Annotated in this window: 55 protein-coding genes and 1 pseudogene (1 of these 56 cut by a window edge); 33 read left to right on the top strand and 23 right to left on the bottom strand. The window is 72.6% G+C overall.

What is annotated here, in order from left to right; all coding sequences use genetic code 11:
• Window positions 1-58: 58 nt before the first annotated feature.
• Window positions 59-478 (top strand): DinB family protein, encoded by a 420-nt coding sequence (locus QQZ14_RS15030; RefSeq protein ID WP_284535154.1) that lies wholly within the window; start codon window positions 59-61, stop codon window positions 476-478.
• A gap of 35 nt (window positions 479-513) precedes the next feature.
• Window positions 514-1101 (top strand): dephospho-CoA kinase, encoded by a 588-nt coding sequence (coaE, locus tag QQZ14_RS15035; protein WP_284535155.1) that lies wholly within the window; start codon window positions 514-516, stop codon window positions 1099-1101.
• A 33-nt stretch (window positions 1102-1134) separates the two neighbouring features.
• On the opposite strand, the gene QQZ14_RS15040 is transcribed toward coaE, so the two are convergent.
• Both QQZ14_RS15040 and QQZ14_RS15045 read right to left on the bottom strand, forming a co-directional pair.
• Entirely contained in the window at window positions 1135-2094 is a 960-nt protein-coding gene (locus QQZ14_RS15040; protein WP_284535157.1) for a sigma-70 family RNA polymerase sigma factor, read from the bottom strand.
• A gap of 165 nt (window positions 2095-2259) precedes the next feature.
• Complete coding sequence (locus tag QQZ14_RS15045; RefSeq protein ID WP_284535158.1) at window positions 2260-4428, bottom strand: S9 family peptidase; 2169 nt, start codon at window positions 4426-4428, stop codon at window positions 2260-2262.
• 23 nt (window positions 4429-4451) lie between these two features.
• Here QQZ14_RS15045 and QQZ14_RS15050 point away from each other — a divergent pair, with 23 nt between their 5' ends.
• The 3 genes from QQZ14_RS15050 to QQZ14_RS15060 all read left to right on the top strand — a co-directional run bounded on the left by QQZ14_RS15050 (window position 4452) and on the right by QQZ14_RS15060 (window position 7125).
• Window positions 4452-5147 carry a LamB/YcsF family protein gene (locus QQZ14_RS15050; RefSeq protein WP_284535159.1) on the top strand — a complete coding sequence of 232 codons (696 nt, stop codon included), beginning with the start codon at window positions 4452-4454 and terminating at the stop codon, window positions 5145-5147.
• Window positions 5148-5611: 464 nt separating this feature from the next.
• The gene (locus QQZ14_RS15055) at window positions 5612-6250 is read left to right on the top strand and encodes a 5-oxoprolinase subunit B family protein (RefSeq protein ID WP_284535160.1); all 639 of its coding nucleotides are present in this window, start codon (window positions 5612-5614) and stop codon (window positions 6248-6250) included.
• Window positions 6247-7125: a 5-oxoprolinase subunit C family protein gene (locus QQZ14_RS15060; RefSeq protein WP_284535161.1), complete on the top strand. Its 879-nt coding sequence runs from the start codon at window positions 6247-6249 to the stop codon at window positions 7123-7125. Before QQZ14_RS15055 ends, QQZ14_RS15060 begins: the two co-directional genes overlap by 4 nt.
• Here QQZ14_RS15060 and QQZ14_RS15065 read toward each other — a convergent pair.
• The gene (locus QQZ14_RS15065; RefSeq protein ID WP_284535162.1) at window positions 7076-8401 is read right to left on the bottom strand and encodes a DNA polymerase IV; all 1326 of its coding nucleotides are present in this window, start codon (window positions 8399-8401) and stop codon (window positions 7076-7078) included. The genes QQZ14_RS15060 and QQZ14_RS15065 overlap by 50 nt on opposite strands.
• Before the next feature lie 126 nt (window positions 8402-8527).
• Here QQZ14_RS15065 and QQZ14_RS15070 point away from each other — a divergent pair, with 126 nt between their 5' ends.
• From QQZ14_RS15070 to QQZ14_RS15080, 3 genes are read left to right on the top strand one after another with little or no spacing between them, the layout of a single operon-like run.
• A complete protein-coding gene (locus QQZ14_RS15070) occupies window positions 8528-9496 on the top strand; it encodes a DUF4192 domain-containing protein (RefSeq protein ID WP_284535163.1) in 969 nt (322 codons plus the stop codon).
• Window positions 9497-9553: 57 nt separating this feature from the next.
• Window positions 9554-10702, top strand: a complete 1149-nt coding sequence (locus QQZ14_RS15075; RefSeq protein WP_284535164.1) for a carboxylate-amine ligase — start codon at window positions 9554-9556, stop codon at window positions 10700-10702.
• 9 nt (window positions 10703-10711) lie between these two features.
• Window positions 10712-12175 carry a glutamate-cysteine ligase family protein gene (locus tag QQZ14_RS15080; RefSeq protein WP_284535165.1) on the top strand — a complete coding sequence of 488 codons (1464 nt, stop codon included), beginning with the start codon at window positions 10712-10714 and terminating at the stop codon, window positions 12173-12175.
• A 34-nt stretch (window positions 12176-12209) separates the two neighbouring features.
• Here QQZ14_RS15080 and QQZ14_RS15085 read toward each other — a convergent pair whose 3' ends face one another.
• Complete coding sequence (locus QQZ14_RS15085) at window positions 12210-12644, bottom strand: hypothetical protein (RefSeq protein WP_284535166.1); 435 nt, start codon at window positions 12642-12644, stop codon at window positions 12210-12212.
• Between the two features lie 142 nt (window positions 12645-12786).
• Between QQZ14_RS15085 and QQZ14_RS15090 the strand changes: the two genes are divergently transcribed.
• Entirely contained in the window at window positions 12787-13188 is a 402-nt protein-coding gene (locus tag QQZ14_RS15090) for a universal stress protein (protein WP_284535167.1), read from the top strand.
• Between the two features lie 18 nt (window positions 13189-13206).
• Here the strand turns inward: QQZ14_RS15090 and QQZ14_RS15095 are convergent, their stop codons facing one another.
• Window positions 13207-13860, bottom strand: coding sequence for a cation transporter (locus QQZ14_RS15095; protein ID WP_284535168.1), 654 nt, complete (start codon window positions 13858-13860; stop codon window positions 13207-13209).
• 41 nt (window positions 13861-13901) lie between these two features.
• Here QQZ14_RS15095 and QQZ14_RS15100 point away from each other — a divergent pair, with 41 nt between their 5' ends.
• From QQZ14_RS15100 to QQZ14_RS15110, 3 genes and pseudogenes are all read left to right on the top strand, one after another.
• The gene (locus tag QQZ14_RS15100) at window positions 13902-14468 is read left to right on the top strand and encodes an HhH-GPD-type base excision DNA repair protein (RefSeq protein WP_284535169.1); all 567 of its coding nucleotides are present in this window, start codon (window positions 13902-13904) and stop codon (window positions 14466-14468) included.
• 933 nt (window positions 14469-15401) lie between these two features.
• Window positions 15402-16361 (top strand): annotated as a pseudogene (locus QQZ14_RS25415) (RNA polymerase sigma factor); the annotation flags it as partial.
• A 103-nt stretch (window positions 16362-16464) separates the two neighbouring features.
• On the top strand, window positions 16465-16983 hold the full coding sequence (locus QQZ14_RS15110; RefSeq protein ID WP_284535171.1) for a hypothetical protein: 519 nt from the start codon (window positions 16465-16467) through the stop codon (window positions 16981-16983).
• Here QQZ14_RS15110 and QQZ14_RS15115 read toward each other — a convergent pair.
• The gene (locus QQZ14_RS15115) at window positions 16970-18361 is read right to left on the bottom strand and encodes a sensor histidine kinase (RefSeq protein WP_284535172.1); all 1392 of its coding nucleotides are present in this window, start codon (window positions 18359-18361) and stop codon (window positions 16970-16972) included. The genes QQZ14_RS15110 and QQZ14_RS15115 overlap by 14 nt on opposite strands.
• Window positions 18361-19050: a response regulator transcription factor gene (locus QQZ14_RS15120; protein WP_284535174.1), complete on the bottom strand. Its 690-nt coding sequence runs from the start codon at window positions 19048-19050 to the stop codon at window positions 18361-18363. The genes QQZ14_RS15115 and QQZ14_RS15120 overlap by 1 nt, the downstream gene beginning before the upstream one ends.
• Before the next feature lie 125 nt (window positions 19051-19175).
• Here QQZ14_RS15120 and QQZ14_RS15125 point away from each other — a divergent pair, with 125 nt between their 5' ends.
• A complete protein-coding gene (locus tag QQZ14_RS15125; protein WP_284535176.1) occupies window positions 19176-19487 on the top strand; it encodes a PepSY domain-containing protein in 312 nt (103 codons plus the stop codon).
• Window positions 19488-19508: 21 nt separating this feature from the next.
• Here the strand turns inward: QQZ14_RS15125 and QQZ14_RS15130 are convergent, their stop codons facing one another.
• The 3 genes from QQZ14_RS15130 to QQZ14_RS15140 all read right to left on the bottom strand — a co-directional run bounded on the left by QQZ14_RS15130 (window position 19509) and on the right by QQZ14_RS15140 (window position 21131).
• Window positions 19509-20339 (bottom strand): EamA family transporter, encoded by an 831-nt coding sequence (locus tag QQZ14_RS15130; RefSeq protein WP_284535177.1) that lies wholly within the window; start codon window positions 20337-20339, stop codon window positions 19509-19511.
• Window positions 20339-20815: a DUF456 domain-containing protein gene (locus QQZ14_RS15135; protein WP_284535178.1), complete on the bottom strand. Its 477-nt coding sequence runs from the start codon at window positions 20813-20815 to the stop codon at window positions 20339-20341. Before QQZ14_RS15135 ends, QQZ14_RS15130 begins: the two co-directional genes overlap by 1 nt.
• Before the next feature lie 82 nt (window positions 20816-20897).
• Window positions 20898-21131 carry a DUF7455 domain-containing protein gene (locus QQZ14_RS15140; protein WP_284535179.1) on the bottom strand — a complete coding sequence of 78 codons (234 nt, stop codon included), beginning with the start codon at window positions 21129-21131 and terminating at the stop codon, window positions 20898-20900.
• 560 nt (window positions 21132-21691) lie between these two features.
• Here QQZ14_RS15140 and QQZ14_RS15145 point away from each other — a divergent pair.
• The 8 genes from QQZ14_RS15145 (at window position 21692) to QQZ14_RS15180 (ending at window position 29404) form a co-directional block, all read left to right on the top strand.
• Window positions 21692-23680, top strand: a complete 1989-nt coding sequence (locus QQZ14_RS15145; RefSeq protein WP_284535180.1) for a DNA gyrase/topoisomerase IV subunit B — start codon at window positions 21692-21694, stop codon at window positions 23678-23680.
• Window positions 23681-23682: 2 nt separating this feature from the next.
• Window positions 23683-24159, top strand: coding sequence for a fluoride efflux transporter CrcB (crcB, locus tag QQZ14_RS15150; RefSeq protein ID WP_284535181.1), 477 nt, complete (start codon window positions 23683-23685; stop codon window positions 24157-24159).
• A complete protein-coding gene (locus tag QQZ14_RS15155; protein WP_284535182.1) occupies window positions 24149-24526 on the top strand; it encodes a DUF190 domain-containing protein in 378 nt (125 codons plus the stop codon). Before crcB (QQZ14_RS15150) ends, QQZ14_RS15155 begins: the two co-directional genes overlap by 11 nt.
• Entirely contained in the window at window positions 24523-24894 is a 372-nt protein-coding gene (crcB, locus tag QQZ14_RS15160; RefSeq protein ID WP_284535183.1) for a fluoride efflux transporter CrcB, read from the top strand. The genes QQZ14_RS15155 and crcB (QQZ14_RS15160) overlap by 4 nt, the downstream gene beginning before the upstream one ends.
• Before the next feature lie 95 nt (window positions 24895-24989).
• Window positions 24990-27104 (top strand): phosphate acetyltransferase, encoded by a 2115-nt coding sequence (gene pta, locus QQZ14_RS15165; RefSeq protein ID WP_284535184.1) that lies wholly within the window; start codon window positions 24990-24992, stop codon window positions 27102-27104.
• Complete coding sequence (locus tag QQZ14_RS15170) at window positions 27101-28309, top strand: acetate/propionate family kinase (RefSeq protein WP_284535185.1); 1209 nt, start codon at window positions 27101-27103, stop codon at window positions 28307-28309. Before pta ends, QQZ14_RS15170 begins: the two co-directional genes overlap by 4 nt.
• Window positions 28310-28346: 37 nt before the next feature.
• Complete coding sequence (locus QQZ14_RS15175; RefSeq protein ID WP_284535186.1) at window positions 28347-28535, top strand: DUF6019 family protein; 189 nt, start codon at window positions 28347-28349, stop codon at window positions 28533-28535.
• Window positions 28536-28537: 2 nt separating this feature from the next.
• Complete coding sequence (locus QQZ14_RS15180) at window positions 28538-29404, top strand: AAA family ATPase (RefSeq protein ID WP_284535187.1); 867 nt, start codon at window positions 28538-28540, stop codon at window positions 29402-29404.
• Here QQZ14_RS15180 and QQZ14_RS15185 read toward each other — a convergent pair.
• Genes QQZ14_RS15185 through QQZ14_RS15200 form a run of 4 tightly spaced genes read right to left on the bottom strand, consistent with a single transcriptional unit; the run spans window position 29388 to window position 34887 of the window.
• Entirely contained in the window at window positions 29388-29885 is a 498-nt protein-coding gene (locus tag QQZ14_RS15185) for a beta-class carbonic anhydrase (RefSeq protein WP_284535188.1), read from the bottom strand. The genes QQZ14_RS15180 and QQZ14_RS15185 overlap by 17 nt on opposite strands.
• A 23-nt stretch (window positions 29886-29908) precedes the next feature.
• Window positions 29909-31672, bottom strand: coding sequence for an MFS transporter (locus QQZ14_RS15190; RefSeq protein ID WP_284535189.1), 1764 nt, complete (start codon window positions 31670-31672; stop codon window positions 29909-29911).
• A gap of 25 nt (window positions 31673-31697) precedes the next feature.
• Complete coding sequence (locus QQZ14_RS15195) at window positions 31698-32396, bottom strand: LppX_LprAFG lipoprotein (RefSeq protein ID WP_284535190.1); 699 nt, start codon at window positions 32394-32396, stop codon at window positions 31698-31700.
• A 4-nt stretch (window positions 32397-32400) separates the two neighbouring features.
• Window positions 32401-34887, bottom strand: a complete 2487-nt coding sequence (locus tag QQZ14_RS15200) for a DNA gyrase/topoisomerase IV subunit A (RefSeq protein ID WP_284535191.1) — start codon at window positions 34885-34887, stop codon at window positions 32401-32403.
• Between the two features lie 79 nt (window positions 34888-34966).
• Between QQZ14_RS15200 and QQZ14_RS15205 the strand changes: the two genes are divergently transcribed.
• From QQZ14_RS15205 to QQZ14_RS15220, 4 genes are read left to right on the top strand one after another with little or no spacing between them, the layout of a single operon-like run.
• The gene (locus QQZ14_RS15205; RefSeq protein ID WP_284535192.1) at window positions 34967-37666 is read left to right on the top strand and encodes a bifunctional acetate--CoA ligase family protein/GNAT family N-acetyltransferase; all 2700 of its coding nucleotides are present in this window, start codon (window positions 34967-34969) and stop codon (window positions 37664-37666) included.
• A gap of 22 nt (window positions 37667-37688) precedes the next feature.
• Window positions 37689-38315 (top strand): sulfotransferase family 2 domain-containing protein, encoded by a 627-nt coding sequence (locus QQZ14_RS15210; RefSeq protein WP_284535193.1) that lies wholly within the window; start codon window positions 37689-37691, stop codon window positions 38313-38315.
• Window positions 38316-38347: 32 nt separating this feature from the next.
• Window positions 38348-38950, top strand: a complete 603-nt coding sequence (locus QQZ14_RS15215) for a DUF5998 family protein (protein ID WP_284535194.1) — start codon at window positions 38348-38350, stop codon at window positions 38948-38950.
• A gap of 1 nt (window position 38951) precedes the next feature.
• The gene (locus QQZ14_RS15220; RefSeq protein WP_284535195.1) at window positions 38952-40070 is read left to right on the top strand and encodes an alkaline phosphatase family protein; all 1119 of its coding nucleotides are present in this window, start codon (window positions 38952-38954) and stop codon (window positions 40068-40070) included.
• Here QQZ14_RS15220 and QQZ14_RS15225 read toward each other — a convergent pair.
• Window positions 40030-41577 carry an MFS transporter gene (locus tag QQZ14_RS15225; protein ID WP_284535196.1) on the bottom strand — a complete coding sequence of 516 codons (1548 nt, stop codon included), beginning with the start codon at window positions 41575-41577 and terminating at the stop codon, window positions 40030-40032. The genes QQZ14_RS15220 and QQZ14_RS15225 overlap by 41 nt on opposite strands.
• 116 nt (window positions 41578-41693) lie before the next feature.
• Between QQZ14_RS15225 and QQZ14_RS15230 the strand changes: the two genes are divergently transcribed.
• Window positions 41694-42353, top strand: coding sequence for a TetR/AcrR family transcriptional regulator (locus QQZ14_RS15230; RefSeq protein ID WP_284535197.1), 660 nt, complete (start codon window positions 41694-41696; stop codon window positions 42351-42353).
• Here QQZ14_RS15230 and QQZ14_RS15235 read toward each other — a convergent pair.
• Window positions 42322-43545, bottom strand: a complete 1224-nt coding sequence (locus QQZ14_RS15235) for a hypothetical protein (RefSeq protein WP_284535198.1) — start codon at window positions 43543-43545, stop codon at window positions 42322-42324. The two genes, QQZ14_RS15230 and QQZ14_RS15235, sit on opposite strands and share 32 nt — an antisense overlap.
• Window positions 43546-43641: 96 nt before the next feature.
• Window positions 43642-44295: a thymidine kinase gene (locus QQZ14_RS15240; protein ID WP_284535199.1), complete on the bottom strand. Its 654-nt coding sequence runs from the start codon at window positions 44293-44295 to the stop codon at window positions 43642-43644.
• Window positions 44296-44339: 44 nt separating this feature from the next.
• Here QQZ14_RS15240 and QQZ14_RS15245 point away from each other — a divergent pair, with 44 nt between their 5' ends.
• Entirely contained in the window at window positions 44340-45158 is an 819-nt protein-coding gene (locus QQZ14_RS15245) for a sulfurtransferase (RefSeq protein ID WP_284535200.1), read from the top strand.
• A gap of 33 nt (window positions 45159-45191) precedes the next feature.
• Here the strand turns inward: QQZ14_RS15245 and QQZ14_RS15250 are convergent, their stop codons facing one another.
• Window positions 45192-47180: an SDR family oxidoreductase gene (locus QQZ14_RS15250; RefSeq protein WP_284535201.1), complete on the bottom strand. Its 1989-nt coding sequence runs from the start codon at window positions 47178-47180 to the stop codon at window positions 45192-45194.
• Between the two features lie 50 nt (window positions 47181-47230).
• Window positions 47231-48190, bottom strand: coding sequence for a septation protein SepH (gene sepH / locus QQZ14_RS15255; protein ID WP_284535202.1), 960 nt, complete (start codon window positions 48188-48190; stop codon window positions 47231-47233).
• A gap of 120 nt (window positions 48191-48310) precedes the next feature.
• On the opposite strand from sepH, the gene QQZ14_RS15260 reads away from it, so the two are divergent.
• Entirely contained in the window at window positions 48311-48946 is a 636-nt protein-coding gene (locus tag QQZ14_RS15260) for a trimeric intracellular cation channel family protein (protein WP_284535203.1), read from the top strand.
• Between the two features lie 7 nt (window positions 48947-48953).
• Here the strand turns inward: QQZ14_RS15260 and QQZ14_RS15265 are convergent, their stop codons facing one another.
• Complete coding sequence (locus QQZ14_RS15265; RefSeq protein WP_284535204.1) at window positions 48954-50258, bottom strand: D-arabinono-1,4-lactone oxidase; 1305 nt, start codon at window positions 50256-50258, stop codon at window positions 48954-48956.
• Entirely contained in the window at window positions 50255-51466 is a 1212-nt protein-coding gene (locus QQZ14_RS15270; protein ID WP_284535205.1) for an MFS transporter, read from the bottom strand. Before QQZ14_RS15270 ends, QQZ14_RS15265 begins: the two co-directional genes overlap by 4 nt.
• Window positions 51467-51535: 69 nt before the next feature.
• Between QQZ14_RS15270 and QQZ14_RS15275 the strand changes: the two genes are divergently transcribed.
• The 3 genes from QQZ14_RS15275 (at window position 51536) to QQZ14_RS15285 (ending at window position 53927) form a co-directional block, all read left to right on the top strand.
• Window positions 51536-52624, top strand: coding sequence for a ferrochelatase (locus QQZ14_RS15275; protein ID WP_284535206.1), 1089 nt, complete (start codon window positions 51536-51538; stop codon window positions 52622-52624).
• The gene (locus QQZ14_RS15280) at window positions 52621-53487 is read left to right on the top strand and encodes an inositol monophosphatase family protein (protein WP_284535207.1); all 867 of its coding nucleotides are present in this window, start codon (window positions 52621-52623) and stop codon (window positions 53485-53487) included. The genes QQZ14_RS15275 and QQZ14_RS15280 overlap by 4 nt, the downstream gene beginning before the upstream one ends.
• 149 nt (window positions 53488-53636) lie before the next feature.
• Window positions 53637-53927, top strand: a complete 291-nt coding sequence (locus QQZ14_RS15285; protein WP_011756350.1) for a DUF4193 domain-containing protein — start codon at window positions 53637-53639, stop codon at window positions 53925-53927.
• A 76-nt stretch (window positions 53928-54003) separates the two neighbouring features.
• On the opposite strand, the gene QQZ14_RS15290 is transcribed toward QQZ14_RS15285, so the two are convergent.
• Window positions 54004-54300, bottom strand: a complete 297-nt coding sequence (locus QQZ14_RS15290; RefSeq protein WP_284535208.1) for a DUF4235 domain-containing protein — start codon at window positions 54298-54300, stop codon at window positions 54004-54006.
• 70 nt (window positions 54301-54370) lie between these two features.
• Entirely contained in the window at window positions 54371-54832 is a 462-nt protein-coding gene (locus QQZ14_RS15295) for a DUF3093 domain-containing protein (RefSeq protein WP_284535209.1), read from the bottom strand.
• Between the two features lie 58 nt (window positions 54833-54890).
• On the opposite strand from QQZ14_RS15295, the gene dut reads away from it, so the two are divergent.
• Together dut and QQZ14_RS15305 are read left to right on the top strand one after the other, a co-directional pair.
• Complete coding sequence (gene dut, locus QQZ14_RS15300) at window positions 54891-55343, top strand: dUTP diphosphatase (protein ID WP_284535775.1); 453 nt, start codon at window positions 54891-54893, stop codon at window positions 55341-55343.
• 31 nt (window positions 55344-55374) lie between these two features.
• On the top strand, window positions 55375-55840 hold the 5' portion of the coding sequence (locus QQZ14_RS15305; protein ID WP_284535210.1) for a DUF3710 domain-containing protein. The gene runs 185 nt beyond the window's last position; only the first 466 of its 651 coding nucleotides appear in the window; it begins with the start codon at window positions 55375-55377; the stop codon falls past the right edge of the window.

Consider the following 55840-nt stretch of genomic DNA (forward strand, 5'->3'; position numbering starts at 1 on the left):
CATCGTCGTGGTTCCTTCTTCGAGTCGGTTTTCGCAGATCACTCGAAGGATCCACCCGGTGGCCGCGCCTACGTTGGAGGCACGCGCTCACTCAGGTCGTCGTACACCACTCTGCTGGACTCCACTGATCCACGGCCTGGTCCGGCACCTCGCGGGCGTCGAGCGCTGGTGGTTCCAGCAGAACTTCGAGCGCCGCGACGTGCCCTTCCTCTTCATCTCGGCCGAGGAGCCCGACCTCGACTTCAACCCGCCGGAGGACGCCGACTTCGCCGCCGACCTGGAGCGCTGGCGCGCGGAGTGCGCGGTGTCCCGCGAGATCGTCGCGGCCCACGACCTCGACGACACCGCCCGGCCCCTGGACTGGCACGAGGACGTCGACCTGCGCTGGCTCGTGCTGCGGATCATCACCGAGTACGCCCAGCACTGCGGGCACCTCGACCTGGTGCGGGAGGGACTCGACGGGCAGACCGGCGCCTGAGCCGGGGCTGGAGCGGTGTCGGGCAGGATGGGCCCATGCGAGTGGGACTCACCGGCGGCATCGCGTCCGGCAAGAGCACGGTGTCGGCGATCCTGAGTGAGCTCGGCGCGGTGGTGATCGACGCCGACCGGCTCGCCCGGGAGGTCGTGGCCAAGGGGACGCCGGGCCTGCAGCAGGTGGTCGAGGCGTTCGGGCCCGAGATCCTCACCGAGGACGGCGAGATGGACCGGGCCGCGGTGGGCCGGATCGTGTTCGAGGACGAGCAGAAGCGCAAGCTGCTGGAGAGCATCGTGCACCCGCTCGTCTTCGAGCGGTACGCCGCCTTCGAGGCCGCCGCGCCGCGCGACGGCATCGTCGTGCACGACATCCCGCTGCTCGCCGAGTCGGGCCGGGTCGCGGACTTCGACGCGGTGATCGTCGTCGACGCGCCGCACGAGACCCAGGTCGACCGGATGCTGCGCGACCGGGGCATGGCCCGCGAGGACGCGGAGGCGCGGATCGCGGCCCAGGCCACGCGCGAGCAGCGCCGCGCGATCGCGACGTACGTCATCGAGAACACCGGGACGCGCGAAGACCTCCGTCACCGGGTGACGGAGGTCTTCGAGGAGCTGCGACGACGTTGACCCGCCCGAAACTTTCGGGCGGGTCAACGTGGGTCAGGCGGCCAGGTCCGGGTCGCCCAACCTCCGGAGCTTCTGCAGCGCCTCCCGCTCGAGCTGGCGCACCCGCTCGGCGGAGATGCCGTGCTTGGCGCCGATGTCGGCGAGCTTGTGCTGGCGCCCGTCGACCAGGCCGTAGCGCGAGCGGATGATGTCCGCGGCCCGCTCGTCGAGCTTGCCGACCAGGCTGTTGAGCCGGTCGCGGGACTCGACGTCGATGAAGTTCAGGTCGGGACCCGGGGCGGTCTCCTGGGCCATCAGGTCGCCCAGCGAGGTGTCGCCGTCCTCGTCGACCGGTGAGTCGAGGCTGACGTGCTCACGGCCCCACGCCATCAGGTCGAGGACCCGGTCGACGTCCATGCCCAGCTCCGCGGCGATCTCGCGCGGCTCCGGGTCGCGGCCCAGCTGGCGCTCGAGCGTGCGGCGGGCGCCGCCGACCTGGTTGAGCTCCTCGACCACGTGCACGGGCAGCCGCACCACGCGGGCCTGCTGGGCGATGCCGCGGGTGATCGCCTGGCGCACCCACCACGTCGCGTAGGTCGAGAACTTGTAGCCCTTGGTGTAGTCGAACTTCTCGACCGCTCGGATCAGGCCGGTGTTGCCCTCCTGGATCAGGTCGAGCATCGGCATCTGGGCCCGGCCGTACTTGCGCGCGATCGAGACGACCAGGCGCAGGTTGGCGGTGATGAACGTGTCGACGGCCTTGCGGCCCTCCTCGGCCAGCCACTCGAGCTCCTCGGCCGTGGCGGACATCGGGGCGCCGCCCTTCTTGCGGCCCACCCGGCCCTCGGCGAGCAGGTGCTCGGCCATCAGCCCGGCCTCGATCGCCTTGGAGAGCTCCACCTCGCTGGCGGCGTCGAGCAGGGGGTTGCGGGCGATCTCGTCGAGGTACAGGCCGACGCTGTCGCGGCCCTCGATCTCGCGAGTGCCGGCGGTTACAGCGGTGCGTGCAGCCATGGGTCGCCCTCCAATCTCACGTGAACGGCGCCACTGCGCCTCCACACGTCCCTTACAACGTCCACGGTGACCAGCGGATTCCCTGGTCAAACCTTGAACTTCTTACCCGACAAGACGAGTGAGCGCGCCGTGGAGTTGCGTGCGGGCAGTACTCTCAGGGACTTCTCAGGGGGAAACCCTGATCTGACGCTCCGCCAGGCCCATCCGGTCGAGGATCCAGGCGAGGGCGAACGCCCGGTCGTGCCAGGCCTTGTACCGCCCGGAGACGCCGCCGTGGCCGGCCGCCATCTCGGTGCGCAGCAGGAAGTCGCGGCGGCCGACGGCGGTCGCCCGGAGCCGGGCGATCCACTTCGCGGGCTCGACGTAGAGCACCCGGGTGTCGTTGAGCGAGGTCTCCGCGAGGATCGGTGGGTAGTCGATCGGCGCGACGTTGTCGTACGGCGCGTACGACGCCAGGTACTCGTACACCTCCGGGTCGGCCTCCGGGTTGCCCCACTCGTCGTACTCGGGCACGGTCAGCGGCAGGCTCGCGTCGAGCATCGAGGTGAGCGCGTCGACGAACGGCACCCCGGCGACGAACCCGGCGAACAGCTCGGGTGCCTGGTTGGCGACCGCGCCGATCAGCAGGCCCCCGGCGCTGGCACCCTCCGCGACCAGCCGGTCCGGGGTGGTCCAGCCGGTGTCGACCAGGTGGCGGGCGCAGTCGACGAAGTCGGAGAACGTGTTCTGCTTGTGCATCAGCTTGCCCTCGTCGTACCACCGCCGGCCCATCTCGCCGCCGCCGCGGACGTGGGCGATCGCGAACGCCGCGCCGCGGTCGAGCAGGGAGAGCCGCGCGATCGAGAAGTACGGGTCGATCGAGGCCTCGTAGGCGCCGTACCCGTAGAGCAGCACGGGGACCGGCCCGGTGCCGCCGCCCACGTCTTCTCGCGAGCCGCGCTTGGCGACGATCGAGATCGGCACTCGCGCGCCGTCCTCGGCGGTGGCCCACAGCCGGTGCTCCTCGTAGTCGGCCGGGTCGTAGCCGCCGAGCACGGGCGCCCGGCGCAGCAGCGTCAGCTCGCGGTTGCGCACGTCGTAGTCGTAGACCGACGACGGCACCGCCATCGTCGTGTAGCCGAGCCGGACCACCGGCTGCGCGAACCCCGGGTTGCCGGCGGTCCCGACCGTGTAGACCTCCCGGTCGAACTCCACGAGGTAGTCGTCGCCGACTCCGTCGTCGCCGAGCTCGAGGATGCGCAGCTGCGTGAGCCCCTGGCTGCGCTGGTGCACGACGAGGTGGCCGGCGAACGCGTCGACGTCCTCGAGGCGTACGGCGGGGTCGTGGGCGATCAGCGGCCGCCACTCCTCCGCGGGCGTGGGCACGACCGGCGCGGTGGCGAGCTCGAAGTCGGGCCCGGTGTGGTTGTGCAGCACCAGGAAGACGTCCTCGCCGCCGAGGACCGCGTGGTCGAGGGAGTACTCCAGGCCCTCGCGCCGCTCGGCGAAGACCTGCCACCCCTTGTCGGGGTCGTCGGCGTCGAGGAAGCGGTACTCCGAGGTGGACTTGGAGCCGGACGCGATCACCAGGAAGCGGTCGCTGCGGGTCCGGCCGACGCCGACCCAGAACCGGCCGTCGGTCTCGTCGTGGACCAGCTCGTCGTCGGCCTGGCTCGTGCCGAGCCGGTGCCGCCAGATCTTCGAGGCGCGCCAGGTGTCGTCGACGGTCGTGTAGTAGAAGTTCTCCCCGGCCCGGTCCCAGGTGGCGCCGCCGAGGACGCCGGCGATCTCGTCGGCGAGCAGCTCGCCGGTGTCGAGCGCCTTGACCCGGATCGTGTAGCGCTCGTCGCCCACGACGTCGGTGGAGTAGGCCAGGAGGATGCCGTCGGGGCTGACCGAGGACCCGCCGAGCGAGAAGAACTCGTGGCCCTCGGCGAGCGCGTCGAGGTCGAGCAGCACCTGCTCGCCGGGGAGCGCCGGCTCGTCGGGGCGGGCCGCCTCCGCCGGCTTCGGCGGGGTCCAGTCGTCCGGGTCGGCGACCGGCACGCGGCAGGTGGCGCCGTACTCCTTGCCCTCGAAGGAGCGCCCGTAGTACCAGTGCCCGCGGTTGCGGGTCGGGACCGACAGGTCGGTCTCGAGCGTGCGGGCCTTGATCTCGTCGAAGATCGACTGCCGCAGGCCGGCGAGGTGGGCGGTGCGCTCCTGGGTGTAGGCGTTCTCGGCCTCGAGGTAGGCGACCACCTCGGGGGAGTCCTTCTCCCGCAGCCAGTCGTAGTCGTCGACCCGGGTGTGCCCGTGGTGCTCGGCGGTGGTGGGACGACGGTCGGCAACGGGTGGAACGGGGGAGGACGCCATGGCCGCGACGATAGCGTCGGGGCATGGAGCGGCCGCGGATCGACCTCAACGCCGACCTCGGCGAGGAGATCACCGACGACGAGGCGCTGCTGGCGGTGGTGACCAGCGCGAACGTCGCCTGCGGCTACCACGCCGGCAGCCGGGAGGTGATGCGGGTCGTCTGCGCCGAGGCCGCCCGGCTCGGGGTGGTGCTGGGCGCCCAGGTGTCGTACGACGACCGGGCGAACTTCGGCCGGGTCGAGCTGGACGTCTCGTACGCCGAGCTGCGCGAGCACGTGGCCGACCAGGTCGGGCAGCTGGCCGAGATCGCCGCCGCCGAGGGGACCGCGGTGCGGTACGTCAAGCCGCACGGCGCGCTCTACCACCGGGTCCTCGACGACGAGGAGCAGGCGCGGGCGGTGCTCGACGGGTCCGGCCAGCTGCCGGTCCTGGGCATGCCGGGCGCGCTGCTGCGGCTCGCCGAGGCTGCTGGCCGGGCGGTGTTCCGGGAGGGCTTCCCCGACCGCGGCTACACCCCCGACGGCCGGCTGCTGCCGCGCTCGGCGCCGGGGGCGCTGGTCGAGGACGCCGACGGCGTGGTCGCCCAGGCCCTGGCGCTGGCGGGGCGCGTCGACTCGGTCTGCCTGCACGGCGACTCGCCCGGCGCGGTCGGCCACGCCCACGCCGTACGCCGGTCGCTGGAGGCCTCCGGGTTCGAGCTCCGCCCGTTCGCCGGGTAGCGGTCGGCTCGTCGCCCACAGGTTGCTCCACAGGTCTGGACCGCTGCCTGTGGAGTGTGCACCTGTGTGGTGGACAACCGTCCACCTCCTGTGGAGGAACCTGTGGGTTCGCCGGGGCCTCTTGCGGGGTGGCTCGCGGCTCGCGTAGACATCTCCCTACCAGCCCACCGCTTGCGGAGGGCCGGGGATCGGACAGGGACGAAGACCCGCACCGCGAGGCAACTCGAGGCGTCGGCCCGGTGACGGGGACGGCGAGGTCGGAGGACCGGTTCGGTCGACCGGGCGTCACCGTCTCCGGTCGAGCCGAGGGGCTCCTGGTGCTCATACCACCGGGAGCCCCTCATTCATTTCCCCGTCATCGTGGATCCCAAGCCCGGGCCCGGACAACGCCCGGAGCGTGACATCGGCGTGAACGAACCGGCGCCGGCGGCCCGGGACGGCAGACTGGGCGGCAGACTGGGCCGGTGCCCGTCCAGCTGCGCCCGTTCGGCCCGACCGCGGTGCTCGCCGAGGTCGGCGGCCCCGCGGCGGCGCTGGCGCTCGCGACCTGGGCCCGCGCGTCCGGGGTCGCGGCCGTCGAGATCGTGCCGGCCGCGGAGACCGTGCTCTTCGACGGCGTCGACGACGTCGCGACCCTCGCCGCGACGCTGGAGTCGTGGTCACCCACTGACCCGGTCCCGCCGGGCGACCTCGTGGAGCTGCCGGTGACCTACGACGGCCCCGACCTGGAGTTCGTCGCCGAGGCATGGCGCACCGACGTCGCGGGCGTCGTGCGCCGGCACGGCGAGGTGGAGTACGTCGCGTCCTTCTGCGGGTTCGCCCCGGGGTTCGCGTACCTGGCGGGCCTGCCCGCGGAGCTCGCCGTACCACGACTGGCGTCGCCGCGTGCCCAGGTGCCGGCCGGGTCGGTGGGCCTGGCGGGAGTCTGGTGCGGGGTCTACCCGTCCGCGTCGCCGGGCGGGTGGCGGCTGATCGGCCGCACCGACGCGCGGCTGTGGGACCCGGCCGGCGATCCGCCGGCGCTGCTGGCGCCCGGCACCCGGGTCAGGTTTCGAGACGCCTCGTCACTCGGCTCCTCAACCCCAGGGTTCGGGGCCTCGTGAGCCTGCACGTGCTCGCCACCGGCCCGCTGACCCTGGTCCAGGACCGCGGCCGCCCGGGACTGGCGCACCTGGGTGTCCCGCGTGCCGGGGCGCTCGACCCGCCCGCGGCCGCGCTGGCCAACCGGCTCGTCGGCAACCGCGCCGACGATGCCGTGCTCGAGGTGGTGCTCGGCGGGCTGGAGGTCCGGGCGGAGGAGCCCTGCTGGGTCGCGGTCACCGGCGCGCCGGCGCCGGTCCACGTCGACGGCGTGGCGCGCGGCCACCACCGTGCGGAGTGGCTGGCGGCGGGGTCCACGCTGCGGCTGGGCCGGCCGCGCACCGGCGTGCGGACCTACCTCGCCGTCGCCGGCGGGATCGCGGTCGCGCCGGTGCTCGGGTCGCGGTCGACCGACACGCTCGCCTGGGTCGGGCCACCCCGGGTGACCGCCGGCACCGCGCTCCCGGTGGGCCGGCCGCGGACGCAGCCGCGTCCCCTGGACCACCCGCCGGTGCACCGGCCCGGCCCGCTGCGCGTGGTGCCCGGCCCGCGGGCCGACTGGTTCGCCGCCGACGCGCTGGCGGTGCTGTGCGGCTCGCCGTACGCCGTCGAGGCCGACTCCAACCGGGTCGGGCTGCGCCTGGACGGATCCGCACCCGTCCGCACCCGCGAGGCCGAGCTGCCGAGCGAGGGGATGGTGCTGGGCGCGGTGCAGGTGCCGCCGAGCGGGCGACCCGTGGTGTTCCTCGCCGACCACCCGCCGACCGGCGGCTACCCGGTCGTCGCGGTCGTGCACCCCGACGACCTGTGGCGGTGCGCGCAGCTGCGCCCGGGGGAGCAGGTGCGCTTCACACCGGCTCCTCCTCGTCCTCCGGCGCGGGGGGCTGCCAGGCGCTGAGGTCGGGGTCGTCGGCGGGATAGCTGCGCACCGGGCCGGCGGGGGTCTCGGCGGTCTCGAACCGGACCGTCACCACGCCCCGGCCGGAGCCCCACACCCAGCCGCGGCCCATCTCGGCGTGCACGACGTCCATCCCGGGTGCCCAGGTACGGCGCGAGTGGGACGGCACCTCGATCTCGGGCAGCTCCTCGTCCTCGGCGGTGGTCTCCCCGAACAGGTCCTCCTGGATCCAGTCGGCCAGGCCAGAGACGCCGACGCCGAGCAGCCGCACCCCGGCGGAGGTGTCGAGGTCGGTGAGCAGCCCACGGGCCAGCCGAGCGACCGTCCCGGGGCTGTCGGTGGGGGAGGAGAGCGTGGTGGACCGGCTCAGCGTGGTGAAGTCGTGCAGCCGCACCTTGATCGTGACCGTGCGCCCCGACAGGCCGTGCTTGCGCAGCCGGGCCGCCACCTCGCCGGCCTGGCGGGTGAGCAGGCCCTCCATCAGCCTGCGGTCGGTGAGGTCGGTGTCGTAGGTGCCCTCGACGCTCACCGACTTCGTCTCCCGCTCCGGCACCACGGGCCGGTCGTCGTCGGCGCGGGCCAGCTGGAACAGCCAGTGCCCGCTGGCCTTGCCGAGCAGCCGGACGAGCTCGTCCTCGCTGACGGTCTCGAGCTCGGCCACCGTGTGGATGCCGACCCGGCGCAGCCGCTCGGCGGTGGCCGGACCGACGCCGGGGATCACGGTGACGCTCATGGGGCGCAGCAGCTCCTGCTCGGTGCCGGGCGCGACCACCACCAGGCCGTCGGGCTTGTCGAGGTCGCTGGCGACCTTGGCCATGAACTTCGAGGTCCCGAGCCCGACCGACGCGGTCAGCCCGCCGGTGACCTCGCTGACCCCGGCGCGCAGCTGCTCGGCGAACGCCGTGACCGTCGGCACCTCCAGGTCGGGCAGCCCGGCGCGCTCCAGGTCGACGAACGCCTCGTCCAGCGACAGCGGCTCGACCAGCGGCGAGGCCGCCCGCAGCAGGCGCATCACCTGGTCGCTGGCCGTGCGGTAGGCGTGGAACCGGCCGCTGAGGAACGCCGCGTGCGGGCAGCGGGAGCGCGCCTCGCGGGTGGACATGGCCGAGCGGACGCCGTACTTGCGGGCCTCGTACGACGCGGTCGACACCACGCCCCGTCCGCCGACCCCGCCGACCACGACCGGCTTGCCGCGCAGCGACGGCTTGTCGCGCTGCTCGACGGCCGCGAAGAACGCGTCCAGGTCGAGGTGGAGTACCGACGCTTGGGACCGCACGCGCGCAACCTACCTGGCAGCGCCGACCGGCCCACCTTCCCTCCACCGTCGGCCTCCCGACCGGGCTCTGCACAGGGGGCGCCGATCAGGCCGCTCGTCGTCGGACCTCGCGGGGAGGTTCGACCCATGACCACTCGCGCTCCCCGCCCCGCCGGCTCCGTCCTGACCGTCCGCACCCCCGAGGACATGCTGGCCCTGGTGCCCGTCGTGCTCGGCTTCGCGCCCACCGACTCGATCGTGATGCTCACGTTCGGCGCCGCCCGCCCGTTCCATGCCCGCTGCGACCTCCCGGCCACCGCCGAGGAGCTGCCCGCGGCGGTCGGCGCGCTGCTCGAGCCGGCACTGGTGCACGGGGTCGCCCGCGTGATCCTGCTCGTCTACACCGACGACGAGCCGCTCGCCACCGAGGCGGCGTGGTTGCTGTGCGGGGCGTTCGAGCGGGCGGGCGTCTCGGTCGTCGAGGCGCTCCGCACCGACGGGACGCGCTGGTTCCCGGCGCTCGGGGAGCGCTTCGGCGTGCCGGCGGGAGGCGTGCCGTACGACGTCGACACCCACCCGTTCCGCGCCCAGGCCGTCGCCGAGGGCAGGGTGCTGCACGGGTCGCGGGACAGCCTGCGCGACACGCTCGCCACCGACCCGGTGGGCACCGGTCGCGTCGTGGCGGCGCTCGCCGGGCTCACCGGCGACCCGCCCGGTCCCGACCACCGGGCCACGGAGGTCGCCTGGGTGAGCGATCTCGTGCTCACGCACGTGTGGGCGGCGTCGGTCCCCGGGGACGACGACGTCGCCCGGCTCCTGCGCGGCCTGCTGGACGTGCCGGTCCGCGACGCGGCCGTGGCCTCGCTGACCCGGCCGACCGCGCCCCGGCACGTCGCGTTCTGGGCCGACGTGGTGCGCCGGACCCCGGTGCCGATGCTCGCGGCCCCGGCCGCGCTCCTCGCGCTGGCGGCCTGGCAGGCCGGGCACGGCGCGCTGGCGTGGTGTGCGCTGGACCGGTGCGCCGAGGCGGACGACGCCTACCCGCTGGCGTCCCTGGTGGCCCGGGCGCTGGAGCTCGCGCTCGAGCCGGAGGGCTGGGACGGTGCGGTCGAGTGAGGGCGGGTGGGTCGCCACCGGTGCGTGCCGGGGCGCGGTGGGGGGTACCCGCCCGGCATGGCACGCAAGCTCGGCATCGAGGAGGAGCTCCTGCTCCTCGACCCGGCGACCCGCGAGGTGGTGCCCGCGGCGCCCGCTGTGCTCAAGGAGTTCCGCGAGCACGGCAGCGGTCGGCGGCGGGCGCGAGCCGCCACCGACGAGCTCGACCAGGAGCTCTTCCGCCACCAGCTCGAGACCCGCACCGACCCGGTGCTGAGCACCGCCGACGCGCTCGACCAGCTCGTGGCCGCCCGCCGCACCGCGGGTGAGGCCGCGCGTGCCGCCGGGCTCGCGATCGGCGCCTGCGGGATCGTCCCGCTCGGTGGCGACCGCTCCGTGGTCAGCCCCAATGACCGCTACCGCGACATGGTCGACACCTTCGGCGAGATCGCCCGCACCGGCGGCACCTGCGGCATGCACGTGCACGTCGACATCGACTCCGACGAGGAGGGTGTCGCCGTCATCGACCGGATCGCGCCGTGGCTGCCGGTGCTGGTGGCGCTGAGCGCCAACTCCCCGTACGTCGACGGCCGCGACTCCGGCTACGCCTCCTGGCGCGCCCAGGTCTGGGCACGGTGGCCGAGCGCGGGGCCGACGGAGCCGTTCGGGTCGCTCGAGGGCTACCGCGAGGCCTGTCGGACGCTCCTCGACACGGGCGCCGCCCGCGACCCCGGGATGCTCTACTTCGACGCCCGGCTCTCGCAGGGCCAACCCACCGTCGAGGTGCGGGTGTGCGACGTGAGCACCGACCCGGTCGTCGCGGTGACGATCGCCGCGCTGGTCCGGGCGCTGGTCGAGACGGCGGCCGGCGCCTGGGCGCGCGGGGAGCCCGCCGCGCGGTGGCGTGCCGAGGCGCTCCGGGCGGCCCACTGGCGCGCGTCCCGGTTCGGCATGGCCGACGCACTGGTCCACCCGCTGGAGCGCGAGTTGCGACCGGCGACGGAGGTGGTCGCGGCGCTGGTCGCGGCCGTCGAGCCGGTGCTCGCCGGGGCCGGCGACCTCGAGCGCGTCTCCTCGGCCCTGGGACGGGTGATCAGCGCCAACGGTGCCACCCGGCAGCGGGCCGCGTTCGAGCGCACCGGCCACGTACGCGGGGTCGTCGACGACCTGATCGCGCGCACCGAGGCGTCCTGGCAGACCGACGACACCCGACCCGTGACGCTCTAGGGTCGGGTCATGGGTGAAGAGGTCGAGGCACAGGAGTTCTCCCGCGCCGACCGCACGCGGCACCGCGAGAAGGTGCGCCGCAACCTCGACGTGTTCGCACGGATGCTCCGCGAGGCACGGTTCGACACCAACGACCCGATGACCGGCCTGGAGGTGGAGCTCAACCTCGTCGACGAGGAGGGCGACCCGGCGTTGAAGAACTCCGAGGCGCTCGCGGCCATCGCCGACCCCGACTTCCAGACCGAGCTGGGCCAGTTCAACATCGAGATCAACGTGCCGCCGGCCCGGCTGCGCGAGGGCGGGTTGACCACGTTCGAGGACCACCTGCGCCGCAGCCTCAACGACGCGGAGAGCAAGTCCGCGGCCGTGGGGGCGCACATGGTGATGATCGGCATCCTGCCGACCCTCGGCGAGGGTCACATGAGTCTGGACAGCCTCAGCGCCAACCCGCGCTACAAGCTGCTCAGCGAGCAGATCCTCGACGCCCGCGGCGAGGACATCGCGATCTCGATCGACGGTCCCGAACGTCTGCGCACCACCGCCGACTCGATCGTGCCCGAGGCGGCCTGCACCAGCACCCAGTTCCACGTGCAGACCTCGCCCGACCAGTTCGCGGCGTACTGGAACGCCTCCCAGGCCATCGCGGCCGTGCAGGTCGCCGTCGCCGCGAACTCGCCGTACCTGCTCGGCAAGGAGCTGTGGCGCGAGACTCGCATCCCGCTGTTCGAGCAGGCCACCGACACCCGCAGCGAGGAGCTCAAGGCCCAGGGGGTGCGGCCACGGGTCTGGTTTGGTGAGCGCTGGATCACCACGGTGTTCGACCTGTTCGAGGAGAACGTGCGCTACTTCCCGGCGCTGCTCCCGATCACCGACAGCGAGGACCCGCTCGCGGTGCTCGAGGCCGGAGGCACGCCCACGCTGCCCGAGCTGCGGCTGCACAACGGCACGATCTACCGCTGGAACCGGCCGGTCTACGACATCTCCAACGGCGTGCCGCACCTGCGCGTGGAGAACCGCCTGCTCGCGGCCGGGCCGACGGTCGTCGACACGATCGCCAACGCCGCGTTCTACTTCGGCCTGGTCCGTGCCCTCGCCGAGAGCGAGCGCCCGCTGTGGTCGCAGATGTCCTTCAGCGCCGCCGAGGAGAACTTCCACGTCGCTGCCCGCCAGGGCATCGACGCCCAGGTCTACTGGCCCGGCGTGGGGCAGGTGCGCGCCACCGAGCTCGTCCTGCGCCGGCTGCTGCCGCTGGCCCAGCAGGGCCTCGAGAGCTGGGGTGCCTCGGGCGCCGAGATCGACCGGCTGCTCGGCATCATCGAGCAGCGCTGCCTGATCGGCACCAACGGCGCCGAGTGGTTCGTGCAGCGGGTGCACCAGGCCGGTGGCTCCGACCGCTACGACGCGCTCCGCTCGACGCTGCTGGAGTACACCCGCGGCATGCACAGCAACGAGCCGGTCCACACCTGGGTGTGACCCCGGCTCTCGGCCGGGCGGCTCGCCGCTGAGCTCAGCGTTGGCGCAGCCGCTTCCACTCCCGGCGTACGCCGCTGCGCGGGTCCACCCAGCCCCGGCGGGTGACCACGACCAGGGTGAGCCCGATGCCGGCCTCGGCGGCGGCGGTCCGCGCCGCCGACAGCCAGGCGGCGTCGACGTCCTGCAGCTCGAGCGGGCCCGGGCGGGTCAGCCACAGCATCGGGACCGCGCCGCCGCGTTGCCGGGCCCGCTGGATCAGCGCGGCCACGACGTCGGCGCGCAGCGCGTGGTCGAGGTCCTCGTCGGGGTCGTCGGGGTCGGTCGCGAAGACCTCCTCGGCGCCTCCGGGCGCGCCCACGTGCAGCCGCGCGGGGAACCAGCGGCGCCGCTCGACCCGGACGTGGTCGAGCACCGCGCGCCGCAGCACGAGCGCGGCCGCCCGGTCGACGGGCTCGTGGATGCCTTCCACGGCGTACCTCCTGCGGACAGCGTCCCCGAAACACATCGGGGGCCGTGTCGTTCGTCCACAGGCTGCGGTCTGCACCGCCGATCGGTTACGGTGCGAGAGGTGGGCAACCGGCCCACGTGGATCAGCTGGACAGGGAGTGTCGATGGGGACCGTCGTCGTGGGATACGTGCCCAAGCCGGAGGGGGAGGCCGCGCTGCACAAGGCGGTCGAGGAGGCGAAGCTACGCGACGCGAAGCTCGTCGTCGTGAACTCCCACCGTGGCGGACAGGAGTTCGACGCCGACACGGCCACCCAGGCCGAGCGTGACCTGGACGCGGTCCGCAAGGTCCTCGACGAGTCCGGGGTGCCCTACGACATCCGTCAGCTCGTGCGTGGCTTCGAGCCGGCCGAGGACCTGATCAGCATCGCCGAGGCCAACGACGCCGACCTGATCGTGATCGGGCTGCGCCGCCGCTCCCCGGTCGGCAAGCTGATCCTCGGCAGCAACGCCCAGCGCGTGCTGCTCGACGCCCACTGCCCGGTGCTCGCGGTCAAGGCCGACTGACCCCGCAGCCTCCTCCGGCTAGTCGATCTCCTCGCCCGCGAGGGCGCGGGCGGCCAGCCGCTCCTCCTCGCTGACCTCCCACACCTCGTAGGCGGCGTGCAGGGCGAGCAGGATGATCAGGCTGCCCAGGACCAGGTCCGGCCACGGCGAGTCCGTCCACACGGTGACCACGCCCATCGCGATGATCGCCACGTTGACCAGGACGTCGTTGCGCGCCGACAGGAACGCGGCGCTGCTCAGCGAGCCGCCGTGGTGGCGGACCCGGGTGAGCAGCCAGGCGCTGGTGCCGTTCACCACGATCGCGCCGAGCGAGGCGAGCACCAGCGGCACCACGTCCGGGACCTCCGGGTCGGTGAACCGCTGGATCGCCTCCCACCCGGCCAGCGAGGCCGGGCCGAGGATGATCAGCGCCATCAGCTTGCCGAGCGCCGCGCGCCGGGCGAGCGGCCACCCGAGGGCGACGAAGATCAGCACATTGATCGACGTGTCCTCGAGGAAGTCGACGCTGTCGGCCAGCAGCGACACCGACCCGGCGGCGAGTGCGACCGTGAACTCCACGAAGAAGTAGGCGAAGTTCAGGCCCGCGACGATCAGCACCGTACGCCGCAGCAGGCCCGCGTCGAGCCGGTCGGTGTGCGCGCTGTCCTGGGCGTCGCGGTCGTCGGGTGTCATCGCCGGGCAATCTACCGCCGGGTCTGCGGCAGGATGGCCCCATGGCCCTCCACATCACCGGCGACGAGCACGCCGACCAGGTCCTGACCGACGATCCCTTCGCCCTGGTCGTCGGCATGATGCTCGACCAGCAGTACCCGATGGAGCACGCGTTCCGTGGCCCGGCGAAGGTGCTGGAGCGGTTCGGCAGCCTCGAGCCGGCCCGGATCGCCGCGGCCGACCCCGAGGAGTTCGCCGCACTGTGCAGCACGCCGCCGGCGATCCACCGGTTCCCGGGGTCGATGGCGGCCCGCCTGCAGGAGCTCGCCGCGCTCGTCGAGGAGCGGTACGCCGGCCACGCGGAGCGGCTGTGGACCGAGGCCGCGACCGGCCAGGACCTGCTCAAGCGCGTGCTGGAGCTGCCGGGCTTCGGCAAGCAGAAGGCGCAGATCTTCGTCGCGCTGCTGGCCAAGCAGCTCGGCGTACGCCCCGGGGGCTGGGAGTCCGCGGTGGGTGCCTACGCCGAGCCCGGGTACCGGTCGGTGGCGGACGTGGTCGACACCGACTCGCTGCAGAAGGTGCGTGACTACAAGAAGCAGAAGAAGGCCGCCGCGAAGGCGGTTGGCTAGACCACCTGGGGGCTACTCGCGAGTCATGTCGAACTGCGCCTACCGTCACGAGCGGCGAGGCCCTGGATCGACCGAGTTCCCCTCCCAAAGGATCCGTCCCTCTCGGGCCACGCCGGGCCCCGCCGTCCGCTGGTCGGCGGGGCTCTCTGCGTCCTGGCCAGCGTCCTGCCCTGCGTCCTGGCCAGCGTCCTGCCCTGCGTCCTGGCCAGCGTCCTGCCCTGCGTCCTGGCCAGCGTCTGACTCCGGGCCCCGGGTGAGACCTGTCGCCCAGAACCGGGGGACTGGCGAGGATCTCAGGAACCCCGTGGCAGAATGAGGTTCGCGGCTCTTGACGTTACCGGGCCTTGCCGCGCCCCGATCCTGGTTCACAGTCGTTGACGAGAGGTGTTCGTGTCCTCGAACGCGCGCAAGATGCTCCCCGCCGAGGTGCTTCAGCACCCTGCCGTCGTGGCCCTCATCCACCGAGGTACGCCGACCGGCAGCATCACTCCGGAGGAGGTGCGCCGGGCCAGTGAGGACGCTGCCGTCGAGCCGCGCCACCTCAAGGCGCTGCTCGGCCACCTGAGCTCGCTCGGCATCGCCGTGGAGATCCCGGCGACCAGCCGCGCGGTCGCCGCCACCTCGGCCCGCAAGACCACCACGGCCAAGGCGGCCCCGGCCAAGAAGGCCGCCCCTGCCAAGAAGGCCGCCGCCTCGGCGAAGAAGGCTGCGGCCCCGGCCGCGACGAAGACCGCGGCCAAGAAGGCCGCCTCCAACCGCGTCGCCAACGACGGTGCCGAGAACGCCGAGACCACCGAGTCCGACCAGTCGACGGTCGTGATCGGCCCCGACGGCAAGAAGGTCCTCCCCGACCTGCCCGACGAGCAGTTCGAGAAGGACGTCGTCGCCGACCCGACGATCGTCGAGGACGAGAAGTCCGCGACCTTCGTCGTCTCCGCCGCCGACGACACCGACGAGCCCGAGCAGCAGGTCATGGTCGCCGGCGCGACCGCCGACCCCGTCAAGGACTACCTCAAGCAGATCGGCAAGGTCCCGCTGCTCAACGCCGAGATGGAGGTCGAGCTCGCCAAGCGGATCGAGGCCGGCCTCTTCTCCGAGGAGAAGCTCGCCAAGGGCGGCAAGCTCTCGCCGAAGATCACCGAGGAGCTCGAGTGGATCGCGGAGGACGGCCGCCGCGCCAAGAACCACCTCCTCGAGGCCAACCTCCGCCTCGTCGTCTCGCTCGCCAAGCGCTACACCGGTCGCGGCATGCTGTTCCTGGACCTGATCCAGGAGGGCAACCTGGGCCTGATCCGCGCGGTCGAGAAGTTCGACTACACCAAGGGCTACAAGTTCTCGACCTACGCGACGTGGTGGATCCGCCAGGCGATCACCCGCGCGATGGCCGACCAGGCCCGCACGATCCGCATCCCCGTGCACATGGTCGAGGTCATCAACAAGCTGGCCCGCGTGCAGCGTCAGATGCTCCAGGACCTGGGCCGCGAGCCCACCCCGGAGGAGCTCGCCAAGGAGCTCGACATGACCCCCGAGAAGGTCATCGAGGTCCAGAAGTACGGCCGCGAGCCGATCTCGCTGCACACCCCGCTCGGCGAGGACGGCGACTCCGAGTTCGGCGACCTGATCGAGGACTCCGAGGCGATCGTCCCGGCCGACGCCGTGTCGTTCACGCTGCTCCAGGAGCAGCTGCACGCCGTCCTCGACACGCTCTCGGAGCGTGAGGCGGGCGTGGTCAGCATGCGCTTCGGCCTGACGGACGGCCAGCCGAAGACCCTCGACGAGATCGGCAAGGTCTACGGCGTGACCCGCGAGCGGATCCGCCAGATCGAGTCCAAGACCATGTCGAAGCTGCGCCACCCGTCGCGCTCCCAGGTGCTCCGGGACTACCTCGACTGATCGCCCCGGCTCTGCCGGAGGAGAGTTGCAACCTTCGGCGGCGCTGGGGAGTCTGAGGGGCATGCACCTGTTCTCTCGGACCATCTCTCGGACCCTTGCCCCGGTGGCGCTCGCCACCCTCCTGCTGGGCGCCGCGCTCGCGCCGGCCTCCGCCGAGCAGGCGACGTACCCGGACCCCGCCGACGCCACGGCGTCGCTCAACGACATCCGGCGCGTGGCTGTCGACCACGACGCAGACCGGCTGTCCGTGCGGGTCAAGGTCGTCGACCTGCGCCGGAAGTCCGACGCCGGGCCGGCCGGCCTGACGATCCGGATCGACACCCGGTCGGGGCGGCCCGGGCCGGAGTTCCGGCTGACGACCGGGCTGTACGCGGGCACCGACTACCAGCTGATGCGGGTGCGCGACGGCAAGGCCGTCGGGCAGCCGCTGACCTGCACCCACGCGGTTCGGCTGGGCTTCGCCAGGGACGTGGTGCGGTTCAGCGCCGACCACGAGTGCCTGGGGGCACCCGCCCGGGCCCGCGTCTCGGTCAAGATGGCCGACCTGTACGACGGGTCGCATCCGATCACGGACTGGCTGGGTGAGCCCGGCTCCTGGACCTCGTGGCTCACGACCGCCTGACCGGGAGTCGGCCGGCGGTCGCCGCTACAACGGACTGGTCGAGTGCGGGCAGCTCCAGCCGGAAGTGCCCGCCCGGCGTCCCGGCGACGAGCGTGAGCCGGCCACCGGCGCGCTCGGCGAGGACTCTCGCGATCGCGAGCCCGAGCCCGCTTCCACCCTCCCGGGACCGGGCCGCGTCGGCGCGGTAGAAGCGGTCGAAGATCAGGTCGCGGTGCTCGTCGGGCACCCCCGGCCCGTCGTCGACGACGTCGAGCCGGACCCGACCACCCTGGGTGTCGAGCCGCAGCTCGACCCGGCTGGTCGCGTGCTCGGTGGCGTTGTCGAGCAGGTTGCGCACGATCCGGCGCACGTCACCGGGGTCGGCCCGCACCGGTGCGGCGGAGACCCGCGAGGTGTCGACCGGCACCGGTCCGGTCCGGGCCCGGGTGGCCTCCTCCAACACCAGCTCGTCGAGGTCGAACGGCGCCGGGGGAGGTGACTCGGCCTCGTCGGCGGCGGCCAGGTCGAGCAGGTCGCGCACCAGGCGCTCCATCTCGCCGGTCGCGCCCAGCACCTCGGTCCGGAGCCGCTCGGGGTCGACCCCGGCCGGGTCGCGGAGCGCGAGCTCGAGGGACACCCGCTGGCCGGCCAGCGGGCTCTGCAGGTCGTGGGAGACGTCGGCGACGAACCTCCGCTGCCGCTCCGAGGCCGACTCGAGCCGCGCCAGCATCGCGTTCATCGTCGCTGCCAGCCGTCCGACCTCGTCGGGGACCCCGTCGCCCTCGACCCGCGTGCTCAGGCGCTGGTCGGTGATCTGGTCGACCTCGGCCCGGATCCGGTCGAGCCGCCCCAGGACCCGGCCGAGCACCAGCCACGTGATCAGTCCGAGCAGCGCCGAGACGAGCGGCACGCCGACCTCCAGCGCGTGGCGCAGCGCCGACGACGCCTCCGACACGGACTCGAGGCTGTTGCCGAGGTGGACGGTCACGGTGCCGTCCGGCGACGGCCCGGAGGCGGACCACAGCCGGTAGGTCTCGGTCTCGGAGTCGTCGGGTGCCCGGACCGTGCGGACGACGTACGACGTCCCAGGGTCGGTGTCGTCGATCGCGGCCCGCCCGGCGACGTTCTCGGACGCAGCGAGCACGCGACCGCGATCGTCGACGACCTGGGCGACACCCTCCTCGTCGACGTTGCGCAGCTCGGCTGGCAGCGCGTCACGCGCGGCGAGGTCGAGCAGGTCGTGGATACGCGCCCGAGCGAGCTGGTCGGAGGCGGTGGTGAGGTGGGACTCGAGGGTGGTGACGAGCAGCACGGAGGCGCCCGCGAGGGTGAGCGCGAAGACCGCGGTCGCCGCGATCGTGGCCCGGGTCCGCAACGTGAGCCGGGAACGGCGCGGCATCACGGCGCGGACCCGTCGCGGTCGTCGACGAGCCGGTAGCCGACCAGCCGCACGGTCTGCAGGCTGTGCCGGCCGAACGGCTCGTCGATCTGCTTGCGCAGCTGCCGCACGTAGACCTCGACGATGTTCGGATGCCCGTCGTACGCGAAGTCCCAGACGTTCTCGAGGATCGTCGCCTTCGACACGACCTCGTCGGAGCGCCGCATGAGGAACTCCAGCATCGCGAACTGCCGTGGGGTCAGGTCCACGTCGACGCCCCCGCGGCGCACCCGGTGGGCGGACGGGTCGAGCTGCAGGTCACCCACCTCGACGAGCACCGGGCGCTCGCGTCCGCCGCGACGCACGAGGGCGCGCAGCCGCGCGGTCAGCACCATGAACGAGAACGGCTTGGCGAGGAAGTCGTCGGCGCCGGCGTCCAGCGCGGTCGCCTCCTGCTGGGGTCCCGAGCGGGCCGTGAGCATCAGGATCGGGGTCCAGTCGCCGGCGGCGCGGCGCCGCGTGCACAGCACGTCGCCGGTGATCCCGGGCAGCATCACGTCGACCACCAGCGCGTCGTACCGGTTCTCCTGGGCGAGCCACTCGCCGTCGGTGCCGTCGGTGGCCACGTCGACGGCGTACCCCTCACCCTCGAGACCGCGCCTGAGCGCCGCGGCGAGCCGCGTGTCGTCCTCGACCACCAGGATCCGCATCCCCCCACCCTCGCACCGATCCGCTGAAGGCCACCTGAACGCCCGCTGACTTCAGGCTGGCTTCAGCAGTCGGACAGCAGGGTGGTGGAGACGACGAAGCAACGTCCGAGCAGGAGGAGAGAACCATGCGCAAGCGGGTCATCATCGGTGCATCAGCGCTCGGAGCGGGCGTGGCCGTCGCCGTCGGCGGGGTCGCGATCGGCACCAGCGGGGACGACGGTCCCGCCAGCCACCAGTACACGCAGGAGCAGGCGGATGCCGCGACGAAGGCCGCCCTCGAGGCCACCGGTGGGGGCACCGCCAACAGCGTGGAGTCCGATCACGAGAACGGCGCGACCTACGAGGTCGAGGTCACCAGGCCCGACGGCACGACCGTCGACGTACGCCTCGACGACCGCTACCGGGTCGTGGTGATCGAGGGCGACAGCGAGGAGTGATCCGACCGGGTCGTCGCCGGCTCAACCGGCGGCGACCAGCGCGACCGCGCAGGCGCACAGCGCCAGGCCGACCGCCTGGGCGCGGTGGATGTGCTCGCGGAGCACGGTCGCGGCCAGGAGCACCGTGAACGCGGGGTAGAGCGAGGTGACCACCGAGGTCACGGTCAGGTAGCCGCCCTGCGTGGCGACCATGAAGGCCCCGGTCGCCAGCGCGCCGAGGGCGCCACTGGCGATGCCGCCGAGGGCGTAGCGGTTGCGCGGCACCCAGTCGCGACGCAGGGCCATCGCGACCGCGACGATCGCGACACCGGCGACGACCTGGTTGAGCGCCAGCGGCAGGAAGCCGGCCTCCTCGGGGATCTGGGCCAACGCGGCGAACAGGGTGCCGAACCCCAGCCCGGCGAGCACGCCGTCGAGCAGGCCCGAGCCGCCGGGGGCGGCCCCGTCGGTCGGTTCGCGGGACACCAGCCAGATGGCCGGCACCGCCAGCAGGATGCCGAGCCAGACGAGCTGGGCGGGCCGCTCGCCGGTCGTGACGCCGACGACCACCGGCACGAGGACCGAGCCGACCGCCGAGACCGGCGCGACCACGCCCATCCGGCCCGAGGAGAGGCCGCGGTAGAGGAACGCCGTACCGAACCCGTTGCCGAGGCCCGCGACCAGGGCCCAGGCCAGGTCGCCGCGGGTGGGGGAGCCGTCGGTGACCAGGGTGAGCAGCAGCACGAGGGACGCGCCGGCGATCTGCGCGACGAGGGAGACCGCCCAAGCACCGCCGCGGCGGGAGAAGATGCCCCCGTTGAAGTCGCTCAGCCCGTAGGCCACCGCCGCCAGCAGCGACAGCAGGATCGGCATCAGGTGGCCACCACGCCGACGACCCACACGAGGGTCGCGGCGACGGCCGCGGCCAGCTCGATGAGGATGCTCAGGCCCACGGCCTTGAGCGAGTGCACGGTCGAGGGCCACGCCTGCGCGGACCCGACACGGCGTAGCTCGGCCAGGTAGACCCCGAGCACGAAGCCGAGGAACAGCCCGACGACCGGTACGACGAAGAAGCCGACCACGCCGAGCAGCACGCCGAACCACTGCGTGGACGCGGGGATGCCGGCGACCTGGAGACGCCGGCCGGGGAGGAGGTACTTCACGGCCGTGCCGGCGGCGAGGATCACGACCGCGACCGCGAGGACCAGCCACGCGGTGGTGGTGCCGACCGACCAGGCCCACACCAGGATCGCGCCGCCGACCAGGACGGTCCCGGGCAGGATCGGGACCAGGATGCCGACCAGGCCGACGGCGATCGCCAGGGCGACGAGGACCTCGGTCGGGCTCATGGACGCAAACCCTGTCACAGACGCACCGCGGCCCCGGACAGGTGTCCGGGGCCGCGGTGGAAGTCTGCGGTGGCCGGTGGCCTCAGCGCTCGGCCTCGGGGGCGGGAGCAGAGGTGCCGGAGAGCTTGTGGGTCTCGTCGACGACGTTGGCGGCGATCTCCTTGAGCTTGTCACCATGCTCGCGGGCGTGGTGGGCGCAGAAGAGCAGCTCACCACCGGACTGGAGCTCCACGCGAAGGTAGGCCTGGGCTCCGCAACGGTCGCAACGATCCGCTGCGCTCAGCGCGGCGGCGCTTGGGGCAACTGCAGTGGTCACATCGGCCTCATTTCTTCTTCTGCCTCGGTGTCAGTCACAACGTAGCGACGGGGTCCAAGATTCCCGGCACCTCGTACTGTCCGACACTTCATCCAATCACGGTGTCTCTTCCCCTTTCGGCCGATTTCCATGCCTTGAGAGGCATCGGGCGGATCTCGGTGTGGAGGGAGCGACCCGACGATCGTCGGGACTTCACTGATCAGTCTGACGTGACTGCGGGGCCCGAGGTTGCGGAACGGGCGGGCCGAGAGCCGATCGTGTCCGCATCGTGACGAACCCCACGGTGCTGCCAGGTGTGCTGCAGGTGGTGCTGGCGGTGCTGGTGCGGCTGCGCGGGTCGTGCTCGGGGAAGTGCTGACCACGGTAGCCGCGCGGTCGGCAGGCGAGCCTTCACCGACCTCCGGCGTGTCGCAGGTAGATTCGAGGCTCAGACCCGAACGGATTGCCGGCCCGCACTGCGCGGGTCCGGCACGACCAGGAGCCCCACGATCGACAACACGTACAACGCAGCGCACCTCCTCGTCCTCGAGGGCCTGGAGGCGGTCCGCAAGCGTCCCGGGATGTACATCGGGTCCACCGACACCCGCGGCCTCATGCACTGCCTGTGGGAGATCATCGACAACGGCGTCGACGAGGCGCTCGGCGGCCACGCGACCCACGTCGAGGTCACCCTCCACCCCGACGGCTCCGCCGAGGTCTACGACGACGGCCGCGGCATCCCGACCGACAAGGAGCCCAAGACCGGGCTGCCCGGTGTCGAGGTGGTGGCGACCAAGCTGCACGCCGGCGGCAAGTTCGGCGGCGGCTCGTACGTCGCGACCGGTGGCCTGCACGGGGTGGGGCTCTCGGTCGTCAACGCGCTGGCGACCCGGATGGACATCGACGTCGACCGCTCGCCGTCTCGGCAGGGCATCTCGTTCCGGCGCGGCGTCCCGGGCGTGTTCACCGGCGACGGGCCCGATGCGGACTTCGAGCCGCGGTCGGGACTGACCCGCAAGGGCGGCCGGGTCGCCAAGGGCCGGACCGGCACCCGCATCGTGTTCTGGCCGGACCGGCAGATCTTCACCAAGGACGCCCGCTTCGTCTACGAGGACCTGATCGGACGGGCTCGGCAGACCTCCTTCATCGTCCCGGGCCTCGAGCTGGTGATCCGCGACCTGCGCGGCCCCGACCCGGTCGAGGAGAAGTTCCGCCACGACGGCGGCATCGCGGAGTTCGCCGACTTCCTGGCGCCCGACGAGCCGGTCACCGACATCCTCCGGCTGCAGGGCACCGAGACGTTCACCGAGACCGTGCCGCTGCTGGACGCGAAGGGGCAGATGACCCCGCAGGAGGTCGAGCGCGAGCTGCACGTCGACGTGGCGCTGCGCTGGGGCACCGGCTACGACACCGTGGTCCGGTCGTTCGTCAACGTGATCGCGACCCCCAAGGGCGGCACCCACGTCAGCGGCTTCGAGCAGGCGGTGACCCGCACGTTCAACGACGTGATGAAGTCCGCGAAGGTCCTCCGGGTCAACGACGACGACGTGATCAAGGACGACGTCCTCGAGGGCATGACCGCGGTCGTGACCGCCCGCCTCGCCGAGCCCCAGTTCGAGGGTCAGACCAAGGAGATCCTCGGCACGCCCGCGGCCCGCACCGTCGTCCGCCGCGTGGTCTCCGCGGAGCTGAAGAAGTTCCTCACCTCGACCAAGCGCGCCGAGAAGGCGCAGGCCAAGCTGGTGATGGAGAAGGTCGCCGGGGCCGCCAAGACCCGGCTCGCCGCTCGCCAGCACAAGGAGACCCAGCGCCGCAAGAACGCCCTGGAGTCCTCGGCGCTGCCCTCCAAGCTCGCCGACTGCCGCGCGGTCGACAACGAGCGCACCGAGCTGTTCATCGTCGAGGGCGACTCGGCCCTCGGCACGGCCAAGCTGGCCCGCAACTCCGAGTTCCAGGCGCTGCTGCCGATCCGGGGCAAGATCCTCAACGTCCAGAAGGCCTCCGTCGGCGACATGCTCAAGAACGCCGAGTGCGCCTCGATCATCCAGGTGGTCGGCGCCGGCTCGGGCCGCACGTTCGACCTCGAGGCACGCCGCTACGGCCGGATCATCTTCATGGCCGACGCCGACTCCGACGGCGCCCACATCCGCTGCCTGCTGGCCACGCTCTTCTACAAGTACATGCCCGAGCTGATCCAGGAGGGCCGCGTCTACACGGCCGTCCCGCCCCTGCACCGCGTCGAGATCTCCAACCCCAAGAAGGGGATGGAGAAGTACGTCTACACCTACTCCGACGACGAGCTGCAGCGCAGGCTCGCCGAGCTGAAGAAGAAGGGCGTGCGCTGGAAGGAGCCGGTGCAGCGCTACAAGGGCCTCGGTGAGATGGACGCCCACCAGCTCGCGGAGACCACGATGGACCCGCGGCACCGCACGCTGCGCCGGATCACCATCGACAACGCGGAGGAGGCGGCGCACGTGTTCGAGCTGCTGATGGGCTCCGACGTCGCCCCCCGCAAGGAGTTCATCGTGCAGGGCGCCTACGAGGTCGACGTCGAGTCGCTCGACGCCTGACCGTGGGTCTCCCCGGGCAGCGGCGCGAGTGGAGCCGGCACCGGTTCGTGCTGCCGGTGATCGCGCTCGGCGGCGTGGTGGGCGCCGGCGCCCGCTACGGCGCCGCGCGGGTGTGGCCCACGCCGCACGAGGGCGTGCCGTGGACGACGCTGGGCGTGAACGCGCTCGGGTGCCTGCTGATCGGGGTGCTCATGGTGTTCGTGGTCGAGGTCGGCGGCGCGCACCCGCTGCTGCGGCCGTTCGCCGGCGTCGGCGTGCTGGGCGGGTTCACGACGTTCTCGACGTACGCCGTCGACACGGTCAGGCTGGTCGACGACGGCCGCCCGGTCGCCGCGGCCGGCTACTGGGCGGGCACGCTCGTGCTGGCGCTGGCCGCCGTGGCGGTCGGCGTGGTCGCGGCGCGTGGCGGGGTGCGGGCGGCCACCGGGCTGCGGCGTCGACAGCGAACCAGGAGAGGGGAGACCAGCGATGACCACTGACCCGACGGAGGGCCGGCCCGCCCAGGGGCTGGACGGAGCGGCGAGCCGGCTCACGATCTACATCGGCGAATCCGACACCTGGCACCACAAGCCGCTCTACACCGAGCTCGTGCACCGGGCCAACGCCGCCGGCCTGGCCGGGGCCAGCGTGTTCCGCGGCATCGAGGGGTTCGGGTCGTCGAGCAAGGTGCACACCTCCCGGCTGCTGTCGCTCTCCGAGGACCTCCCGGTCGCGGTGGTGATCATCGACGTCGCCGAGCGCATCGAGGCGTTCCTGCCCCAGGTCGACGAGGTGGTCGGGGAGGGCCTGGTGACCATCGACGAGGTGACGGTCCGGGTGCACCGCTTCCGGGACGACCGCGCGTGACCGGTTTCGTGTGGGTGTGCCTGGGGGCCGCGGTCGGGGCGCCGGGGCGCTATCTCGTCGACCGTGCCGTCCAGTCGCGGCACGACAGCCTGGTGCCGTGGGGCACGATGATCGTCAACGTCGCCGGCTCCCTGGTCCTCGGCCTGCTGGTGGGGCTCTCGACCGGGCGCGACGTGCCCGACGCGGTGATGCTGACGCTGGGCACCGGGCTGTGCGGCGCGCTGACGACGTACAGCACGTTCGGCTACGAGACCTTCCGGCTGTTCGAGGACGGCGCCCGCCTCTACGCGTTGCTCAACGTCGCTCTGAGCCTGACGGTCGGTCTCGGCGCGGCCGCGGTCGGCTACGCCGTCGGCGCCGGTCTGTGAGCGGCGCCACCGCTCGTTGAATTGTGGACTTTCGGCCCCCGGATGTGGTCCGCCCGGCCCCCGTGGCGGAGTCGGGCCCGGCATAGGGTCGACCCGTGTGCACCAGCGTCTACGTCGCCTCGATCGAGGGGTCCACGGGTAAGTCGGCCATCGCCCTGGGCGTGCTCGACGCGCTCTCCCGCCGCGTCGAGCGGGTCGGCGTCTTCCGCCCGATCGTCCGCAACGACCAGGCGACGGCCCGGGGGGAGCGGGACTACGTCCTCGACCTGCTGATCGCGCACGAGGCCGTCACGCTCGACTACGACGAGTGCACGGGCGTGACGTACGACGACGTGCACGCCGACCCGGTCGCCGCGCTCGACACGATCGTGGAGCGCTACCACCGGGTCGCCGAGCAGTGCGACGCCGTCGTGGTCGTCGGCTCGGACTACACCGACGTCGCCACTCCGACCGAGCTCTCGTACAACGCCCGGATCGCGGCCAACCTCAGCTCGCCGGTGCTCCTGGTGCTCAACGGCAAGGACCGCACACCGACCGACCTGGTGACGCTGGCCGACATCACCACCGCGGCGATCACGGCCAACCACGCCACGCTGTTCGCGCTCGTCGCCAACCGGGTGACGCTGCCCGACCCCGGCGAGGTGGTCGCCGCGCTGGCGACCGACGCGGTGCCGGCGTACGCGATCCCCTACGACCCGCTGCTCTCCGCCCCGTCGGTCGCCGACCTGATGCCCGCGGTCGACGGCACCCTGGTCTCCGGGGACCCGGCGCTGCTCGACCGTGAGGTGCTCGGCCTGCTCGTCGCGGGGATGACGATGCCGAACGTGCTCGACCGGCTCTTCGACGACGCCGTCGTGGTGACGGCCGGAGACCGGCCCGAAGTGGTGCTCGGCGTCCTGATGGCCCACGTCTCCGCCAACTTCCCGCAGGTCTCCGCGATCGTGCTCAACGGCGGCATCGAGCTGCCCGTCCAGGTCGCGCGGCTCCTCGAGGGCATCGGCGCGACCCTGCCGATCGTCGCCACGGACCTGCTCACCCAGGAGACGTCGGCCGCGCTCACCTCGGTGCGGGGGCGCCTCACCGCGAGCTCGCCGCGCAAGATCGCGGCGGCGCTGGGGCTGTTCGCCCAGCACGTCGACGGCGTCGCCCTGCTCGACCGGCTCGACGTCTCGCGCACCACGGCCGTGACCCCGCTGATGTTCGAGCACCAGCTGGTCGACGACGCATCCGGCCGCCGCCGGCACATCGTGCTGCCCGAGGGCGAGGAGGAGCGGATCCTGCGGGCCGCCGACCTCCTGCTGCGCCGGGGCGTCGCGGAGCTCACCCTGCTCGGCGACCCGATCCGGATCAGCGCCCAGGCGGCCGGCATCGGCGTGGACGTCTCGGCGGCGACGCTGCTCGACCCCCGCACGTCGGACCTGACCGAGCGCTTCGCCGAGGAGTACTACCAGCGCCGCAAGCACCGCGGCCTCGAGCGGGACGACGCGCTCACGCGAGTGCGGGACGAGTCCTACTTCGGCACGCTGATGGTCGAGCTCGGTCTCGCCGACGGCATGGTCTCCGGGTCCGTCCACACCACCGCCCACACGATCCGGCCGGCGCTGGAGGTGGTCCGGACCGTGCCGGGCGTCTCGGTGGTCTCCTCGGTGTTCTTCATGTGCCTGGAGAACCAGGTGCTCGTCTACGGCGACTGCGCGGTCAACCCCGACCCGACCGCGGAGCAGCTCGCCGACATCGCGATCTCCTCGGCCGCCACCGCCGCCGCGTTCGGCATCGAGCCGCGGGTGGCCATGCTGTCCTACTCCACCGGGTCCTCGGGCGCCGGCAGCGACGTCGAGAAGGTCTCCGCGGCCACGGCCCTGGTCCGCGACCGCGCCCCGGACCTGCTGGTCGAGGGCCCGATCCAGTACGACGCGGCGATCGACCCGGCGGTGGCGCGCACGAAGCTGCCGGACTCGCAGGTCGCCGGCCGGGCGACGGTCTTCATCTTCCCGGACCTCAACACCGGCAACAACACCTACAAGGCGGTGCAGCGCTCCGCCGGAGCCGTGGCCATCGGCCCGGTCCTGCAGGGGCTGCGCAAGCCGGTCAACGACCTGTCCCGCGGGGCCACGGTCCGCGACATCGTCAACACGGTCGCGATCACGGCGATCCAGGCCCAGCAGATGACACAGCAGATGACACAGCAGATGAAGGAGACCCCCGCGTGAGCGCGCTCGTCCTGGTGATCAACGCGGGCTCGTCCTCGCTGAAGTACAGCCTCGTCGACGGCGACACGGGGGAGAGCCTCGCGGTCGGTCTGGCCGAGAGGATCGCCGACTCGTCCGGTGCCGCGGGCATCCTCAGCCACACCGGTCCGGACGGCGAGAAGCACCGCACCGAGCTGCCGCTGCCCTCGCACGAGGCGGCGCTGCGGGCCGCACTCGACGCGTTCGACGCCCACGGCCCCTCGCTCGCCGATGCGGAGCTCGCCGCCATCGGCCACCGGGTCGTGCACGGCGGTGCCCGCTTCTCCGCTCCGGTGCTCGTCGACGATGCCCTGATCGACGCGGTCCGCGACCTCGTGCCGTTGGCGCCGCTGCACAACCCCGCCAACCTCGAGGGTCTCGAGGTCGCCCAGCGGATCTTCGACACCGTCCCCCAGGTCGCGGTGTTCGACACGGCCTTCCACCAGACGCTGCCGGAGCACGCCTACACCTACGCCGTGCCTCTCGAGTGGCGCGACCGCCACCGGATCCGGCGCTACGGCTTCCACGGCACCTCGCACAAGTTCGTGTCGGGCGAGGCCGCCCGGCTGCTTGGCCGCCCCGTGGAGTCGGTGAACTCGATCGTGCTGCACCTCGGCAACGGCGCCTCGGCGACCGCCGTGGCCGGAGGCCGGACCGTCGACACCTCGATGGGGGTCACCCCGCTCGAGGGCCTGGTGATGGGCACCCGGTCCGGCGACCTCGACCCCGCGCTGCACGCGCACCTGCACCGGCAGTGGGGCTGGTCGCTGGAGCAGATCGACGACGCACTGAACCGCGACTCCGGCATCAAGGGGCTGCTCGGCCAGAGCGACATGCGCGAGCTCGAGCGGCTGCTCGAGGAGGGCGACCCGCGGGCGCGGCTCGCGATGGACGTCTACTGCTACCGGCTGCGCAAGTACGTCGGCGCCTACTACGCCGTGCTCGGCCGGGTCGATGCGATCGTCTTCACCGGTGGCGTGGGCGAGCACATGCCCGGCGTACGCGCCCAGGCGCTCGCGGGCCTCGAGCGGCTCGGCATCCGGATCGACGCGGAGGCCAACGACACGCACCGCGCCGGCGCCTTCACGGTCTCGACCCCGGACAGCGAGGTCGCGGTGTTGGTGGTCCCGACCAACGAGGAGTGGGAGATCGCCCGCGAGGCACTGGGCGTCGTCCGAGCGTCGTGACCTGTCGCTCCGTCGTGCTGGACCCTAGGGTGGCCGCATGATGGTGGGACTGCTCGGGATCCTGGTCGGGTTGGTGGGCGCGGTCGTCGCCCTGACGGTCGTCTACTACGTGATCCGCTTCGCGGTGCGGGACGGCGTCATCGACGCGAACCGCAAGAGCGACGGCGACCGGGTGCGCAGTGAGCTGCACCTCGGTCACGAGCGGAGCCCGAACAGTCGGATGTGAGGATGCACGTCCTCGTGACCGGGCCGCCGGCCTCCGGCAAGTCGACGCTCGCCGCGGCCCTCGCCGTGGAGCTCCGGCTGCCCCTCCTGGCCAAGGACACGATCAAGAGCGGTCTGGTCGAGTCCCTCGGTGCCGGCTCCCTCGAGGAGTCGCGGCGGCTCGGTGCGGCGGCGGTACGGGCGCTGCTCGCGCTTGCCCGCCTCAACCCGGGCAGCGTCCTGGACAGCGTCTGGGTCGATCGAGCGCGGGGGATCGAGGACCTCGCCGCGCTGTCGGCACCGGTCGTCGAGGTCTTCTGCTCCTGTCCGCGCGACGTGCTCGAGAAGCGGTACGCCGCCCGCGGCGACGACCTCGGCCGGCCGCCCGAGGAGCTGTGGAACGACGACTCACTGCGGCCGCTCGGCGGCCCGTGGCCGGTGCTCGAGGTCGACACCGGCGGCACCGTCGACGTGTTGACGCTCGTCCAGCGCATCGATGCTGACGCCGGGCTCGCCGCGATCGGCCAGATCGTGGACCGGCCGATCAACCCGGTCGAGCCGACCCTCGATCTCGTCATGGCGGCCCACCGCGGGCTCGTGGTCGCCCGCAACCTCGCGAGGGGCGGGACGGTGCCCGACCCGTTCGCCGTCGTGATCACGCTCAACGGCGTGCCCGAGCTGCTGATGCCGACCACGTGGATGGCCGACCCGCCGACGTGGACGATCAGCTGGGGCGACCCGGACGAGCTGGGGCCGTACCCCTGGGCACACCATCGGGCGTACGTCGTGGTCGCGGTCGATGCCGAGGCCGGCGTCGTACGCCTGGTCGGTGCGGCCCGCGACGGGACGCCCTACGACGAGACCGAGCCGCTGGTCAGACGACGGGGTTGAGCAGGCCCGTGTCGACGTCGTAGATGAAGCCGCCCACCTTGACCGAGTCGGGGATCAGCGGGTGCGAGACGACCTTGTGCACGTCGTCGGCGAGCGCGGCGCGCTGGTCGGCCACCATGCTGAAGGTCTGCCAGGAGACGTCCTGGCCGGCGGAGGCGGCGACCTTCTCACGGACCTGCTCGAGCGTCGAGGAGGCCATCGCGCAGCGGGTGTGCGGGATGACCAGGACCCGGTCGACGTTGAGGAGGTGCACGCCCAGCACCAGCGCCTCCAGGGCCTGGTCGGTCACCCGGCCGCCGGGGTTGCGGAAGATCTTGGCGTCGCCGGGCTTGAGCCCGACCATGCCGAGCGGGTCGATCCGCGAGTCCATGCAGGTCACGATCGCGACGCCCGCCCGGGCGACGCCGTCGAAGCCGGCGAGCTCGAAGTGCGCGGCGAAGTCGCGGTTGGCAGCGATCAGGTCGTCGAAGTCCGAAGGCACGCGTCGGACCTTAACGCAGGGCGTCAGCCACCGGAGCGCAGGAGCTCGCCGGTCGAGACGGCCCGCGTCGCCGCGCCGCGGAACAGCACCAGCGCGAGCAGGCCGGCGACCACCGCGCACACCGCGGCACCGGCGAACACGGTGTGTTCCTGGGCGATCCCCGCGGTCTTGAGCAGGTCGGTGAACTCCGCGCAGCGGGTGCGGCCCTCGCACACCTCGCGCGCCGAGGGCAGGTCGCTCTGCTCGGCGTAGTAGCGCCGGAGGCCGAGCGTGGTCAGCGCGGAGATGCCGACGAGCATCCCGACCATGCGCGCGACCACCACGAACGCGCTGGCCAGGCCGTGCGCGTCATCGTCGGTGCTGACGAGCACGGCGGCGTTCACCGGAGCGAGCGCCAGCCCGAACCCGAAGCCGCCCAGCACCAGCGGCAGGGTCGCGGTCGCGTGGTCGAGGCTCTCGAGCCCCCAGGTCGCCATCCAGGCGAAGCCGCCCGCGGCACACGCCATGCCGGCGGCGGTGACCAGCCCGGCGCTCAGCGTCCGGGTGAGGTAGCCGCCCACGACGGCCCCGACCGGCAGTGCGACCAGGAAGCGGACCAGCACCAGGGCCGCCATCAGCTGGGAGTCGGGGTAGACGGTGGTGCGCGCGAACAGCGGGATGTCGATGAGGGCGGCGATCAGTGCCGCTCCGACGAAGAAGCTCACCAGCATCGACCCCCACGCGGGGGTACGACGCAGGGTGCCGGGCGGGACCAGGGGAGCGGGTGCCCGCCGCAGGTGGAGCACGAACGCGGCCGACGCGAGCGCCGAGCCGAGGAGGTACCACGCGCCCTGGTCGGAGAAGACCTGCACCTCGGGGTCGGCGGTGGCGAACGCGAGGATCACGCCGGCGAGCGCGAGCGCCAGGAACAGGGCGCCCAGCAGGTCCGCCTCGCGAAGCGTGTGCAGCCAGGCCCGCAGGTCGAGTAGCGGACGGCGCGCGGTGGCGCAGCGCGCCACCAGCAGGGCGGCCGCACCGATCGTGACCAGGCCGAGCGGGGTGAGCCAGCGCCCGTCGCCGGTCACCGGGATGAACAGCTGCCCCCAGGTCAGGTCGCGCATCAGCTCGCTGGGCTCGACGAACACCAGCGCCCCGGCGACCAGGGTCACGATCGCGAGGAGGAGCCCGATCCAGTCGAACCTCGGACGGTGGCTTCGAGACGGTTGCTGCGCAACCTCCTCAACCACCGTTCTCCCGGAGAGCTGCCTGAGCGCCGCGGCGAGCACCAGGCCGACCGCGACGTTGACCAGGAAGATCGCGCGCCAGTCGGCAACCGCGAGCACGAGCGCACCGAACAGCGGGCCGAGCACGCTGCCGAGCTCCTGCACGGCCGAGACCACGCCGAGCGGCACGCCACGACGGTCGGCGGGGTAGAGGTCGGCGACCAGCGCGAGCGTGGCCGGCACCAGGCCGCCGCCGCCGATCCCCTGCAGGAACCGGCCCGAGACCATCGACGGCATGTCGTAGGCCAGCGTGGTGACCAGCGACCCGAACGCGAAGATCGCGAGCGCGGCGACCAACACCGGCACCCGGCCGCGCAGGTCCGCGATCCGGCCGATCAGCGGGAGCATCGCGACGTACCCGAGCAGGAACCCGGAGATGATCGGCGCGGCCCGCTGCAGCTCGTCGATGGGCACGCCGGTGCTCGCCATCATGTCCGGCAGCGCCAGCACCACGACGTACGTGTCGGCCGCCGCGAAGGCGACCGCCACGGCGGCCAGGGAGAGCAGGACCCGCGGTGAGCTCATTGGTGACTCATCACGGACGGCGCCGTCACGGCGCGGTGATGTCCTTCTCGGTGCCGTACTCCTCGAAGGTGATCGTGTAGGTCATCGACTCGGAGTCCTGGTAGAACACCCCGGTGAGCTCGGCGCTGCGCAGCTCGCCGTCGTCGGTGATCTCGTACGTCGCGTCGAAGTCGCCCGACGCCGAGGGGATGACGTTGGCGACGACGTCGCCCGGGACGGTGCCGGTGTACTCGGTGAGGACCTCGCTGTTGTCCTTGCCGCCGCGCACGCTGTCGCCCTTGTCGAGGTCGGTGGTGGCGGCGAGCACCGAGGTGAACCCCTCGTCGGCGCTCATCAGCCGGGCCGGGTCCGGAGCGCCGTACTCCGCGGGATCGACGTCCTGCCAGCCGGCGGTGAACGGCACCTCGGCGTAGACCTTGCCGTCGACCGCGATGATCGGCACCTCCACGGCCTGGCCCATGAGGGGCACGGTGATCGTGCCGTCGAAGGCGGGAGCGCTGGTGAGGACGCCCTCGGCCTTCTCGACACCGGTGACGCCGTCGGGGAGGTCGTCGGTGGTCAGCGTGAGCTCGACGCCGCTCGTGTCCTCGAGGGTCTGCTGGGCCGTGGCCAGCGCGTCCTCCGGGGCGGCACCGGAGTCCGAGGACCCGCTGCAGGCCGCGAGGGAGACGGCGGCGAGCGCGGCGGCGAGCAGCGCGGGGACCGCGCGGGGGTGGAGGAGCACGGCGTCAGCCTTCCACACCGGCGGTCCCCGTGACCCGGTCGGCGACGGGACCGGCGCAGGCCACGATCGGCTGGCTGCCCGGCACTCCGGAGCCGTCGCGCCGTCCGGTGGCCTCCGGCAGGTCGACGGGCGACCCGCTCGCGGCGGCGGCCCGGGCAGGGGCGGTGCCGGCCCACGCGAGGACGAGGGTGTCCTCGCCCTTGAGGAACCGGTGGCAGCGCACGCCGCCCGTGGCCCGACCCTTGGGTGGGTACTCCGAGAACGGCGTCACCTTGATCGCGCCCGGCTCGGTGCCGGGCAGTGCGGTGGACGATCCGGAGGCCGTGACCACGACCGAGCCCTCGGGCGCCTCCGGGTCGACGACTCCGAACCAGGCGACCCGCTCGCCCGCGGCCAGGCGGATGCCGGCCATGCCGCCACCCGAGCGGCCCTGGGGCCGGACCGCCTCGGCACCGAAGTGCAGCAGCTGGGCGTCGGTGGTGATGAAGCAGAGGGTCTCGCGGCCCGTGGCGAGCTCGACCGCCCCGACGACCTCGTCGCCCTCGGCAAGCCGGATCACCTCCCACTCGTCCTTGCCCAGCACCTCGGGGTTGACCCGCTTGACCGTGCCCTGGCGGGTGCCGAGCGCGAGCCCGGGACCGTCGGTCGCGAGCGTGCACAGGCCGAGCAGCCGCTCACCGGGCTCGAGGGAGAGGATCTCGCTGACGGGGAGGCCGCCGGCCAGGTGCGGGTCGTTGGCGGTGTCGGGGAGCTGGGGGAGCTCGAGCACGCCGATCTTCACCAGGCGGCCGGTGCTGGTCAGGCCGCCGACCTCGCCGCGCGCGGTCGCGCGCACCACCGAGACCACGACGTCGTGGTTGGCCCGGCCACCGCCGCGGCCCGGCTGGTCGGCGTTGGCGGTGCGGGCCAGCAGCCCGCTGGACGACAGGTAGACGAAGCACGGGTCGTCGGCGACCTCGAGCGGCACCGCGGCGGCGGTGACGGCGGTGCCCGCGGACTCGAGCAGCACCGTGCGGCGCGGGGTGCCGTAGGTCTTGGCGACCTCGGCGAGCTCGTCGGAGACGACCTTCCAGCGCAGCTTGTCGTCGTTGATGATCGCGTCGAGGTCCTCGATGGTCCGGCGCAGCTCGTCCTGCTCCTTCTCCAGCTCGATGCGGGAGAACTTCGTGAGGCGGCGCAGCGGCATGTCGAGGATGTAGTCGGCCTGGACCGGGCTGAGGTCGAAGACCGCGATCAGCCGCTCCTTGGCGGCCGCCGCGTTGTCGGAGGAGCGGATCAGCGCGATGACCTCGTCGATGTCGAGGATCGCGATCAGCAGGCCCTCGACCAGGTGCAGCCGGTCGGCGGCCTTGCCGCGGCGGAACACCGAGCGTCGGCGTACGACGTCGAAGCGGTGGTCCAGGAAGACCTGCAGCATCTCCTTGAGGCTCAGCGTGCGCGGCTGGCCGTCGACCAGCGCGACCGCGTTGATGCCGAACGCGTCCTCCATCGGCGTGTGCTTGTAGAGCTGCTCGAGCAGCGCCTCGGGGACGAAGCCGTTCTTGACCTCGATCACCAGCCGCAGGCCGTTCTCGCGGTCGGTGAGGTCCTTCATGTCCGAGATGCCCTGGATCTTCTTGCCCTGGACCAGGGTCTTGATGCGCTCGATGACCTTCTCGGTGCCGACGCCGTAGGGCAGCTCGGTCACCACGATGCCCTTGCGGCGGTTGGTGATCGCCTCGACCCGGGCGGTGGCGCGCATCCGGAACGTGCCGCGGCCGGTCTCGTAGGCGTCGCGGATGCCGTCGAGCCCGACGATCTTGCCGCCGGTGGGAAGGTCGGGCCCGGGGATGAAGCGCATCAGGTCGTCGACCGACGCCGACGGGTGGGTGATCAGGTGGCGCAGTGCCTGGACGACCTCGACCAGGTTGTGCGGGGCGCAGTTGGTGGCCATGCCGACGGCGATGCCGGTCGTGCCGTTGACGACCAGGCTCGGGATCGCGGCCGGCAGCACCACCGGCTCGAACTCGCGGCTGTCGTAGTTGGGCTTGAAGTCGACGGTGTCCTCGTCGAGCGAGGCGGTCATCGCGACCGCGGGGGGCGCCATCCGGCATTCGGTGTACCGCATGGCCGCCGGGGAGTCGTCCGGAGAGCCGAAGTTCCCATGGCCGTCGATCGTGGGGATGCGCTGGGACCAGGGCTGCGCCATGCGCACCAGTGCGTCGTAGATCGCGCTGTCGCCGTGCGGGTGCAGCTTGCCCATGACCTCGCCGACGACGCGGGCGCTCTTGACATGGCCGCGGTCGGGGCGCAGCCCCATGTCGTTCATCGTGTAGAGGATCCGGCGCTGCACCGGCTTCAGCCCGTCGCGGGCGTCGGGGAGCGCGCGGGAGTAGATGACGGAGTAGGCGTACTCCAGGAACGACGACTCCATCTCCTGCTTGATGTCGGTGTCGAGGATGTGCTCCTCGAAGTCGTCGGGGAGGTCGTTCTTCGTCTTGCGCGGTGCCATGCGGATGATTCTCCCAAGTGACACCGACGGAAACGCCGGGGCCACGCCGCCGTCACCCGTCCACGATAGATTTCGCACTGTGACCGACACCCAGGACGTCCCCGCGCCTCCCCGGCACTGGGAGGCCGACGTCCTGCTCCGTGACGGGCGGACGGCGCACATCCGGCCGATCCGGGCCGAGGACCGTGAGGTCTTCGTCGAGTTCTACTCCCGCGTCTCCGACCAGTCGAAGTACTACCGGTTCTTCTCCCCGATGCCGCGGCTCTCCGATCGCGACCTCGACCGGTTCACCAACGTCGACCACGTGGGCCGGGTCGCGTTCGTGCTGACCCTGCAGGACCAGATCATCGCGGTCGGCCGCTACGACCTGGTCAAGCCGGGGGAGGCGGAGGTCGCGTTCCTCGTCGAGGACCAGCACCAGGGCCGCGGGATCGCCCAGCTGCTGCTCGAGCACCTCGCCCAGGCCGGCCGTGAGCGCGGGATCGAGCGGTTCGTCGCCGAGGTGCTGCCCGACAACACCCGGATGATCCAGACCTTCCGCGATGCGGGCTACCGCGTGGTGAGCGAGTACGACGAGGGCGTGCTGCAGCTGGAGTTCTCCATCGACCCCACCGACACCGCGATCGGGGTGATGATGAGCCGCGAGCACCGGGCCGAGGCCGCCTCGATCGAGAAGTTCTTCAACCCCCGCTCGATCGCGGTGATCGGGGCCAGCCGTCGCCAGGAGACCATCGGCCAGGCGCTGGTGCGCAACCTGGTGCTGGGCGACTTCACGGGCCGGGTCTACGCCGTCAACCCGACCTCGAGCGCCGTGTCCGGCCTGCCGACGTACAAGACCGTCAGCGACATCCCCGACGACGTCGACGTGGCGATCGTCGCGGTGCCGGCCGAGGCGGTCCAGGACGTCGTGCTCGACTGCGCGGCCAAGGGCGTGCACGGCCTGGTGGTGATCTCGTCGGGCTTCGCCGAGACGGGTGAGGAGGGCCGGGTCCGGCAGCGCAAGCTGGTCGGCCTCTCGCGCTCCTACGGCCTGCGGCTGATCGGGCCCAACTGCCTGGGCATCATCAACACCGACGTGGAGGTGTCGCTCAACGCCTCGCTCTCGCCGCTGATGCCGCCGCGTGGCCGGGCGGGGTTCTTCTGCCAGTCCGGCGCACTCGGCACCGCGATCCTCGAGAAGGTCTACAACCGCGGGCTGGGCCTGTCGACGTTCGTCAGCGCCGGCAACCGTGCCGACGTGTCGGGCAACGACCTGCTGCAGTACTGGGAGGAGGACGACTCCACCGAGGTCGTGCTGCTCTACCTGGAGTCGATCGGCAACCCGCGCAAGTTCTCCCGGATCGCCCGGCGGGTCTCGCTGCGCAAGCCGATCATCGCGGTCCGGTCCGGGCGGACCACGCAAGGCGTCCCGATGGGGCACGCCGTACGCAAGATCGCGGCCCCGCCGGCCGCCGTCGACGCGATGTTCCGCCAGGCCGGGGTGATCCAGGTCGACACGCTCGAGGAGATGTTCGACGTCGCCCAGCTGCTCGCCCACCAGCCGCTGCCGCGCGGGCGCCGGGTCGCGATCGTCGGCAACTCCGATGCGCTCGGCCTGCTGGCCGCCGACGCGGCCGCCGCGGTCGGGCTCGTGGTCAACAAGTCCACGGCCCTGGGCGCCGACGCGAGCGCCGAGGACTTCGAGGACGCGCTCGACGCCGCCATCGACGACCCAGAGATCGACTCGGTCGTGGCCGTCTACGTCCCGCCGATCAACGTCTCCGGCGAGGACGTCGCCAACGTCCTCGCCGCGGTGGGGGAGCAGTCCGACAAGCCGCTGGTCTCCTCGTTCCTGGGCTCCGAGGGCGTACCCGAGCTGCTCCGGGTGCCCGACGTCGCCGGCTCGACCGCCGGCCGCGGGTCGGTCCCGTCCTATCCCGGCGTCGAGGCGGCCGTGCGGGCGCTGGCGCGGGTCGTGGAGTACGCCGTGTGGCTCCGCACGCCCGACGGCGCCCCCGTCGACCCTGCCGAGGTGGACACCGTCACCGCGAAGCGGCTCGTCAACCAGGTGCTCTCGCAGCACCCCGAGGGCGCCGACCTCGACCCGGACACCGTGACCGAGCTGCTCGCGTCCTACGGCATCGAGCTCTGGCAGACCCGCCCGGTCGCGACCGTCGAGGAGGCGGTCGCCGCCGGCGAGGCCCTCGGCTGGGACGTCGTGCTCAAGGCGACCGCGGAGCACCTGCGCGAGCGGCCCGACCTCGCCCACGTGTGGCGCAACATCGACACCGCCGAGGAGATGCTCGACGCGTGGGAGTCGCTCGGCCACGTGATCACCGACGTCAAGCGGGCCGGGTTCGTGGTGCAGAAGAACTCCAGCCCCGGGGTGCCGGTCGCGATCCGCAGCATCGAGGACCCGCTGTTCGGGCCGGTGGTCTCCTTCGGCATCGCGGGCCCGCTCACCGAGCTGCTCGCCGACAAGGCGTTCCGGATCCCGCCGCTGGGGGAGCGCGACGCCGCCGCCATGGTCCGCGAGATCAAGTCCTCCCCGATGCTGTTCGGCTACCGCGGCAGCGAGGTGGTCGACGTCGCCGAGATCGAGCGGCTGATCCAGCGCGTGGCGCAGCTGCAGAACGACCTGCCGCAGATCAGCTCCCTCGAGCTGTCGCTGGTGCTCGCCGGCGCCGACGGCGCGACCGTGCTGACCGCGGCCGCGCGCGTCGACCCCGTCGCCGACCCGCGGTCGGACTGGTTCGTGCGCCGGATGCCGGCCCCTGCGGGGGACACGCTCCCCTCCTGAGGCGGCACCGTAGGATCCGGCCATGGTCATTTCGGACGCCCAGCGCTTCCTCTTCGTGCACGTGCAGAAGACGGGTGGCTCGACGATCGACAAGCGGCTGGACGACGTGCTGCCCGACGCGCGCGGCGTCAAGGGCGTCGACCGGCACGCGACGCTCGGCAAGATCCTGGAGGCCGAGCCCGGGCTGGCGTCGTACTGGATCGTCGGCTACGTCCGCAACCCGTTCGCCCGGCTGCTGTCGTGGTACCGCATGGTCGAGCGGCTCGAGGACCGAGCGGCCAAGGGCCGCCGGGGCTCCCAGAAGTTCTTCGCGCGCAAGTCGTTCATCAAGTCGGTGTCGCAGGACTACCCCGACTTCGAGAGCTTCATCCTCAAGGGCACCGAGGAGTGGCCCCGGCTGCGCACCCCGCAGGTCAGCTACCTGACCGTCAAGGGCGGTCGGCGTGCGGACTTCGTCGGCCGGCAGGAGAGCCTCGAGGCCGACCTGCGCGCGGTCTTCGCCCGCTTCGACATGCCGTGGGAGCCGCTGCAGAGCGTGAACGTCGACCACCAGCGCCCCGACTATCGCGAGATCTACACGCCCGCGATGCGGCGCCGGGTCGAGGAGCTCTTCGCCCGCGACCTCGCGGCGTTCGACTACACATTCTGAGCTGCCCCGAGCCCCGTGACAGACTGACAGGCATGCCGAGCAGCAGGACCAGCGAGGACCACGACCGGACCCTCGAGCTGAGGGACGCGATCGACCGCACCGGCTACTACCCCGAGGTGGTCGCCGACGGGGTCGCCGGGGCGGTGGCCGGTGAGCACGTCGTGTCGTACTTCGTGCACCACGAGCCGACCTTCGACCGCGACGAGGTGCGCCGGCACCTGTCGGTCGTGGTGCTCACGCCGACCCGGCTGATCCTGGCCCACACCGACGAGCACGAGGGCGACGACCTGCTCCCGGAGCCCTACACGTCGACCTCCACCGAGGCGATCCGGCTGTCCGCGGTCAAGTCCGTGGTGGTCACCCGGATGATCGCGAACCCGACGTCCGGCCCGAGCCGGCCCGCCGAGGCCGTGATGACCATCGGGTGGGGAGGCGTCAGCAGGGTCGACCTCGAGCCGGCCGGCTGCAGCGACCCCGAGTGCGACGCCGACCACGGCTACACGGGCGTGCTTGCCTCCGACGACTTCTCGCTGCGGGTCTCCGCCGCCGCGGACGGCACCGACGCGGTCGCGGGGCTGCTCGCGTTCGCCGAGCAGCTCTCGGCACGGACCCACGCCGACTCCCACGCCCACTGAGGTGAGCCGCTTCCTCCAGCCGGCCTACGGCGACCGGTCGATCGGCGACGTCGTGCCGGCGGTGGCGACGGCGCTCGGGGCCCCGATCGGCGAGCCCCCGACCGGTCTCGAGCTGCCGCCGGCGCCGGCGTACGTCGTGTTCCTCGTCGACGGGCTCGGCGCGCGCCAGCTGGAGCGGCACGCGCACGCGGCGCCGTTCCTCGCCGGCCAGCTCGCCGAGCAGGAGCCCGGGACCGCGGGTGTGCCGTCGACGACCGCGACCAGCCTGACGTCGCTCGGGACCGGGCTGATGCCCGGCGCCCACGGCCTGGTCGGCTTCACGTCGCGGGTGCCCGGGACCGACCGGCTGCTCAACGCGCTGATGTGGGACAAGGACGTCGACCCGCTCGAGTGGCAGCCCAACCCGACGGCGTTCACGAGGCTGCGCGAGGCGGGCGGCTGCGCGACCGTGGTCAACAAGCGGGAGTTCGCACGCAGCGGCCTCACCGTGGCCGCCCACCGCGGGGCGGAGTACGTCGGCGCCGACAAGGTCGGCGAGCGGATCGCCGCCGCGGTCGCGTCGTCCGCCGAGCGCGGCTCGTTGATCTACCTGTACGACGGGGACCTCGACTGGACCGGGCACCGCTACGGCGTGGCCTCGCACCAGTGGCTCCAGCAGCTCGCGATGATCGACGCGGAGGCCGAGCAGCTGCGCGAGACCCTGCCCGCCTCGGTCCGGCTGCTCGTGGTGGCCGACCACGGCATGGTGGACTCACCGGCCTCGAGCCGGGTCGACGTCGACGACGTCGCCGAGCTGCGCGCGGGAGTAGCACTGCTCGGCGGTGAGGCCCGCTTCCGTCATCTCTACTGCCACGGCGGGGCGGTCGACGACGTGGTGGCGGCCTGGACCGAGGTGCTCGGCGACCGGGCCGAGGTGATGACCCGTGCGACAGCGATCGGGCGCGGCTGGTTCGGCCCGGTGTCGCCGTCGGTGCTGCCGAGGCTGGGCGACGTCGTCGTCGCCTGCCACGACGACGTCGCCGTCCTCTCGACGTCCGCGTTCCCCTACGAGGCCACGCTGGTCGGCCTGCACGGGTCGCTCACGCCCGCGGAGATGCTGATTCCGGTGCTGGTGAGCTGACGGCCCGGGTCCGGCCGGTGTCGGGCAGCACCATGCCGAGCACCACGACGACCACCATCAGGGCCGCCGTCGTGCACGACGCCCACAGCAGCGCGGTCTGCATGCCGTCGACGAACGCGGCCTGGGCCGGTGCGGCGACCGCGTCGCCCATGTGGGTGGCGGCGCCGAAGGAGGACCGGGCCTGCTCGGCCGCGGCCGACGGGAGCGGGGGAAGGCGCAGCTCGTCGCGGTAGACCGACTGCAGGATGCTGGCGAGCACGGCGATCCCCAGGGCGGCACCCAGCTCGCGGGCCAGGTCGTTGACCGCGGAGCCCACCCCCTGCTTGGCCGGGGGCAGCGCGTCGGTGATCGAGCTGGTCGCCGGCGTCATCGCCAGACCCATCCCGAGGCCGAGCAGCACCAGGCCGGTCAGCAGCGGCCAGTAGGAGCTGGAGGCGTCGAGCCGGGAGAGCACGGCGAACCCGGCGGCGACCAGCAGCAGCCCGGCGGGCATCACGTGCCGCGCCCCGACCCGGGCGGTGACCCGCGGGGCGAGAGCGCGGGCGGAGGGCATCATCACCAGCGCCATCGGGGCCACGGAGAGGGCGGCGATCAGCGCGCTGCGGTCCAGCACCAGCTGCAGGTACTGCACGACCAGGAAGATGAACCCGAAGAACCCGAAGAACTGCACGGTGATCGTCAGGGTGCCGGTGGCGAAGCCGCCGAGCCGGAACAGGCGGGGGTCGAGCAGGGGCTGCGGCCGGGTCAGCTCCCAGCCGACGAAGGCCGCGATCACGAGGACCCCGCCACCGAGCCCGGCGAGGGTCTCGACGCTGTCCCAGCCGTGGGTGGGCGCCTCGATCACGGAGTACACGACCAGTCCGAGGCCGACCACCGACAGCAGGGCGCCGGGCAGGTCGAGGCGTGGCGCCTCCGGATCGGCGGACTCCGGCACGACGCGCACGGTGCCGACCAGGGCGATCAGCCCCATCACCAGGTTGAACGCGAACACCGACCGCCAGGACCACGCCTCGAGCAGCAGGCCGGTGGCGAGCAGCCCCAGCATGGCGCTGGCCCCGGCCACGCCCGCCCAGGTCCCGACGGCACGGACGCGCCGCTCGGGCGGGAACGTGCTCGTGATCGTCGACAGGGTCGCCGGCATCACCAGGGCCGCGCCTGCCCCGAGCACACCCTGGATCGCGATCAGCTGGCCCGGCTCCTGGGCGAACATCGCGGCGCCCGAGCCGGCGACGAACACCACGAGGCCGGCCAGCAGCGCGCGGCGCCGGCCGTACCGGTCGCCGATCGCGCCGGCAAGCAGGAGCAGTGCGGCGAACGTGAGGGCGTAGGCGTCGACCACCCAGGCGATCTGGGTCTGGTCGGCCCGCAGGTCGCGGGCGATCGACGGTGCCGCGAGGTTGAGCGCGGAAATCGCCGAGACCACGGCCGCGAGCGCCAACACGATCACCGGCAGCACCCCGCGACCGACGTCCGTCCCCGCGGACGCCGTACCTGTCGTCGCACTCATCTGGTCCTCCTACCGTCACGTTTCACTGAATGGTGAATTCACGGTGGCGCCGGAGCGGGCTACATTTCAAGCGTGATGAATTCCTGGTCGCGCGGCCGGCCCGTGGAGCCGGCTTCGTGAGCGCGGGGGAGTCGGTGAGCCGCGGCCGTCGGGGCCGCCGGGCGGGCAAACCCGACACCCGGGCTGAAATCCTGGACGTCGCGCGGCGGCGGTTCCTGCTCGACGGCTACCAGGCCGTGACGATGCGCGGGGTGGCGCAGGAGGCGGGCGTCGACGCGGCCCTGGTCAGCTACTACTTCGGCTCCAAGAAGGGCCTGCTCGGCGCCGCGCTCGCGCTGGCGGTCAACCCACCGGAGCTGCTCCGCGCGGTCCTGGCGGGTGATCCGGCCACGCTTCCCGAGCGTCTGGTGCGTACGGTGATCGGCGTCTGGGACGACCCCGAGGGCGGCCGGCCGCTGCGGCTGCTGGTCACCAGCGCCGGCAACGACCCGGAGGTGGCCCGGCTGCTGCGCGAGGTGCTCCAGACCGAGATGATCGGCCCCCTGGCCGAGCGTCTCGGTGGAGCGGACGCGTCCGCGCGGGCGGCGGCGTTCGGGGCCCAGATCGCCGGGCTCCTGCTGGTCCGCTACTGGCTCGAGGCCGAGCCGGTCGCCTCGATGCCGGTCGCGGACCTGGTGCGCCACGCCGCCCCCGGCCTGCACGCGGCGATGCGGGGGCCGGCACGCCGCCCCCCGCCGCCGGGGATCAGTTCAGGCTCATCCTCGGCTCGCCGTTGAGCAGGCCGGTGCCCGCGATCGTGCACTTGCCGCTGCGGGGGGCGCCACCGTTCCAGGCCTGGCGGACGCAGGCGCGGGTTGCGAGCTGTGCCCAGTAGTTCGGGTGCAGCGACTCCTGGATGTAGTACGGGCTGCTCGACCCGGCGGTCGACACCGTGCGGATCTGGTTGATCCACTCGGTCTGGTCGACCGCGCCCGGCGACATCCAGTTGGCGATGCCCTTCTCCTCGTAGAGCCCGACGGTGTTCTCGCACAGGCGTCGGCCGTTGAACGCGGTGGACAGGTCGAGGGTGCGGGCGTTGGTGAGCCCGGAGTCGGCCACCGCCCCGAACACCGCGCCGTTGATCGTCGGCAGCGCCGAGTCGTTGGCCCAGTCGGCGTCCTTGTTCCAGAACCCGCAGCCGCCGGTGCTCTGTCGGGTGTAGCCGCTCTCGGAGTAGCGGAAGCCGGCGCCGCGGGCGATCGGGCTCGGGTAGTTCTGCACGAGCAGCGTCCACTGGGAGTCGGCGTACCCGGCGTTGCGCATCGCGGCGGCGACGTTGCGCAGCGCGGTCGTGATGCGGGCCCGGACGGCCGAGACGTTGGCGGCGGTGAAGTTCGCCTTCACCGAGCTGTCGTCGTAGCAGTAGTCCTTCCACCAGGTCGGCGAGGCGAGGAAGTCGCTCACGCAGGAGGTGACGACGTCGGCGAAGTTGAAGTCGTTGCCGCCGATCGAGACCACGACCATGCCCACCCGGTGGCTGGTGGCGAACTGCTGCAGCATCTTGGCCTGCCCCAGCTTGCCCGCTCCGAAGTCTGCGAAGTCGAGGCCGGGCTTGAAGCTGTCGCCGTCGGAGGTCGCGGTCTTCGCGCCGGAGCAGGCGAGGTTGAGGCCGTTGACCCCACCCCCGACGTACGCCTCGGCCGACTTGCTGCGGTGGCAGCGGGCGATGGTCTCGCCGGTGCCGGCGGCGTTGTCGTAGTACGCCGTCGACCCGAGCGCGTCGGCCCGGCTCGACGAGGCGTTGCTGCTGCCGGCCCAGCGGCCGGCCTCGCCGCTGATGTAGGAGTCGCCGAGGGTGACGACCCACGGGGTGCCGACCCCGGGCCCGTCGGCCTGGGCGGCCGGTGCCGGGAGGAACAGGCCGCCGATCGCGGCGGCGAGGACGGTCAGGACGCTGAGGGTGCGGGCTCGAGCCCGAGATGTGACCACGATCACGCAACCTAGGGCTCCGGAGCCACCCAGCGGAAGAGGGGATTCCCTTTCCTGGGCGGGGGCGATTTCCCCGGTTCACCGGGGAGATCCGACTCAGCCGAACGGCAGCGGCTCCGGCGCGAGCGAGACCGCCTTGGCGCGGGCGGCGGTCAGGCGGCGGCGATGGTGCTGGCGGCAGAGCACCTCGTAGGCCACGTCGGCCGGGGGCTGGTCGACGGCGTCGACGTCGCCGACGACGATCACCTCGCCCTCGACGACCATCGCGCCGTTCTCGGTGCGGGCGTTGTGAGTGGCGCGCTTGCCGCACCAGCACAGCGCCTCGACCTGCAGCACGTTCATCCGGTCGGCGAGCTCGACCAGCCGGGCGCTGCCCTCGAACAGCTGGGTGCGGAAGTCGGTGAGGATCCCGAACGCGAACACGTCGATCTGCAGTTCGTCGACGATCTTGGCGAGCTGGTCGATCTGGTCGCGGGTGTAGAACTGCGCCTCGTCGCAGATCAGGTAGTCGATCCGGCCGCCGCGGGTGAGCGAGTCGACGACGTAGCGCCAGAAGTCGAACTCCTGGTCGACCTCGAGCGCCTCGTGGGTCAGGCCCAGCCGGCTGGACACCGTCGCCTGGCCGGCGCGGTCGTGGGTGGTGAACAGCCGGCCCACCCGCCCGCGTGCCGAGTGGTTGTGGTTGGTCTGGAGCGCCAGCGTCGACTTGCCGGAGTCCATGGTGCCGGTGAAGAAGTGCAGTTCAGCCACGGGGCGAATCCTGTCACGCCGGTCCGCTCCGCCAGGATGGGCTCATGGTCTCCCCGCTGATCTCCGCCGACGAGCTCGCCGCCGACCTCGCTGCCGGGCCGAGCTCGGTCACGGTCCTCGACGTGCGCTACCGGATGGGCGGCCCGGGCGGCCGCGCCGAGTTCGAGGCCGGGCACGTGCCCGCAGCGGCGTACGTCGACCTCGACGCCGACCTGGCCGCACCCCCGGGCGCCGGCGGGCGGCACCCGCTCCCGAGCACTGCGGCCTTCCAGTCCGCGATGCGGCGGGTGGGGGTCCGCGACGACCGACCCGTGGTCGTGTACGACGACTGGTCCGGCCTCGCCGCCGGCCGAGCGTGGTGGCTGCTGCGCTACCACGGCCACCAGGACGTCCGGCTGCTCGACGGCGCCTGGCCGGCGTGGGTGGCGTCCGGGGGAGCGGTCCAGGCCGTCACCGTGCCTCCCGAGCCGGGCGACTTCACCGCCCGCCCCGGCGCGCTGCCGGTCGTCGAGGCGGACGGCGTGCTCGACGTACCCGTGCTCGTCGACGCCCGCGCCCTCGAGCGCTACCGCGGCGAGGTCGAGCCGATCGACCCGGTCGCGGGCCACATCCCGGGGGCGGTCAACGTGCCGACGACGACGAACCTGCGCGCGGACGGTCGGTTCCGCAGCCCCGAGGAGCTGCGCGCGCTGTACGCCGCTGCTGGGGTGAGCGGCGACGAGGACGTGGCGGTCTACTGCGGGTCCGGGGTCACCGCCGTGCACGACATCGTGGCGCTCGAGGTGGCCGGGATCCGGGCCGCGCTCTACCCGGGCAGCTGGTCGGGCTGGATCACCGACCCGAGCCGTCCCGTGGAGCGTTGACCCGCCCGAAAGTTTCGGGCGGGTCGACGTCGTCTACCAGTGCACGCCCTTGAACATCCTCGCCAGCATGATCTGCTCCGACTCACGGCCGCCGCCGACCTCGCCCTTCGCGGCCGCCGAGTCGGGGAACACGTGGTAGGCCATGTTGAGCACCCGGAACGCCAGCTTGGGGGTCAGCGTGTGGGCGATCGCCCCGGCGTTGCCGAGCGCGGTGTTGATCTCGTGCGGCCGCTCCACCATCGCCTCGATGACCAGGTCGGCCGCCTGCGCCGGTGAGATCGTGGGGAACTTGTCGTAGAGCTTGGTGGGCGCGATCATCGGCGTCCGCACCAGCGGCATGTGGATGTTCGTGAACGTGATGCCGTCGCCGAACAGCTCGGACGAGACCACGTTGCTCCACGAGTCGAGCGCGGCCTTGGAGGCGACGTACGCCGAGAACCGCGGCGGGTTGGTCTGCACCCCGATCGACGACACGTTGACGACGTGGCCGCCGCGGTTGGCACGCATCGCGGGCACCAGGCCCATCACCAGCCGGACCGCGCCGAAGTAGTTGAGCTGCATGGTGCGCTCGAAGTCGTGGAACCGGTCCTGGGAGAGTCGCAGCGAGCGCCGGATGGACCGGCCGGCGTTGTTGACGACGTAGTCGATCGACGGCAGCTCGGCGGTGAGGGTCTCGCAGAGCGCGTCGATGGCCTCGAGGTCGGAGAGGTCGCAGGGCTGTACGACGGCGGTGCCGCCGCGGGCCTCGATCAGCTCGCGGAGCTCGTCGAGCTTCTCCTTGCCACGGGCCACCAGCACCGGCGTGCCGCCCGCCTGGGCGACCTTGAGCGCGGTGACCTTGCCGATCCCCGACGAGGCGCCGGTGACCACGACGTACCGGCCCTGCAGCTTGTCGCGCACCCGCGGGTCCCGGCCGGTCGACTCGTCGAGGTGCTCCTCCCAGTAGGTCCACAGCGTCCGGGCGTAGGACTCCAGGTCGGGGACACCGATGCCGGAGCCCGCGAGCGCCTGCTCGGTGCGGCGCGAGTCGAAGACCGCGGTGAACGACGTGTGGGCCAGCACCTCGGCCGGGATGCCCACGCGGCTGGTCACCAGGTCGAGTGCCGACTGCACGGCGCCGTTGCCGGCCAGGGTGTTGAGGATCCCGGCGGGGGTCAGGGCCCTGGGGAGATAGCGGGTCATCCCGCGGTCGATGGGGGTGGCGAACCGGGGCGCGCCCGCGGCCGCGCAGAACGCGTTGACCATGTCGACCACCGGCTGCGGCTCGGGGTTGACCAGGTGGAAGGCCTCGCCGTCGCGGTCGGGCAGGTGCGCGATGTGGTCCATGGCGGCCGCGACGTAGTCGACCGGCACCACGTTGGTGTCGCCGAGGTCGAGGCCGATCAGCGGCAGCCACGACGGCAGCCGGTCGCGCATCATCTTCATCGCGCCGAAGAAGTAGTAGGGGCCGTCGACCTTGTCCATCTCGCCGGTGTCGGAGGCGCCGACGACGACCGCGGGGCGGTAGACCCGCCAGGGGACGCCTCCCTCCTCGCGCACGATGCGCTCGGACTCGTGCTTCGTCCGGTGGTACGCCGAGGGCAGGTGCTGCCCCTCGTCGAACATCGACTCGTCGAACCGGCCGCGGTGCTCGCCTGCCGCCGCGACGGAGGAGACGTGGTGGAGGCAGCCGACGTCCAGCGCCTCGGCGAGCGCCAGCGCGTTGCGGGTGCCACCGACGTTGAGCGTCTCGTTGGTCTGGTCGTCGGCGGTCATGTCGTAGATCGCCGCGAGGTGGAAGAAGTGGTCGACGTCGCCCCGGTGCGCCTTCACCCAGGCGGGGTCGACGCCGAGGGCGTCCGTCGACAGGTCGCCGACCACCGGGACCACCCGGTCGGTGTCCCAGCGCGAGATCAGCGCCTCCATCCGGTGCAGCGACCCCTCACGGACCAGCACGAAGACGTCGCCCTCGCGGTGGTCGAGCAGCTCCCGGACCAGGTGCCGACCGATGAACCCTGTGGCCCCCGTCACGAAGTACGACATGCGGGGGAGGCTACCTGCGGGTGGCGGCCGTGGACAGGGCCGCGGCGGGGCTACTCCTGCTTGCCGCCGCCGAACATGATCTCGTCCCAGCTCGGCACCGAGGCGCGGCCGCGGGTCTTCTTCACCGGGCGGCGGCTCGGCGGCTCGTGGTCGTGCTGCCCGGGCTCGGGCGCGGCGGTCTCGGGGGCCGGCTCGCCGCCGTGCAGGTCGTCCTCGGCCTCGGCCTGCGTGGCCTCCTCGCGCAGCCCGGCGTCCTCGGCGACGACGGCGGGGTCGGTGAGCGGCTCGTCGTCGAGGAACGCCTCGACGGGCTGCTCGGAGACCAGGCCGATCGCGTCCTCGCCGAGGGGGAGCTCCTGGTCGAGCTCTCCGACCGCGCTCAGCCGGCGCTGCCGGGCGTGGCGCAGGTCGTCGTGCGCGGGCGCCGCGACCGCCACCGCCTCGCCCACCAGCCACCGGGCGTCCTCGTTGTCGAGGGTGACGTAGTTGCCGGGGGCGTCGAAGGTCAGCTCCGCCGTGCCGCTGCGCTCGGGGGAGGAGTACGTCGCGATCAGCGACCAGCGCCCGTCCTCGCGGCGCCAGGCGTCCCACTTGATCGTGTCCGGGTCGACGTTGGCGGACCGCAGGTGGCTCGCCGCGGCGTCGCCGAGGGTGCGGGTGCCGCTCCCGGCCTGGCCGCCGTCGGTGCGGCGTACGGACGAGCGCTGCGCGCGCTCCGCGACGTGCTGGCGCTCGGCGAGCACGGGGGCGGCGAAGGCCATGATCTTGTCCACCGACGTCTGGGCTGCCTGTGCCACCGCCTCGGGGGTCTCCCCGGCGCGGATCCTGGCCTGGATGTCGCGGGGGCGGAGGGCACTGTCCATCTTGGTCTCCAATCGGCGGGTCGGATCCCCGCGCACTGCGGCCCGAAGGCGCTCATCGATGTCGAGGGTGTGCTCGACGCCGTCGTCGTCGACCAGGCGCAGGCGCTTCCCGCCATCGCTCACTCCGGCGAGCGTGAGGTGCGCCATCGGTGGTCGAGCTCCTTGTCCCATCGTCGTTGCGTCTTCGGTGCGCCGAGCCTACGCCAGCGGGGGGCCGGTCGCCGGGATCGTCGCGGCGTGCCCCGGCCGCCGTACTAGCCTCCTGGAGTGCCCTCCACCGAACCGTCCACGACCCTGGTCGTCCTCGACCTGGTGGGCATCACCGTGTTCGCGATCACCGGGGCGCTGGTCGCCGTCCGCAAGGGGCTGGACGTGTTCGGCGTCCTGGTGCTGGCCGGTACGACGGGCCTCGGCGGCGGCTTCCTGCGCGACGTGCTCATCGACGCGACGCCGCCGGCCGCGCTGGAGGACTGGCGCTACCTGGTGGTGCCCGTGGTCGCGGGGACGGTGTCGTTCTTCTACCACCCGGTGCTCGGCCGGGTGGAGCGCTCGGTCAACGTGCTCGACGCGTTCGGGCTCGGGCTGTTCTGCGTCACCGGTGCGCTCAAGGCGATGGACTACGGGCTCGGCCCGGCGCCGGCGGCGCTGATGGGGATGGTCACCGGCATCGGCGGCGGCGTGATCCGCGACCTGCTGGCCGGCCGCGTGCCCGCGGTCTTCCGCGGCGAGCTCTACGCCACCCCGGCCCTGGCCGGCGCGGTCGTTGTGGTCGCCGGCACCCACCTCGACCTGCCGCTCGGGGTGGTCGTGGTCGCCGGCGGGGGCCTGTGCACCGTCTGGCGGCTGCTCGCGATCTGGCGGCACTGGCAGGCGCCGATCGCCACGGGGTCGGCGAGCGTCTGAGCGGGCCTCAGTCGCCCAGCACCCGCCGCAGGTAGGGGTTCGCGAACACCCGGTCGGGGTCGAGCTTGTCCCGCAGGGCGAGGAACTCCTCGAAGCGGGGGTACGCCGGGGCCAGGTCGGCGGCGGACCGGGTGTGCACCTTGCCCCAGTGGGGCCGCCCGTCGTGGGCGCGCAGGATCGGCTCGAGCAGCGCGAAGTACGCGAGGTGGTCGACGTCGCGGTGGGTGTGGAACGCCAGGTAGAGCGAGTCGCGGCCCGACGAGGTCGACAGCGGGATGTCGTCGGCGGGGGTCACCCGGATCTCGACGGGGAACGTGATCCGCAGGTCGGAGGCGTCGATCGCCGCCCGGCACTCCCGCAGCGCAGCGAGACCCGCGGACCGCGGGACGGCGTACTCCATCTCCCGGAACACCACGCCCCGCGGCGAGATGAAGACCCGGTGGGCGACGTCGCTGTAGGTGCGCGCGGACAACAGCCGGCTGGAGACCTGGTTGAAGGACGGGATGATCGCGGGCACCCGGTTGGTCACCCGGTTGAGCGCGCCGAAGAGGTGGTTGGAGAGGAACTCGTCGTCCCACCAGTACCGCAGCCGTGACAGCGGCGAGGTCTCGGAGGGGTCGACGTCGAGCCGGTCGTTGGTCTTGGTGAGCATCCGGTCGGTGTGCGGGAACCAGTACGTGTCGACGTGGTGGTGCTCGGCGATCCGCTGGTCGAACCCGTCCAGCGCCTCGTCCCAGCCCATCGGGCTCTCGGTGGCCTCGAGGACGAACAGCGGCTCGACGCGGAACGTCAGCGTCGTGAGCACGCCGAGCGCGCCGAGCCCGACCCGGGCCGTCTCGAGGATCTCGGGGTTCTCGGTCTCGGTGGCGGTGACGACCTCACCGGTGCCGGTGACCAGTGTCAGCCCGCAGATCTGCGCCGACAGCGACGCGGCCACCCCGCCGGTGCCGTGGGTGCCGGTCGAGGTGGCGCCGGCCAGGGTCTGCTCGGCGATGTCGCCCATGTTGTGCAGGCTCAGCCCGAGCGCCTCGAGCTGCCGGTTGAGCTCCTTGAGCTGGGTGCCGGCCAGCGCGGTCACCGTCATCGCGTCCCGGTCGACCGCGACGATCCCGCCGAGGTGGGTGGGGCGCAGCACCGTGTGCTCAGGCGCGGAGATCGCGGTGAAGCTGTGGCCGGTGCCGACCATCTTCAGGGTGGTGCCCTCGGACCTGGCCCGCTCGACCGCGGCCACGATCGCCGCGGTGTCCGCCGGCTCCTCGACCCTGGCCGGCCGCGCCGACTCGATCCCCGCCCAGTTGCTCCACTCGCTCACGGCGCGACCCTAGTGGCTTCCGGGACCGCCGTCCGGCGCTCTCGGGGCAACGCCTGCGCCGCCACGGCGGCGACCAGTCCGGCACCGACCGAGACGAGGTACGCCGCGGACGCGCCCTGGTGGTCGACCACGAGACCACTGAGCGTGGCCCCCGGCGCGACGCCCGCGACCAGGCCGGTCTGCATGATCGCCATGCCCTCGGTGAGCCGGCCGGCCGGCACCGTCGCCTCGGTGAGCGACATGGTCGCGATCATCGTCGGGGCGATCGCGAAGCCGGCGACGAACAGCGTCAGACCCATGAGCGGGATCGACCCCACGAAGTAGAGCGGCATCATCGCGCAGGCCATCGCGAGCGCGCCCCAGCGCACCCGCACCGACGGGCCGTTCCGCCACGGGACCGCGCCGGAGAGGATGCCGGCGGTGAGGCTGCCGAGGGCCCACAGCGCCAGCAGCCCGCCCGACCAGGACTTGTGGCCGTGCTCGTCCGCGAACGCCACGGTGGTGACCTCGGCGGCGCCGAACAGCACCCCGAGCGCCGCGCACACCACGGCCAGCGCGACCACCGTGCGCCAGGGCATGCCCGGGCGCGGGCCCGAGGTCGCCGACCGCGGGTGCGGGGGCGGCTCGGTGGCGTACTGGGCGGTGAACGCCAGCGTGCCGGCCACACAGGCCACGATGCCGACGGCGAGCCCGGCGACCGGGTGCCAGGCGGTCGCGAGCAGGGTGACCAGGATCGGGCCGAGGATGAACACGGCCTCGTCGACCACGGCCTCCAGCGCGTAGGCGGTCTGCACGTCGGCGGGCCGGTCGAGCACGTAGGACCATCGCGCGCGCACGCACGAGCCGACCTGGGGCAGCAGCGCGCCGCCGACGGCGGCGAACACGTACGACGTCCCGATCGGCCAGTCGGCCTGCACCGAGACCACCAGCAGCGCGATCGCGACGCCGAACCCGATGCTCGCCGTGCTGAGCACCCGCGCCTGGCCGAGCTTGTCGAGCAGCCGGCCCTGCAGGATCGCGAAGCCCGCGTTGGCGAGCATGTACGCGGCCGACACGGCCCCGGCGACGCCGTACCGCCCGGTCGCGGCGGAGACGAGCAGCACGATGCCGAGGCCGACCATCGAGATCGGGAGCCGCGCGAACAGGCCGGCGACGGAGAACCGCAGAGCGCCGGGCCGAGCGAGAATCCGGCGGTAGGTCGTGAGCATCGCGAGGAGCGTATTGCTGCGGGCACACCGGCCACGAATCGTTATCGCGCCCTTCCCTACGATGAACGCATGACCCCCGACCCCACCCCGTACGACGCCGTCCTGCTGGTGTCCTTCGGAGGACCCGAGGCCCCCGAGGACGTGGTGCCGTTCCTCGAGAACGTCACCCGCGGCCGGGGCATCCCGCGCGAGCGGCTCGAAGAGGTCGGCCAGCACTACTACGGCTTCGGCGGCCGCTCGCCGATCAACGATCAGAACCGCGCATTCCTGGCCGCGCTGCGCGAGGACCTGGCCGGCGCCGGGATCGACCTCCCCGTCTACTGGGGCAACCGCAACTGGGATCCCTACCTGGCCGACACGCTGCGGCAGATGGCCGCCGACGGCGTGACCCGGGCGGCCTGCTTCGTGACCAGCGCCTACTCGTCGTACTCCAGCTGCCGGCAGTACCGCGAGAACCTCTTCGACGCCGTCGCCGACGTGCCGGGCGCACCGGTGCTGGACAAGCTGCGGCACTACTTCAACCACCCCGGCTTCGTGGAGCCGATGGTCGACGCCACCCTCGCGGCGCTCGCCGACCTCCCCGAGCAGGTCCGCGACCAGGCCCACCTGGTGTTCGTCACGCACTCGGTGCCGCTGACCATGAACGACGGCAGCGGGCCCGACGGTGGCGCGTACGTCGACCAGCACCTCAGCGTCGTCGAGGAGATCGTCGAGCGGATCCTCCAGGAGACCGGCCGGCGCCACCACCACGAGCTTGCCTACTGCTCGCGGTCCGGTGCGCCGCACATCCCGTGGCTCGAGCCCGACGTCAACGACCACCTCCGGCAGCTGCACGCCGACGGCGCGCCCGCTGTCGTGATGGTGCCGATCGGCTTCGTGTCCGACCACATGGAGGTCGTCTACGACCTCGACACCGAGGCGCTGGCGACCGCCGCCGAGATCGGGCTGCCCGCGATGCGCGCCGCCACCGCGGGTGTCGACCCGCGGTTCGTCGCGACGGTGCGCGACCTGCTGCTCGAGCGGGCCGCGGTCGAGCGCGGCGAGGACGTGGTCCGGGCTGCGGTGGGTCGGTGGCCGGCGTGCTGGGACCGCTGTCCGGCGGGCTGCTGCCCCAACCCGCGCGCCGAGCGGCCGGCGCTGGCGGGCGCCGACTCATGAGCCGGCCGTTCGGCACCGAGATCGAGCCGTCCAACGCGTCGCTGGCGCAGCTGGCGCTCGAGGTCGCCCGCGAGGCGGCGGAGCTGGTCCGCGGCCGCCGGGCGGCCGGGGTGACGGTGGCCGCCACCAAGTCCAGCGAGGTCGATATCGTCACCGAGGCCGACCGGGCCAGCGAGCGGCTGATCCGGCGCCTGATCGCCGCCCGCCGCCCGGACGACGGGTTTGTGGGGGAGGAGGGCGACGACGTCGTCGCCCGCAACGGCATCCGGTGGATCGTCGACCCGATCGACGGCACCGTGAACTTCCTCTACGACCTGCCGCAGTACGCCGTGTCCATTGCGGCCGAGCGCGAGGGCGAGATCGTCGCGGGTGTGGTGCTCAACGTCGCGAGCGGGGTCGAGTACGTCGGGCACCTGGCCGACCTCCTCGAGCGCGGCGGCGCGGCCGCGCGGGCCACCCGCGACGGCACCCCGCTCGCCGTACGCGCCCCGACGCCGCTGCACCTCCGGCTGGTCGGCACCGGCTTCAACTACGACGCCCGGATCCGCGGCCTGCAGGCCGCGGCGCTGGTGCGGCTGATCACCCGGGTCCGCGACATCCGCCGGTTCGGGTCGTGCGCTCTGGACCTGTGCCATCTGGCCGAGGGCTCGCTCGACGGCTACGTCGAGGAGGGCGTGAACCTGTGGGACCACGCCGCCGGCGGCCTGATCGCGCAGATCGCGGGCGCCCGGCTCGAGCACCTGCCCGGGGTCGGCGGCAGCGACCTCGTCGTGTGTGCTCCGACACACGGTTTCGACGAGCTGGTCGCGGCCGTTCAGGAATCGGGTTTCACGGCCGATGAAGGCGTGCGGAGCGGGGAATAGGCGCCTGTCACCCGATGTTCATGCCCCGCGACGTGGAGGCGGTGTGCGACATCCGGCCCTGATGGTGCACAATCTGCCGCGCCGACCGTGCCGCATCGGCACGTGACGACAAGACGTGGGGCAGCAGGTTCCAGGGGAGTGAGTGACGGATGGCGACTGACTACGACGCACCGCGCAAGAACGAGGACGAGCAGTCCGAGGAGAGCATCGAGGAGCTCAAGGCGCGGCGCCACGACAAGAACTCGGGCAAGGTCGACGAGGACGAGGCGGAGGCCGCCGAGTCCTTCGAGCTGCCCGGCGCCGACCTGTCGCACGAGGAGCTCGCGGTCGAGGTGAAGCCCAAGCAGGACGACGAGTTCACCTGCATGAGCTGCTTCCTGGTCCACCACCGCAGCCAGCTGGCGGACCCGAAGAAGATGATCTGCCGCGACTGCGCCTGATCGAGCGCGGCACCAGAGCGACGCCAGAAGGCCGCGGACCCGAGGGGTCCGCGGCCTTCGGCCTGTTCAGGGCGTATCAGGCCCGCTGGTCGTCCTTGCGGAGGTCGGGGGGCAGATGGCCGGTGGAGCGGGCGTAGTAGGACGCCGCGCGGCGCTGGGCGACCATCCGCGCGAGGCCGATCGCCGTACCGCTCGCGATCGCCCACGCCACCGCCTCGCGGATGTCGACGTCGGGGTCGGCGGGGTTCTCCGGCGGCTTCTTGCCGGTCGCGATCGTCCACCCCTTGTCGATCGCCTTCTTGGCGAACGCCGCGGCGCCGAGCGCGGACACGAGCGAGAACACGGTCCAGATCTTGGATCCTCCAGATGCCATGGCCGAACAGTACCCAGGGCCGGTCCGGTCAACCCGCCCGCGTCGGCTCGACGGCGTCAGCCCGCGTGGGTCAGCCCGCGTGGGTCAGGGCGGTGAGCGCGCGGGCCAGCTCCTCGGGGTGCCGGGTGGCGACCAGCCAGTACGGCGTGGGGTCGGCCGGGTCGGTGATCTCCACCTTCACGGCCCGCTTGAGGTAGGGCCGCAGCACCAGGTAGGCACGCGCGTCGGCCTCCACGCCCGCGGCACGCCGGGTCTCCTCGGCGTCCAGCACCGTCGCGGTCCCCAGGAACGCCGCCGCGATGTGTGCCCGACCGGCGCGGAACGTGCCGTCCGCGACCGCCAGGTGCACCGAGCCGTAGGACCAGAGTGCTGCGACGAGCAGCGCCACCATCACGGCCGTGACCAGCCACGCGGCCAGCGCCGGCAGGGCGACGACCACGGCCAGCCAGAACGTCGCGACCAGCATCGTGCCCTGCACCCACCAGCGCAGCGGCACACCGAGGCGCTCGCGGTAGGCCGGGGTCAGGGTCACGGGCGGAATCCTTCCATCCCGGGCCCCGGCCCGGCCGGTAGGGTCCGGCGACGTGAGCATCCACGACCTCGAGATCCTCGTGCAGCGCCTCGACCCGGACCTGCCGCTGCCGTCGTACGCCCATCCCGGCGACGCGGGCGCCGACCTGCTCACGACCGTCGACGTGACGCTGGCGCCGGGGGAGCGGGCGATGGTGCCGACCGGGATCGCGATCGCGCTCCCCGACGGGTACGCCGCGTTCGTGCACCCGCGTTCGGGGCTCGCCGCCCGCCACGGCCTGTCGATCGTCAACGCGCCGGGCACCGTGGACGCGGGCTACCGCGGCGAGATCAAGGTGATGCTGGTCAACCACGACCCCCGCGAGCAGATCGAGCTGCGCCGCGGCGACCGCATCGCGCAGCTGGTCGTGCAGCGCGTCGAGCGCGCCCGGTTCAGCGAGGTGGGGGAACTCCCCGACTCGGTCCGTGGCGCCGGGGGCTACGGTTCTACCGGAGGCTTCGGTCCGTCCTGACCGTGCTGTGATCCCCGATCGAGGAGTGTTCGTGAAGTTCCGTCGCAAGTCTGCCGACTCCGAGGCAGCGGCCGAGCCCGGCCTCACGGCCGAGGACGCTGCCGCCGAGGACGCCGCAGCCGCGTCCGGTCCGCTGGATATCGACGACATCCCGGACCACGACCACCTGCAGCGGGTCGACCTCGGCTCGATGCTGATCGCGCCCGTCGACGGCCTCGAGCTGCGGCTGCAGGTCGACGAGGACGAGGAGGAGGTCCAGGCCGTCGTGCTCGCCGGCCCCGAGGGCGCCCTCGAGCTGCGTGCCTTCGCCGCGCCGCGCGGCGGTGATCTCTGGGGCGAGATCCGCCCGCGGCTGGCCGCCGACTACGCCCAGCGCGGTGGCACCGCCACCGAGCGTGAGGGCCGCTTCGGCACCGAGCTCGTCTGCCAGCTCACCGTGCGCACCCAGGACGGCCGCACCGGCAACCAGCCCTCGCGGGTCATCGGGGTCAACGGCT

Origin of the sequence: Nocardioides sp. T2.26MG-1 (assembly GCF_950101795.1) — a bacterium.
GTDB lineage: Bacteria > Actinomycetota > Actinomycetes > Propionibacteriales > Nocardioidaceae > Nocardioides.

Coding starts and splice junctions, on each gene's coding strand:
- QQZ14_RS15275 (WP_284535206.1), top strand. CDS start 51,536: ATGACCCCCGACCCCACCCCGTACGACGCCGTCCTGCTGGTGTCCTTC.
- QQZ14_RS15080 (WP_284535165.1), top strand. CDS start 10,712: ATGGGTGAAGAGGTCGAGGCACAGGAGTTCTCCCGCGCCGACCGCACG.
- QQZ14_RS15270 (WP_284535205.1), bottom strand. CDS start 51,466: ATGCTCACGACCTACCGCCGGATTCTCGCTCGGCCCGGCGCTCTGCGG.
- QQZ14_RS15090 (WP_284535167.1), top strand. CDS start 12,787: ATGGGGACCGTCGTCGTGGGATACGTGCCCAAGCCGGAGGGGGAGGCC.
- QQZ14_RS15225 (WP_284535196.1), bottom strand. CDS start 41,577: ATGAGTGCGACGACAGGTACGGCGTCCGCGGGGACGGACGTCGGTCGC.
- QQZ14_RS15290 (WP_284535208.1), bottom strand. CDS start 54,300: ATGGCATCTGGAGGATCCAAGATCTGGACCGTGTTCTCGCTCGTGTCC.
- QQZ14_RS15135 (WP_284535178.1), bottom strand. CDS start 20,815: ATGAGCCCGACCGAGGTCCTCGTCGCCCTGGCGATCGCCGTCGGCCTG.
- QQZ14_RS15180 (WP_284535187.1), top strand. CDS start 28,538: ATGCACGTCCTCGTGACCGGGCCGCCGGCCTCCGGCAAGTCGACGCTC.
- QQZ14_RS15070 (WP_284535163.1), top strand. CDS start 8,528: ATGACCACTCGCGCTCCCCGCCCCGCCGGCTCCGTCCTGACCGTCCGC.
- QQZ14_RS15190 (WP_284535189.1), bottom strand. CDS start 31,672: ATGAGCTCACCGCGGGTCCTGCTCTCCCTGGCCGCCGTGGCGGTCGCC.
- QQZ14_RS15115 (WP_284535172.1), bottom strand. CDS start 18,361: ATGCCGCGCCGTTCCCGGCTCACGTTGCGGACCCGGGCCACGATCGCG.
- QQZ14_RS15095 (WP_284535168.1), bottom strand. CDS start 13,860: ATGACACCCGACGACCGCGACGCCCAGGACAGCGCGCACACCGACCGG.
- QQZ14_RS15075 (WP_284535164.1), top strand. CDS start 9,554: ATGGCACGCAAGCTCGGCATCGAGGAGGAGCTCCTGCTCCTCGACCCG.
- QQZ14_RS15285 (WP_011756350.1), top strand. CDS start 53,637: ATGGCGACTGACTACGACGCACCGCGCAAGAACGAGGACGAGCAGTCC.
- QQZ14_RS15125 (WP_284535176.1), top strand. CDS start 19,176: ATGCGCAAGCGGGTCATCATCGGTGCATCAGCGCTCGGAGCGGGCGTG.
- coaE (WP_284535155.1), top strand. CDS start 514: ATGCGAGTGGGACTCACCGGCGGCATCGCGTCCGGCAAGAGCACGGTG.
- sepH (WP_284535202.1), bottom strand. CDS start 48,190: ATGGCGCACCTCACGCTCGCCGGAGTGAGCGATGGCGGGAAGCGCCTG.
- QQZ14_RS15050 (WP_284535159.1), top strand. CDS start 4,452: ATGGAGCGGCCGCGGATCGACCTCAACGCCGACCTCGGCGAGGAGATC.
- QQZ14_RS15250 (WP_284535201.1), bottom strand. CDS start 47,180: ATGTCGTACTTCGTGACGGGGGCCACAGGGTTCATCGGTCGGCACCTG.
- QQZ14_RS15120 (WP_284535174.1), bottom strand. CDS start 19,050: ATGCGGATCCTGGTGGTCGAGGACGACACGCGGCTCGCCGCGGCGCTC.
- QQZ14_RS15245 (WP_284535200.1), top strand. CDS start 44,340: ATGGTCTCCCCGCTGATCTCCGCCGACGAGCTCGCCGCCGACCTCGCT.
- QQZ14_RS15210 (WP_284535193.1), top strand. CDS start 37,689: ATGGTCATTTCGGACGCCCAGCGCTTCCTCTTCGTGCACGTGCAGAAG.
- QQZ14_RS15040 (WP_284535157.1), bottom strand. CDS start 2,094: ATGGCTGCACGCACCGCTGTAACCGCCGGCACTCGCGAGATCGAGGGC.
- QQZ14_RS15100 (WP_284535169.1), top strand. CDS start 13,902: ATGGCCCTCCACATCACCGGCGACGAGCACGCCGACCAGGTCCTGACC.
- QQZ14_RS15155 (WP_284535182.1), top strand. CDS start 24,149: ATGACCACTGACCCGACGGAGGGCCGGCCCGCCCAGGGGCTGGACGGA.
- QQZ14_RS15175 (WP_284535186.1), top strand. CDS start 28,347: ATGATGGTGGGACTGCTCGGGATCCTGGTCGGGTTGGTGGGCGCGGTC.
- QQZ14_RS15215 (WP_284535194.1), top strand. CDS start 38,348: ATGCCGAGCAGCAGGACCAGCGAGGACCACGACCGGACCCTCGAGCTG.
- QQZ14_RS15280 (WP_284535207.1), top strand. CDS start 52,621: ATGAGCCGGCCGTTCGGCACCGAGATCGAGCCGTCCAACGCGTCGCTG.
- QQZ14_RS15200 (WP_284535191.1), bottom strand. CDS start 34,887: ATGGCACCGCGCAAGACGAAGAACGACCTCCCCGACGACTTCGAGGAG.
- QQZ14_RS15145 (WP_284535180.1), top strand. CDS start 21,692: ATGTACATCGGGTCCACCGACACCCGCGGCCTCATGCACTGCCTGTGG.
- QQZ14_RS15045 (WP_284535158.1), bottom strand. CDS start 4,428: ATGGCGTCCTCCCCCGTTCCACCCGTTGCCGACCGTCGTCCCACCACC.
- QQZ14_RS15130 (WP_284535177.1), bottom strand. CDS start 20,339: ATGCCGATCCTGCTGTCGCTGCTGGCGGCGGTGGCCTACGGGCTGAGC.